This window comes from Amycolatopsis sp. WAC 01376 (assembly GCF_003947415.1).
Classification (GTDB): Bacteria; Actinomycetota; Actinomycetes; order Mycobacteriales; family Pseudonocardiaceae; genus Amycolatopsis.
This window is the reverse complement of sequence record NZ_QHKL01000004.1, coordinates 629579-686260: the sequence shown is the minus strand read 5'-3', so window position 1 is coordinate 686260 and position 56682 is coordinate 629579. Positions and strand designations below refer to the sequence as shown.

Genomic DNA, 56682 nt, shown 5'->3' with positions numbered 1-56682 from the left:
GTTCCCTGGCTCGCTGATGCGGCACGCAGCACCGGCTACCCCGTCGTCGAGATCGCGGGCTGGCGCGACCGCGGCCACGGCGGCATGCGTCGCGTCGAAGGCGTCGTGGGCCACCACACCGCTACTTCGGCGGCCGCGCCCGGCGACTACCCGAGCCTCGGCATCGTCACCAACGGCCGTTCCGACCTTGCCGGCCCGCTCGCCAACTACGGTCTCGGCCGCAGCGGCACGATCTACGTGATCGCGGCCGGATGTGCTTACCACGCCGGCGCTTCCCGCTGGGCCGGGTTCATCGACCTCAACGACGAATTCCTCGGTATCGAAGCGGAAAGCGCCGGAACGGGCGGCTGGACACCGGCGCAGCTGGACTGCTACCCGAGGCTGACCGGTGCGGTCTTGCGCTACATGTCCCGAGGCACCGACCGCTACGCCGGGCACAAGGACGTCTGCGTGCCCGTCGGCAGGAAACCCGACCCCGTCGGGATCGACAGCGCCTGGATGCGCCATCACGCGGCCAACCCTTTACCTATCCCCACGAACGGAGAGGACGAAGACATGAGCAGCGACGTCGGTGAGGCCACGGGGGACGAGTGGGGGGAACTGCACGTCCCCGTCAACGGGCACCGCTACCTGAGGATCTCCACCGCCTTCGGCCGGACTGTCACCCTCGACGGCATCAGTCTCGTCGACGACACCCCAGCCGGAGCCGGCTCCAACGGGAGAACGGTCCACGCCGGCGGAAGCGTCGTCTCGGACCGGCCAGGCCCATGGGACCTCGCGAAGACCGATCCGAACTACGTCAACTACAGCCACCTCGTCATCCGGTACCGGTCGACGGGCAAGGTCAAGGCCTGGGTCAACGACCGTCCCTGAAGGAAGTGGTCACCACGATCTGATCCGCGTACTCGGCGATGCCGTCCCCGTTCCGGGCAGGCAGGTACAGGGAACGATCCGGACATCGGGCCGTTCTCGGGGAGAACGATGAGCATGGACGAGCCCGCACGGCTGAGTGCGTCGGTGGACAAGGTCTCCATGGGGCGGGTGCATGACTACATTGCTCGGTGGGACGCACAACTATGCCGCCGACGAGGTGGCGCCCGGGTGGTCTACATCGACAACGAGCCGAGCGCTCGAGCGCCACGCGCAGATCCTGCTCGGAGGAGACCGCGGACCCGAATCGGCACGCGGCGCTGGACGCGGATTTCTTCGACCGGGCCTCGGTGTGTTGACTTCTTCGGTGGATTCATCGCGTTGTCAGGGCTTGCCGATCGATGTCAGGAACTTTTGCTGATCGTCGAGGTAGCCCGCGGTGAACAGTGAGCGCGGCGCGGCGATCGCGAGGAATGTGCTCTTGAGTTCCGAGTCCTCGATGTCCTTGGGGACGATGTTGTGGGTGGCGTCCGCGTAGCACTTGACCTTGAGCTGGCCCGGCCCGGTAACGAGTTTCCGGTACCCGGCCTCGGTGTCGTCGCTGTCGACGTGGATGTCGCGCCCGCCGAGGATCAGCAGCACCGGTACTCGGACGGCGGCCAGGTCTTCGGACGCGTCGGAGGTGTGGTTGCGGCGGTTGAAGGCCCAGCGGTCCGGGGACAGGCCGGTGACGTCGCCGCCCGCAGCCTGGTACTGCTCGAAGGTCTCGCTGTCCTGCAGGGCACGCAGGTTCGCGTCGCTCTTTGGCCACCGCGGCGGCGACCTCTTCGGCTGGTGCGTTGCGGTCTCGCATTCCGGCGAGCAGGTCGTAGCGCCCTTGCCGGAGCCAGTTGATCGCGGGACCCACGGCGATGATGAAGCGGACGTCGGGCGACTGCCGGGCGGCTTTGGGCATGACCCAGCCCGCCTGGCTGGCGCCCCACAGGCCGATCCGCTGGGGGTCGATGCCAGGCTGGGTCTTGGCCCAGGCGATCGCGGTGAGGGTCTCGTCGGCGCGGTCCTGCATGCTCTGGTTCAGCCAGTTGCCGGGCGCACTGTCGATGCCGGGCTTGTCCCACGACAGGGTCGCGTAGCCGGCCTTGGCCATCGCCTCCCAGATCGGCCGGTAGAAGGTGTCGTGGGTGGCGTTGGTCGGCCCGTCCCCGTGGACGAACACGACCAGACCGTGCGGGCCCTTTCCTTCGGTCGGTCGGGCGAGGACCCCATTCAGTGGTTGCGCTCCGCCGGTGATCGTCACCCGCTCCTCGGCGAGGTCGTAATCGTTCTGGTAGATGATCCAGCCACCGGCGCCGACCATCAGCAGCATCACCGACACCAACGACACCCAGAGCCACTTGCGCCTGCGCACCCGTTCACCAATCTATCGAAATTGAAACGACCGATGTGTATGCGATAGCTAGCGCACTGTAGCATGAAACTATCGCTACATGTACGACCGGCGGTCGAGTGATAGTTTTGCGGGTGCGGTGAGAAAGGGGCCATGGCATGGCGGCGGAGGAGACGGACACCGGCAGCGGGCCGGTGACGCTGCGGCGGAGCGTTCCCGCCGGAGCCGAGCGGCGGGCGGCCGAGCTGTGCTGGGGCGCCTTCGGCCGCAAACTCGGCCCGGCGCTGAACCCGCCGGACAAGGCGGTGCCCTTCCTCGCCGCCCGCCTTGACACCGATCGCGCGGTGTGCGCGTTCGCCGGAGGAGAGCTGGTCGCTTTCGCGGAGTATCAGCTCGGCGGCCAGGAACCCGCCAAGGGGGCGGCCATCGCCGTGCTGCGCACCTATGGGCGGATACGCGGGCTGTACCGGCTTGCGCTACTCGCCCTGTTCGAAAACCGCCCGAAACGAGGGCGGCTCGTGGTGGCCGGCATCGCCGTGGATCCAGGCTTTCGCGGCCACGGTATCGGCAGTCTGCTCGTCGAGGAATTGGCTGCCATCGCGGCCGAGCGGGGCTGCCGGGAGATCAGGCTGGACGTGATCGACACCAACTCGCGTGCCAAGGCCCTGTATGAACGGCTCGGCTTCGCGACGGTAAGAACCACCCGCACGCCCTATCTGCGTAGGCTGCTGGGATTCGGTGCGGTGACGACCATGCGCCGCAGCGTCGCGCCGAAAGGATCACCGGCACAGTGACCGATCACGTCGAGGTTCCCACTCGCATGCTCGTGCACGCGCTCGTCCGGGAGGACGGCACGGTCGACGCGGACGAGCTGTACACCGTCGCCGCGACCCTCGGTATGAGCGACCAGCAGGTACGGCTGTGCATCAAACGTCTCGTGGCCGAGGGCGCTTTCACGCACCAGGGCCGCGGCCGCAAGGCGCTGCTGCACGCCACCGCGGACACCACGGACGCGTTCGGTCCCACCGCGGAGTTTCTGCGCCACGCGTTCCGTCAGGACGCCGGGCTCGAGCCCTGGGACGGAGTCTGGCATTTGGCCGCCTTCGCGGTGCCCGAATCCGCGCGCAAGGCCCGGGACGCCCTGCGCGACACTCTTGTACACCTCGGCGGCGCTTCCCTCCAAAATGGACTGTACGTCAGCGCCAATGCCTGGGAGCCCTACGTCGAAGAGGCAGCGGGCAGGCTCGGCGTCCTGGACACGCTTTCCCTTCTGAGCACAACGGATCTGCGCAAGGGCGATACCCGAGACCCGGTCGAACTCGCCCGTCGTCTTTGGCCTCAGCGAGAAATCGCGGATCGGTATCACCGCCTCGGCCGCATAGCCGAGTCCCGCCTCGAACGACTCACCGGTCCCGTCGAGCTCTCCTCTGCCGAGCTCGTCACGACGGCCGTCGAACTGGCGGCCGAACTCACCCGCGCTATGGAACCCGACCCGCTGCTGCCACCTCAATTCCTGCCCCGGCCCTGGCCCGGGGCCCAGGCCCGCGAGCTCGTCGCCCGATGCTGGGCGGCGCTGTACGAACGGGACCACGGCGAGGCCATGCCAACCATCTTTCCCCGCTACGCCGACATCGCGCGGGAAGCGGCGGCGACACACCGCGGCGGCTGAGGCCGGCTCACCGGGTTCGCACGGACCGGACCGCTGCACATACACCACAGCATTTGCGAAGACGTCCGTCAGATCACCCGGAAGTCCGGTCAGCCGGCCCGGTTGCTCATTGCCTACGGCGTCGCGATACTGGCCGGCTCAGCCGCTGTTTGAGCACTTTGCCCATCTGGTTGCGCGGTAGTTCGTCGAGGAACACGACCTCGCGTGGCCGTTTATGCCGGGACAGGCGGTGGGCGACGTGATCGATGAGGACTTGGCCGTCACGATCGGGACTGATCACGAAGGCGATGATCTTCTGGCCGAGGTCGGGGTCCGGGACTCCGACCACCGCGACGTCGACGACCGAGGGGTGGTCCATCAGTGCTGCCTCGATCTCGCCCGCCCCGATGCGGTACCCGCCGGACTTGATCAGGTCGGTGGACTCGCGTCCGACGATCCGGTGGAAGCCACCGGGATCGCGTACGGCCAGGTCACCGGTACGGAACCAGCCGTCATCGGTCCAGGCTTCCGCGGTGGCGTCCGGTCGGCCGAGGTAGCCGCTGAACAGCATCGGGCCGCGGACCTGGAGCGCGCCGACGGTTCGGCCGTCGTCCGGGACCGGGCCCGCGTCGTCCTCCGAAGGTGACATCAAACGAGTCTCGGCACCGGGAATCGGTAGTCCGACCCAGCCGGCGCGCCGTTCGCCGGACGCCCGCGCGCTCACCGTGATCATGGTTTCGGTCATGCCGTAACGCTCGACCGGCGACTGCCCGGTCAGTTCCGCGATGGCTTCGAACAAGGGGGACGGCAAGGGCGCGCTCCCGGATACCAGCAGCCGGGCCTTGCGCAGGGCATGCGCCGACCGAGGGTCCTGCGCTATCCGGTTCCACACGGTCGGGACGCCGAAGTACATGGTGCCGTCGGTAGCCGCGTACCGATCGGGCCGCGGGGCCACCGTGTGCACGACACGGGATCCTCGCCGCAGCGAGCCGAGCACACCCAGAACGAGGCCATGGACGTGGAACAGTGGCAGACCGTGTACGACGGTGTCGTCCGGAGTCCAGTCCCATGCGGTGAACAGGCCATCCAGTCCGGCGGCGATCGCGGCGCCGGACAGCTCGACGCCCTTCGGTGCACCTGTCGTCCCGGAGGTGTAGACGAGCATCGCAGTTCGCTCCGGAGCGACGGCTCGCGGCGCGATCGGGGTTCGGCCGGGAGTGATCGTCGGCAGATCGACGCACTGCGGGAGATCGCCCGACCAGGCCGTCGCACCCGAGTCGCGGATCATGTGGGACAGCTCCGCGGGACCGGAGTCCGGGGGGACCGGCACCACCGGTACACCGGCGAGTAGGCAGCCGGTCACGGCGACGACCGTGTCCATCGTCGGCGTCGCCAGGACCGCGATCGGTCCAGTGTCGGGGATCGCGGCCGCGAACCGGCCGGCCCGATCGACCAGCTCGGACCTCGACAGTACTTCGTCCCCGACGACGACGGCGCGCTCAAGGTCCTGTCCTGAAACAAGCGAGGTGAGTAACAACGGGATCTCCGGCTTCTTTTCTTGGGGTGGTCAGAGCGCCATCGCGGGCAACACGAGCACACCGACGAGGACGACTGGCCCGACCACGACCATGGTGAGGCCGTATCTGGTCAGCAATGCGGTCATGCGGGGCCGTGCTTCGGGATCGACGGTGGTCGCGACCAGCGCCGCACCCACCGTCGAGAAGGGGGAAATGTCCACAATGGAGGAACAGAGGGCCAGCGCGCAGATCAGCGCCCAGCCCGGCAGATCCCCGTGCTGAACAAGGGGGATGGCGAGCGGGACCAGGGCCGCGAGGATGCCGGTCGTGGAGGCGAAGGCCGACACCAGGCCGCTTACCGCGCAGATCACGAGTGCGGCGAAGATCGGCGCGCTCGGACCGGAGGCGAGGTCGCCGAGGAGGTCGATGGCGCCGATCTTCTGCAGGACACCGACGTAGGTGATGATTCCGCCCACCAGCAGCACGGTCGACCAGTCGATCTCCTTGAGCGCCGTCCTGCCGCTCTCAGGGTCGATCAGCGCGAGGACCGCGCCGAACCCGAAGGCGAGCACGCCGACATCGGGCCGGCTGTCCCGCACCGCGAGCACGACGACCACGGCGAGCAGGCCCAGCACGGCGAAGGCGGTGATGACGTGGATTGTCCGCAGCGGCGCGATCCTGCCCGGGTCACCGGTCTCGGCCATGTCGATGGCCTCGTTGCCGTCCGAGGGCAGGGGGCGCCGTTTGCCTCGGACGGCGAACATCAGGTAGGCCGCCCCGAGCAGGAGCAGGTTCACGCCGATCGCGACGGCGAACAGGACCAGCGGGTCGAGTTCGATACCTGCCGAATCGGCGGTGCCCCAGGTGACGATGCCGAACAGGGAAGTCGGAGCGAACCCGCCGGCCGACAACCCCGTGCCGATCGCGAGCGCCATCAACATCGGGTCGATCCCGCGCCGGTGTGCCACCGACATGCCGATCGGGGCCATCACCAAGCCGCCGAGCGGGGAACCCATCGCCGAGATCAGCCCGGTGAGGACGAAGAAGGCCACGGGCAGCGCTCCGGTCCGGCCTCGGGCGAAGACCAGTGCCCGGTCGACGAGTTGTTCGATCGTGCCGTTGGACTTGGCGATCCCGAAGAAGAACGTCACCCCGACCAGCAGAATCAGGATGTCGATGGGATAGCCGCCGACGATGTCGTCGAGTGGCACACCTGCGAGCAGCCCCATCGCCGCGGCGGCGGCGAACATCGCGATGCCGATATGCGTGCGGCGGATCTCGGCGATCACGAACACGGCCGCGAATATCGTCAACGCCACGATCTGCACGGTCATGTGCGCACCTCCGTTGGTGTACCACCACCCGATCGGTCCACTGTGTGGCACAATGGTGCGCTATGTGGACCGCTGGCGGCTACCGTAGGACGGACACGCAAGGAGGGTCAAGCGGATGACGACGAACAGCGTTCTCTCGGCGATCAAAGTGCTGGAGGCGGTGGGCGAGTCGCAGCCCGTCGGCCTGTCCGAACTGGCTCGCACCGTCGGACTCCCGAAGAGCACGGTGCAGCGGACTCTGCGGACGCTCGAGGAGGTCGGGTGGTGCCGCACCGACGACGCCGCCCGCTGGCAGCTGACGTATCGGGCGTTCGCGGTCGGGAACCAGGCGCGTGACGCCGGGGGGCTGCGGGAACGCGCGTTGCCGATCCTGCACGAGCTTCAGCTCGGCACCGGAGAGACCATCCACCTGGCCGCTGCCGATGGCCGGGAACTGGTGCTTCTCGAGCGGCTCGACACCGCACATCCCCTGCGCGCGTTCCTGCCGCTGGGCTATCGCATCCCGCTCAACGCCTCCGCCACTGGGCAGGCGTATCTGGCGGCATGCACCGACCTCGAGGTCGACGCCTACCTCAAGGGTGGCGCCCTGGAAGAACGTACCCGGCGCACCATCGTCGATCCGGACGCGCTGCGTGTCCGGCTGGCGGAAATTCGGGCCCGTGGCTGGTCGCTCAACCAGGAAGGCCTCAGTGACGGCATCGTCGCCGTCGGCGCGGCGATCCTGGACGCGGACGGCCACCCGATCGGTGCCGTGTCCGTGTCCGGCCCGACCGTGCGGATGACCGAGGCGGTGTTCGACGAACACGGCCACGCCGTCGCGGAGGCGGCACACCGGATCACCCAGGGACTCGGCGCGGCCCTGTGATCCGCGGCGGGGGCATCAGCGACGTGCTTCGGAACGGAGGTCACCGCTTCGCCGTCTCAGAGGTCGGACAGGAGGACTTCCCGTCCGGATCACGTTGCGGCGGTTCACGGACAAGTCGCCTCAGCGTCAGGTGGCTTGGTCAGCCGCAGGCCGCCAAGGGGTCAATCGGTTTCCGGAGGCTGGTCTCCTTCGACGGCCGTCGGGCAACCGTATTTGCAGTCCGAGCGTGCCGAGGGTGTGCCCAGGAAGGGACAGGAACGTCACGCTGCCGCCGCCGAAGATGTCGTGGTCGTAGCCACGGGGGACCTCGAGCCAGTCGATCCGGCAGGTCTTGTTTCCGGAACATGGCGGCGTCGAGGTGCGTGGTGTGCGTGCGTAGCGGAGTTCGTCGGCGCCGATGAAGCCTTGCGCGCCGGGGAACAGGTCGAGGCCGCCGGTGTAGTCGAAGTGCAGGTGTGAGAAACCCGGCACACTCCAAAGATCTGGAGCGACCGGGTTGTTACTCTGCGGTGCGGGAGATTTCCCGTGCAAGTGTGTCCGAGGGGGGACGTGATCACGAATCCTTGGCAGATCTCCCAATTTCTGGGAGGTCATGCGCGGAGTTTAGCGGACCTCGACCGCGCGCGGGATCCACTGGCATCGGACAAGCTGTTTTGCCTACTGTAGCGGGCGAAACCGATTGGCTGTACTTCCAGCACTATCTTGATATGGCGCAGTAGATCGTGGCTTCCGTGTGGCCGGATGCGTGTCCGTAAGTCGGGCGGTTCCGTTCACGGGCACATTGCGAACCGCGACTGGAAGTCAGACGATTCTGACGCCTTGCTGAGGTATAGCGAAGCGATGCGCAGTCTGCTGATGTGAAGCTCAGTCTTTTGCTCCTGCCGGTACCAGCAGTCAACGATGTCGTACCGGTTGGCGGCCGTCCCGTAACACTTCGAGCCGTTCTGCGGCTTGTTGAGACGTTCGGCCGATTCGAGGGTGGTAGTGCGCGATCAAGCCTGAAATTCGGCTGGATGCGCATCGACCTTCTGTCACCCGCATGCTTCACAGGTGGTAACACCAGTCTCAGGATTTGCCCATAGACACGTCACGTGTCGTATTGAGAGGCGAATAGTGCCACCTGCCTCACTCGAGCGGCGGTCGTTTCCCGACGCGAGTGAACGCCACGATCGATGTGGGGAGGTATCCGTGGCAAAAGGTCGTCGTCGCAAGACTCCGTTCAGGGCTTGGGGAGTGGTTCTCGCGGCCCTGTCGTACTATTTCTATTCGGAACGGCTGTGGCAGCCTTTGTTTTTCGCAGTCGCGGCCTTGCTGCTTTACTTGACCGTAGTTCGCCTGACCCGTTGCAGAGTCGAGACGGTCAAGCACCGGCCGTGCCGCTGGCTTGTTCGGGGCATCGTCGGCACGTGCGACTTCCACGTCGGCTACAAGCGCGGGCTTCCTGTTCTTGTCCGGGGTAGAGGTTTTCTCGGGCTTCCGACCTTGATGTGGCCGCGTGACACCTTCGATCGTGGTGCCTTGCCAGAGCGGCAGCCAAGCTCGGCTGTCCGCGGTGCGGCCGCCATGTCTTCGAGGGCGGACAGGCCGGGTTACGACTGGGCGATGATGTCCATCGCTGGGGTGAGCATGTTCGTAGCGATCGCGGCGTTCATCAGAGACCTGATCGCCGGCTGAAGTCCTCGGCGAATCAGGATTGTCGCTGGGGCTCGTCCACGAGATGTAGTGCGTGGTGGAGCTGGATCAGGCTGCATGGACACGCCAAGTCGCCTTCAGTTAGGCGAACGCTCGACGGTTGCTTGATGAATGTCGGGCGGAGCTGTTAGTGCAGCCAGAGCGTCTCCGATGATCGGGACGGTTGATCAAGGGGGAGCACGACGTTGGGTGAGACGCAGTGCGCACATTTCTGGGCATCACCGACAACAAGAGGAACCCAGGAAGATCTGCCTGGCGTTACGTCGTGACTAGGCGAAAGGAAATGGACAAGGTCCAGTAATCACCTTCGAGGAAGCGGAGGCCGGGGCTGACCAAGAAGATGACACGGTTCGGCCTTGCGGCCTCATACTGGACCGGCATGTCCTGGGAGCAACCGTATGGCGAGCACGGTTCCGTCCGGGTGGACCGACACCGGGCCACCCCATGAGCGGTCCCAGGAATCGCTGGGCCAGGCGGAGCGGTGCTCGTAGACCTCGCGGCGGTACTGCGTCACTCGTCCGTGAGCCAGGAGATCGAATAGTGCGGCCTCTACGCCAGAGAAGGCTTCCACGCGGGTCCCGTTCAGCCGGAAGACGTGGTCGGTCCCGACGAAGCGATTGCCGAGGAGATTGTGGTTCGCGTCCTGCACGCTACCGATGGCCGCGTGCGTAAATCCGATGAAGTGCTTCCGTCCTTGGCGCTCGGTCAGGTACTGGGCGGTCGCTTCGCCGTTGCCGGCGAAGGCTGTCAGTCCGGCCGCCGCCGTTCGTGCGAGCACGTGCCCGAACCACTCGTATTGATCCGGTGTGACGTGGAAGCCGGGGATCGAAGTGCGGGCCTCGTCACCGTTGGAAGGCAGGTGGATTTGGGGGAAATGGTTGGCGTCGCTCAGCTTGGCATCCAGGCCGCTACCCTCGGCGTTGGGACTGGCCAGCCAGCCGCCGCTTCCCTTGGCGCAGAGGGCGTGCACGGTGACGTGGCCGTCCAGGGGCAGTTCAGTGCTGAAGATCAGGCAGGGAGTCTCGTTCCACGGTCCGACGTGCACCGCCTCTACATGAGCGGATGCAGACGCGAGTTGGGCGTGGGAGTGTGCGGCGTTGCTGTGGTTGCCCTTACAAGCGATCGGCAGTACTAGCGAAGGCGCTCCCGGCTTCCACAGCTCGGCGAAGAACTGCGGGCGGTACCGGTAGTTCTGTCGTAGTCCTTTGTCTCTGCTGGTCAAGGCCCAACCTGCGCGTAGCGCCGTGTCCGCGGGCACGATGGAGACGACGCGATCCGGATGTCGCTGCGCCAGGACTCGTCTGGCTAGTGCCAGGGCGAAACCGACACCGAGCTCGCTCGACTGGTTGGCCTTGTAGTAGTCCGCCGTCTCCTTGCCCTCAGCGGACAGCTTCAGGAACGAACCGGTGTCGCCGGTCAGCGCCTGGCTGTATTTCAGCGCGCCCCAGTGCTCGGCGAGTCCGCGCGCGGCGCCTCGTCTCGACAGTGCGATGGCCCGGCCGAGTACATGCAGCACGTTCCACGGCGTCAGCTGAGAGGAATTGTCTCCCCACGCGCGTATCGGATGGAGTTCGGGCTTTCGCCGCAGGATCTCGTCCTCGTCCTTAACGCTGTTCTCCTCAGCCCGCTTCTTTACGCGCCTCTCGTCGTCGTCGGCTGCCGCAGCGGCCACGGCGCCCACCAAACTGTAATCCGAATGGAGGGAGACGTTCGAGCGTTGCGCGAGATCTGTCAGCACGTGCTCCGCGGGCTTCAGCATCATTCCCCTTATGCGCCCTCTACGTCGACCTGATCGCACTACCGCGTGATCAACACCGACGCACAACAATACGTTCTCGATCACGGGCGCGGTTCCGGGGTCTGTCAAACGAACGGTGTAACTCGGGTTGAAGGAAACTACTTGCGTCCGGCGGCGAGGCGGCCGTCGAAGGCGATCTCGAAGGCGTTCAAGGCGGGTTTCCAGCGCATGGTCCAGCGTTTGCGGCCGGTGCCGGTCGGGTCCAGGCTCATGATCGCCATGTAGACGCACTTGAGCGCAGCCTGCTCGTTCGGGAAGTGGCCACGGGCTTTGACGGCACGGCGGATGCGGGCGTTGACGCTCTCGATGGCGTTGGTGGAGCAGATCACCCGGCGGATCTCCGGATCGAACGCCAGGAACGGCACGAACTCGGCCCAGGCGTTGTCCCACAACCGCACGATGGCCGGATAGCGGGCGCCCCACGCGTCGGCGAACTCGGCGAACCGTTCCCGCGCGGCGGCCTCGGTCGGCGCGGTGTAGACCGGCTTGAGGGCCTTGGCGATCGCGTCCCAGTGCTGACGGCCGGCATAGCGGAAACTGTTGCGCAGCAAGTGAACAACGCAGGTTTGGGTGATTGTCTGTGGCCAGACGGTGGTGATCGCGTCCGGCAACCCGGTCAGGCCGTCACAGACGACCATGAGCACGTCGGCCACGCCGCGGTTCTTCAGTTCGGTGAGCACATGCAGCCAGTACTTGGCGCCCTCGCCCCCATCGCCGGCCCACAAGCCAAGGATGTCCCGGCGGCCCTCGCAGGTCACCGCCAACGCGACGTAGATCGGCCGGTTGGCGACTTGCCCGTCGCGAATCTTCACGTGGATCGCGTCGATGAAGATCACCGGATAGACCGTGTCCAGGGGCCGGTTCTGCCACTCGACCATGCCCTCAATGACCTTGTCGGTGATGGTGGAAATGGTCTGCCGCGACACCTCGGCACCGTAAACCTCGGCCAGGTGCGCGGCGATCTCACCGGTCGTCAATCCCTTGGCAGCCAAGGAGATCACCATCTCGTCCACGCCACCAAGGCGCTTCTGCCGCTTCGCGACGATCTTGGGCTCGAAGCTGGCGTCCCGATCCCGCGGCACGTCGATCTCGACCGGGCCGACATCAGTCAGCACGGTCTTCGAGCGGGCGCCGTTGCGCGAGTTACCGGTCCCACGACCGGCCGGGTCGTGCTTGTCATAGCCGAGGTGATCGGTGATCTCGCCCTCGAGCGCGGACTCCAGCAGCCGCTTGGTCAGCTGCTGCAGCACCCCGCCCTCACCGGTCAGCTTCAACCCACCAGCCTTGGCACGGCTCACCAGCTGCTCAACGAGCTGGTCATCCAGACCATCCAAACCGGTCTCGGGCTTCGAGTCCTCAGCGTTCTCCACGCCGGACATCATCTCGGTCATCAGGTGCACTTCCATGATCGGGAGTTACACCGAACGTTTTACAGTCCCGTCCTAACAGAATGATCTCGAGTGTGGTTTGATGCTGTGTCTCGTTGAGCGTCTGTGAGGGGTGGGCTGGGTGGGGCAGCGGCGTCCGTGGGAGGTCGATGACGGTCTGTGGGAGCGGATTGAGCCGTTGTTGCCGCGGGTGGAGCGCAGGTTTCGGCATCCGGGGCGTAAGCGGTTGGATGATCGTAAGGCGTTGTGCGGGATCATGTTTGTGCTCTATACGGCGATTCCGTGGGAGTTTTTGCCGCAGGAGCTGGGTTATGGGTCGGGTATGACGTGCTGGCGCCGGTTGCGGGACTGGACCGAGGCCGGGGTGTGGCAGCAGTTGCACGAGCTGCTGCTGGCGGAGCTGCACGCGGCGAATCAGCTGGATTGGTCACGGGCGGCGGTCGATGGGTCGCATGTGCGGGCGTTAAAAGGGGGCCGAAAACCGGCCCCAGCCCGGTCGATCGAGCCCGCACCGGGTCGAAGCACCATGTGATCACCGACGGAACCGGGATCCCGCTGGCGGCGACCCTGACCGGCGGGAACCGGCATGATGTCACCCAGCTGATGCCGTTGATTGAGGCGGTCCCGCCGGTGCGGGGCCGTCGTGGACGGCCCCGCAGACGGCCACGACGGATCTACGCCGACCGCGCCTACGACCACGACAAATACCGTCGCCTGGTCCGCGCCGCGGGAATCACCCCGGTCATCGCCCGCCGCGGCGAGGAGCACGGCTCCGGCCTCGGCGTGCACCGGTGGGTCGTCGAAGGCGCGTTCGCCCTGCTGCACTGGTTCCGCCGCCTGCGCATCCGCTGGGAGGTCCGCGACGACCTCCACGAAGCCTTCCTCACCCTCGGCTGCGTCATCATCTGCTGGCGCCGACTCAAAGCCCACTCAATCTGTTAGGACCCCTTAGTGCGTGCCGTGGATGACGTCGAGTGCGGCGCGGAGTTCGTCGGGTAGGGGGTCGGCGGCGGTGATACTGTGGTCGCCGGCCTGGATCGTGATCGTCCGGTAGCGGCGGGCGGTGGTGACGAACCGTTTGATGCTCCAGCCGGTGGTGTTCTCGATCCAGCGGGACACGGCCAGGGCGGCGAACACGATGGTCAGGTGCGCTTCGATCGATTCGCGGGTGTGGTGGTAGATCGGCCGGGCGGCCAGGTCGGTCTTGGACATTCGGAAGGACTTCTCGACCTGTAACAGTCGGCTGTAGGCGCCGATGACCTGCTCGGGGCCGGGGTTGGGCAGGTTGGTGACGTAGCCCTTGATCCCGGCCAGGGCCCGGTTCTTGACCTCCAAGGCCCGGTTCACGCTCTTGACCGCGCCGGTCAGGCGCGCACGTACCGATTCCGCTTGACCGCTGTCCGGCCTGCGACCGCGTTTTCGGCCTTGGTGATCTGCTGGTCGATTCCGCGCAGGGTGCGGCGGGCCCGGTCAGCCCGGTACTGGAAGTAGATCGTGTGGTCGCGGCGGTTGTCGCCGGGGCCGGCCAGCGTGCTCGCGGACCCGTTGGTAGTGCAGCTCGAGTGGGCCGAGCGGGGCGGCTCGCGCTCCTACTACGAGGCCGAGCACGCCGAGTACCTCAGCGACACCGCGCGCCGGGACGCCGGCATCCCGTTCCAGCTCGACTACGCGCCCGACGAGCTCCACAAGGCGAACATCAGCGGCGACGCGCCCTACGGCATCGACCTGCCCGGCCCCGGAATCGACGGGAAGGTGGGGCCCGCGATCTGGTTCGTCGACGATCTCAACACTGCGTTCGCGGCCGGCGGCTTTCCCGGTGCGCTGTGGGACGAGGGCTACCAGGAGCCGCCCGCCGGATTGCGTGAGTCGCTCGCCGCGGGGCTGCTGCGGCTCTGAGGCCGCCAGACGGCTGGCCGGCCAGACCCAGTTGACTCATTCGGTTAGTGCGTGAAAACAGCCCCACCTGCGGGCATCACCGCAGGTGAACGCGACGCGGGCCTCACGAGCGCGGCACCGTGAGCCAACTCAGGTTCCAGCAGCTCCTGCCAGCTTGCCTCGGCCTGAACCGCCTGCCGGTTTCACGACCCTACCGGGCGAAGAGTGGAGCTTGTCGGACACAAAAGCCGCGTCATCCGTCGGAGGTCGAGGCATCGTTCGGAGGCCAGAGGCAGCGGCATTCCCTCCTATCGATCGGTGATCTCGGTACGTGCCGCCGCCCTGGCCGGACCTCGCTCTGACCCGTCCCCACCGCACGCGTTCCTCTCCAGCGAGTGACCATGGGTCTTCAACCAGCCAGGAAGGCGGGGAGCTCCGGGAGTGACCTGCCGAAGAGGTCTCGTGGGAGCCACTCGGACTCTGCGGCGTACGCCGCCGTCCACAGCTCCCGTTGGTCGGCCACATCATCGCGCAGTGCGACAACGACCGTTTCGCGAACGGTGTGTGCGCTGATCAGGCGTCGTAGGCCGCATCCGGTTGCCGAGCGAGTCGTCTGGGTCTCGGCCGTCGGATCTGTTGCGCCGAGCGCTACGGCAGGGCCAGACGAAAGGACGACACCGGCCAGGTGGCTGGCGCCGGCCAGGTCTTCTCGGAGGTTCGTCGCAACTCGGTCTACGCGCTCGGTCCAATCCAGCGTGGCGAACTCCGTGAACTGGAAGAAGCCGTCAAGCGCGTCGACGCGCAACCAGACCGGCAACGGCCCGTCACTTTGACGGGCCTTGGCTTGGAGAGCTCTGCCGAGGCGATGCCAGCCGTCTCGAGTTGCCGCGGCACCGACAAACGTGCGCTCAGGCGTCGGCGAGCCAGCTCGGCGGACTTCGGCTCGCCCCATCGGCGCCTCAACACGCTGGACTTCGTGCTCGCTGCTGACCGCCGCTGCTTCGATGGCAGCGAGCCACGTGGCGGTCTCGGTGTCGTCCCGGTGGTCGAACAGCTCCACCGCGATTCGTACGTTGTGGCGAAGTTCGAGTTGGGTCACCGCTTGCCAGACGTTGTGTTCGTACTCCTCCCATGACTGGTCGACGTCGGCGCGAGCAAGGGAGGTGGTTTCGACGAGGAAGGGCGAGCCTTCTGACGGGGCGATCATGAGGTCGGCCTTGTTACGGCTGCCACTGATTTCGGGCTCGAAGGTGATGGCCGTCCCGGAGCTTCGGAGGGCTCGGTGGACTTCGAGTTGTAGGAGGGCGTGTCGCCAGTCAGCGCTGGTCACGCCCCGCTTGAGGCCCCGCAGCACCGTCGCGAAGGTCGGCTCATTGGCTGCGGCCTCGAACTGCAGCACCAGTTCCAGGAAGCGTGGAAGAGCCGCGGCATGGAACGCGAACAGGTTGAACTCGGCAGGCCACCAGCCCTTGCGCTCGAACTGTCGGCTTGGCCACGCCTTTCCTAATATCCGTTCGGCCTGGTCAATGGCGTGACCCAGAGCTGCGATGCCCGCCGCGCTGAACCGCTCGGCGACTAGCCTCCGGCGGAGGTCATCCCAACTGGGCGCATCCCGACTCATGCTGAAAGGTTCGCATTTCCAGGTAGTTTCGTCCTCTGATTTTTAATGGCCGTCAGAGGTCGGTACCACCTTGTACCAGGCAAGTTCGTGGCCGGGCTCATCCGCAAACCAAGCCCAGGTTCCAGAGGCGATGTCTTTCAAACGCTTCTTGGCGGCAGCATGGTTGCGAGAGAGAAATGCCGTCAGAAAGGAGCAACGCTCGGCTTTGATGTTTTGTTGGGCTGCCCAGGCGAGTAGTGCCCTGCGCCGTTCCTCGGACACGGGACCATCAGACGCGACGGCTTCAATGATCCAGAAGTGAACCGGATCTGCGCCGATGTCGGCGATGACGGCGTCGGGCAGGACATTGGCGAGATCGATGTTGATGCCGAGCGCGCGCAGCGTCCGCTCATCGCCAATGTGGACCTTGTCGCCGGGCTCGGAGATCGTAAGGACGACAGGTTGCACGAGCCGAGTTGGTGCCCAGGTTTCGATGACGCCCTTGATGATCTTCGAGGAGCGACCTGGCTCTAGTGTTCGGGTTGTGTTGTTCGGCAGAGTGACTGTTACTGCGTGCGCGGCCGTCTCGGTGTCAAGCGCGTGAATCGCTCGCAGCCGCGTGCCGGGGTCCAGGTGTTTCTCGCGCCACTCATCCGCCGCTTGTTCGAAGTCTTCGTCAGTAAGACTGGGGTTGAATAAGTCAGCAAAGTCATTCAGCAGTGCCCATCGAGGCTTACTGCTGGACGTGGGAAGCCCAGGGCGCATCCGGAGTGCGCCATGTTCGCGCCACTTGCGGAACGTTTCATCGCGCAGCGTCTCGCGTGAGTTGTCCTTATATTTGGGCTGGAAGGGCACGCCCCAGTGAGTGTGGAGGTCCTCGACCTGCTTACTGCCCTTCGCAGCAGCGGTACGCCAGACGAGTCGGTCGGCGTCAGAGGTGCGCGACAGCGCTTCGCTTGACATCCACATGACCGTGGACGGCCGGGCCCACTCGACAATGTCAGGGTCGTCGCTCGAACTACAGATCGCATCTACATGGATGAAGGCGGCAACTGCCATGCCTGCGAGAGGTGAGGACAGCACAGAGTCGAAGGCGGCCCTGGGAAAGATCACCTGAAGTCGGCGCTCGGCTTCATCGGGGCTAATGGGCTCGCGCACGTCAGCTCCCCTCGGGTCGATAGGCAGCAGCGATGGCTGCTTCGAGCGCGGTACCTTCCAAGTCGTTCCACGTGCGAACTATGTTCGGGCGCGGGAGGGGGATCGATTCCAACTCATAGGCACTAAGGGCGACGGAGCCTGAGATGCTGCGCACCACCTGGTCCATTGTCTTCGTTGCTAGCACGCGGGTAAGGGCCTCAGGGGTGAGTACGGGATCGGGCACGGTAGGGCGGAGGACATTGACGTGGTTCTCAACCGTCACTCGACCGTGGCGAGCTTCCAATGCTTCTGTGCTCAGGTACGCAGCAACGAGCCTGCGTGACTGTTCGGGAGCGGTCGTGCGTTGCACTAGCACGGCTGGCTGGTCCAACACCATGACCTTCGGATCAGAGGCGGCGGTAAGAGCCAGGTAACGCATCGAATCGCGAGCCGGGTCGCGGTGCAGTTCGCCGCCGTCAAGGTCAGCTGCCCAAATAACGTGGGAGCGAGTGGCACCCCACGTCGCGTGAAGATCGTTGGTTCGGCGGTTCCACACAAGAGGGCCGGTTGAGGCTCGCCAACCTAGCGACGCGAGAGAGTCCGTCATCGCAGACGCGGCGGCAGCGATCGGGGCGTCATCCGAGCGGCGAGGCAGGACCCAAGGATCGCGGGTCTTTTGTATCTTCACCGTTGCGATGGTGGTTTCTGTGCTACCCATGCTGGTAATGCGCGTCTTTTGCCTCTTTCGCCTCTCAAAGGTGGCAAGGCACGTCTCTTGTAGTACAGAAGTGAAGACGCCGCTGCGGTCTTCGACGAAAGTCACCGCACTCATGGCGGCATTCCGTCCGAGGTGAGCCCGCAGATTGGAGAAATATCGACCGCTGGTGAAGCTGGTCGGTACCAGAGCTGCCAGCACCCCCTTGGCGTCGAGCGATTCGACTGCCGCAGCCATGAAGAGGCCATAGAGGTTAGCGTGCCCGTACAGGACATGGGCATACCGTTCGCGTTCCGTTGTTGACAGGCGAACGCGTCCATAGGGCGGATTCATCACGACTACACGAGCTTCCTGCTCAGGAACCTCGAGGCCATCGCCTACCTGGGTCAGCGCCGGCAAGAGTTTCCGACGACCCTCGGGAACTCTCGCGAGTGTTGGCAGCATCTCGGCCGCAAGCACGACGTTCGCTACCCAGATGGCGGCAGGGTCGGTGTCGACACCGCTGATCAGGCTCGGCAACCCAGCGAGAGTCAGCGCCGGGTCCACGTCGAAGGAAGCGTGTAGGTGCTCACGCAGCGGAGGGAGTAGTAGGGCACCCGCTCCGCAGGCGGGGTCGCGAACCAGACCAGGGAGAGCCTGATTGGCTGGCGGAAGGTCAAGAGACTTGCGGGCCATGTTCCATAGGTGGGACGCCAGCTCTGGTGGCGTGTAGTGACGGCCGTGACGAGCTCTGGTGGCGGAGGTTAGAGCCTCTACATACGCGGCCCCGACCTGCTCTGGAGTCAGTGACCCCCACGAATCGCCCAACGGAGGATCAAGTGGTACCTCGACCGGGGGGCTCGCATCCACGGCCTCCTCAACGTCCAGCCAGCGGCCTGTCAGTCCGGCAGCGGATGCTTGAGCCTTCCACCAGGCAGGGATGGCTGCCAGTACCGCTGTAGCCGTGGGCGTCAGTTCAGCCGGTCCGCCCTCGGCTACCTTGCCGCGGGAACCGCGTGATCCGAGCGGACGGACAGCGGAGGCGTTTTCCACGGCTTCCGACACTGCCGCTGCGACAAGCAGGTCGGGCATGAGGGCAGACTCCTTCGACGATCGGGACCCGGCGAAGCTTATCCAGTTCGGCCAGTGGAAGCTGTCATTGGGGCTACGACGCGCTGAGATCAACACCCACCAGCGCAGCGACTGCGGGTGCTCGCGCAGAGGGGCTGTCAACGGTTGCTCCATTTGGAGCATGTCCGCGCGATCATGGCAGGCGGTACGAGCTGCGCCTAGGATCTCCCTGTGACTGGCGCGTACCTCGTGGTGATCAGCGACGCTGCGGCGCTAGCGTGGGTGCTCGGCGAGCGACGCATGGCCTTTCCTGAAGCTCGTCGTCGTCAGGTGGACGCCCTCTCAGCGGGCGACGAGGTGCTCATCTATACCGCACGTGGATGTTTTAACAACCCAACCCGCGACCGAGGCAGGATCATCGGGTACGCGAAGGCCACCACCTCTGCGCTTGACCTCGACGAGCCGGTAACAATCGGTCACAGGACCTTCACACTGGGCTGCAGTTTGCGGGTAGTTGGTGTGGCTCCCCTGAGAACAGGTGTAGAACTTGCCCCGCTTGTGCATCGCCTGGATGCCTTCCCAGATCCAGCGAGTTGGAGTGCACGACTTCGTCGGCCACCCCTGAGCCTGTCCGAGGCTGACGTCGCCTCGATTCGCGAGCAACTGGATCCGCTTATCGAACCTCTCAGCAACCACCTAGCCGACTATCTGACGCAAGCCAAACTGTCGATCACTTAGCGCGTCTCGGCGAGTGCCTCCGGCTCCTTCTACGCACGTAGGGCTTCGCAAACCGATGGATCGATGGCTCTAGAAGAGCAGCAAGGTGCTATCGCGACGCTGTGCCGAGACCGCCGCCTCGGCGCCATGCCGAAGCGACTCGGATAGATCCGCTGCGCCGCCGCGGGGTATTTCGACGAGAAGCTGACCTTCAGCGCCAACCGTGCGGGTGAACATGGCCGTGACCAATGGCGTGCTCAGGTGGGGTGGCGCCCCACCAACGCCTCCCGAGCGCCTCGGTCCCGCTCTGGTTCAGATCGTCCTGCTGCTGGTCTAATCGCTGACACCAATGGACCGGGCCGACTTCGGGCAAAGCGGGCGAATCGCTACCCGTCGGCTTTCTGGAGTCGGCCAGGGTGCGCAGCGAGTCGGGCTCGTGATGACGAGCCGGGGCGGGAAACTGCAACGGTGATGGCGACGCAGGAGGCCACGCACGAATGGGGCGCGCCGGTTGATGTCGACGTACCGTCGCTGTCTCGAGTTCTTCGCTCGGGTGGCGGAGATACTGCCCGACGGCCCCGCCCAGACGCTGTACGTGGGTGACCACAGGGACAACGACGTGGTGGCTGCGAAGGCGGCAGGGTTCAAGACCGCGTTAATCAAGTGCGGCCCGTGGGGCTACCTATGGGCCGATGATCCACTGGTGCGCCGCGACGAGGACTGGGTCATCGACTCTTGGTTGGACCTGCCGGACTTGCTCCGCCCACAGCCCGACGCCGCCCGGCGCAGGTTCCCACCAGCGGGCGAAGTGTGAGTACCCGGCGAAGAACCGCGGGACGGCGCTACGTGGGAAAGGGGCCTTTGTCGCGAACGCGGGCAAGAGCCGCAATCATGCGCTCCAGACCCCATCGCGCATCAACGATCGCGGGAACGCGAAAGTACTCATCCCAAGATTCGATGGTGCGGAGCAAGTCATCGTGGTCTTCTTCGGGAGCGAATACAACGACGATGTCCTGTGGCGCGAACCCGAAGTGCCCCACGTGTCGCCATTCCCGTTCCCACCAGAACTCCTTTCGCACCCCACTGGGCGTCCCCATCTGCTCCATGAAGGGCGTCAGCCGCAAGATTGGAGATGCGAGGAGTTCGTCGGTCGCAGGCCCCGGCGCCCCAGGTGGCGTGGCGTCGGTGACAGCTTTCTGCACGAGTTCGTTGACGGGCGTGGTCAGCCAGTCGTGCCCTGGAGTAATGTCGAGATACCAGACAGGGTTCGTGCCACGCTTCCGCGTGAACGTCCTCGTGAACGCGAGGCCGTACCCGTTGAACCTGATCTGGCGATTGTCGATGTCCTGGCACATCATCCACGCGTGTTCAAGCGGGGTTTCGGTGAAACACACTGTCCGCTGCGAATCGGCGACATCAGGATTCGTCTCTGCCAGACGTTTTGCCATTCCATAGACGGTTCGGGCCTCGATGGTCTGGCTATGCAGGATCGCTTCGAGATTGTCCCGCGCGGAAGCTTCTTCGCCGTCCCTGGTGAAGTGGACGACGAACGTCGACAGGTCGGAACGGCGATGGAGCAGTTCTTCGATGGCAACCACGTCGGCCACCTTGGCATAGCGCACCGCACGGTCGGCTCTCGCCCGGCAAGCGGTCGCTGGATCGTGATGCTCTTGGCCCGGCACACAGCCAAGGAAGAGCGTGACCCCAGTGACCGACCTCCGCCGGCGCGGGCCCAGGCAGCGAGGTCGACCAGTCCGGAGCTCGGAGCGCTGTGAATGCGCAGCAATGTCGAGAGGGACTGACGGACCTGGGGATGAGCGCGGGTGTGTTCGGGCGCGCTTGGCGGGCGGCCTGCAGGTTGTGTGGGGCGCGTGGGTCGAGATCGAACGCGGCTACCGGTTGGAGGCGATCGCGATGCAGCTGTGCGCCGACATCGCCGAGGTACGCGAGGGTGGCGGACTTCCCAGTCACATCCACATCCGCATCACCATGCTGCCCCAGCACCGACTGCTGGAGATCCGGGTCGAGGGCCTGTTGATCGAGACCGACCCAGACCGCACCACCAGCTGTGAGGTGATGAACACACTCTTCGAGCTGGCCAGCGACCACAACATCATCACCCTCGACGCTGTCTTGCCGCTGTTCACCCAGCGGATCGTGCTGGTCGACCCCTACGGCCAGCCTTCGCCGCCATGGTCGGTGGGGGCATGGGCGAATCCGAACCGTTCATGCCGCTGAACGTTCGGCGCGGACATGAGCGCGACTTCTAGGTTGACGACGCTGGTTTTACGTAAATATAGCCTTGATTATGTCTTCTGGTTGAAGTTGACGACCATCCTGTGAGCGGTGAGGCTAGTCGAAGGCGTGGATGATCGCTTCGATGATCGCGCGCACGCCCGTCCAGTCCATGCCATCCGGTCCCTTCAAACGGGCATCTCGTACCTTTTCGCGAAAGGCTTCCTGGACTCGCCTTTTGTCGGGGTCTAGCAGGGAGCCCTGGTATCGGTGCACCTTCGGCTTGTAACTCGTCCATTGAACGGGTACGAGCTCTCCGGCCTTGGTGAGCACGTCGACCCCGAGGTACATCTCCAGTGAACCCGCACTGCCGTTGACGTTCGCACGCACTGTCTCGGCAGAATATGGCCCCAAGGTCGGGTAGTCCTGCAACAGTTCGAGGTCGGGGTAGTGCACGATCCTGCACGTCGCTGGCAGGTCGGGGCTTGACTTCAAGTCCGCCAGCCCCTCATGGGCCGCCGCGTCGTTGTCCGCCAAAGCGATGAACCTGTTCGCCACGCTGGCTGCGACGAACGCTTTGGCGGTGTTGCGTAGAGCGCCGACTCCGCCCTCGGGGCGGCTCCGCTCGCCGAAGTCGAGAAAGTTGACCATGCCTATGAGATGGGGATGTGTTACTTCCAAAGCCAGTGACAACAGTTCGGAGTCCGTCGTTCCCTCGGTGAGAACGATAAGCGGGGCGTCGGCTGAGAGGTTCGCCCGCTGATCAGTGCGGGCCTGTGTGGCTATACGCTCTGCGGGGCCCAGTTCGACGCAACACCCGATGAGTTGGGAGAGGTCGAGAACGACCTCGGTACTGTCCGGCGTCATGTCGAGTAGAAGTCGAAGCAGTGCCCGAATGTCTAGGTGGAAGAAGATGTCGGACGGCTCCTGGATTTCGAGGTAGGAGCCCCACGCTGGGAGGTCGAAATCGTTCTTTGGTACATCGAGAAGCTTTCGGTACGTTTCGATTAGTTCGTCCGAATTAGGCGGAACTGGATCGCCGGAGTCCACCTCCTTGCGCCACTCATCGACGGCGCTGTCAAGTTCCCTTCTTGCGTGCATTGCCGTGAAACCGTGGAGTTGCAGGCGATCACGCATCTGGGCGGCTGTGGAGCGGTAACCGTACTCTTCATCCTCATGGCGCCGGTCGGCCTCGGTGAACAGCGCGACGAGGTCAGAGTCGTACCCGTCCCTGACCCAGAACACCTGAGCCCGGCCGATGTGAAGGGTTGAGTAGTGCCCCATGCCGCCACGATCCCACACTCATGTCGTTTTCCGCGCCCCTGGGCGAAGGCTCATGCAACGCCCACGTACTCGCGGAAATACACATCTTGGTTGTCGCGTCTAGACCGCCGCGATATACTTTCCGCGTCAACTTAATCAAGTTTCACCACGTGACGTCGTGGTTTCCGTGTGACGTGGTCGCTCGACAGATGCTGGCTGTCCGCCGTACTTGATCGCTGCACCCAAGCAGGCGTGACCGCTCTGAGGCAGAGGGCGCTTCGCCCGCAGTCAGCTGACCCGGCCCGCTGCATCTGGCGGCTTGGATGCCGGGCGACACGAGCAGCCCATTGGTTTCCGACCGGCAGCTGCTGGTGGCCCAATACTCCAACAGTGTGGTGCTGGATTCGCGGGCGCCTCGTGAGTGGGATCAGGCCAGACTGGCTGCGTGGGTGATCAGCGCGGCGTGAGCAACATGATCAGCGAGTCAGAGGCCGGATCGGCAGGGCAGACGGGCAGTATTGAGCAGGCAGGTGTTTCTGCCCCTGGGCATAGAGGTGCGCCAGTGCCGCGGCAGTTGCCTGCGCTGGACGATGGTTTGTTGAACGGCGCCAGTGCCCACGGAACGGTCGCCGTCCTCGACGGTACCGGCGGAGTAGGCAAGACCAGCCTGGTCACCTATTGGGCACATCGGTCCAAGATCAGTTCCGCGATGGAACGCTGTTCGTGAACTTGCGAGGTTACGGCCCGAGCGCGCCGTTGGATCCCCCCCCCGGTCGTGCTGGCCGGCCACGGGGAATTCCCACTGGCCGCAGAACAGCCAGGCGTCCCGATGGCGGCACGGAGCATCAGCTCTCTGTGCCGCGGAGGCGGCTGGAGCAAAGGGCAGGTACCGAGCGCACCGTAAAGACCGGAACATATGCCGACATGTCGAATCACTGGGGGAATTGCCCCTGCTCGGGCCAACACTCGTTGGACGACATCGGGCTAAGTGAGGGGGTGTGGTTCGTCGGTGAGAGCTGCCAACGCTGCGGCAACTTCGTTGATGCTGGCGCGGACGTAGGTTGTGGTGGTTCCGGCATCGCTGCCGTGGTCGCTATGTCCGGCATAGGCACGGGCCACGGCATACCCGAAGTTGCGCTCGACCCAGGTCAAGGTGGTGTGGCGCAGCCAGTGCGTGGAGATTTGCTGGGTCGCCACCCAGGGGAGGTGCTTGCCCAGCCGAGTCCAGAGGTGGTCGTAGCGACGGCTGGTGATCGGTTGCCCGTTGCGATAGCGCAGCAGTTGCCCGTCGCGTGGCGCGTGCCGGTCGTGCGCGTGTTGTTGCAGGTGCGCCATCAGCGTAGGTGAGACTGGCTGCCAGCGAACCGTCTCGCCCTTTTCCCGGAGGAAGATCAAGCACTGGGCTGGATCGAGATCCTGCGGCCGCAAGGCGAGCGCACCGCCACGGCGGCACGCGGTTTCGGTATGCAGCCGCAGCAGGAGGGTGTCGAGGGCTGGGTCGTTGCCGGTGGTGGCGGCGGTGTGGTTGATCTCGGCCAGCCTGTCGCCCGCGACCGCGCGGCGCGTGGACGGCAGTCGCGGGGGTTTGGCGACTTTACGGGCCGGGTTGTTTGCGGAGTCGATGAGTTCGTCGTCTTCGGCGTGCCGGTACACGCAGCGCAGGGCGGCGATGAGGTGTTCGCCCGCGCTGCGCCCACCGCGGGCGTTGCGGCGGGCGACGACGTTGGTCTTGATGTGCTCGACGAGGTGTTTGATCTGCGACGGTGTCGGCTCGTCCAGGCGACGGTGCCCCCAGTGTTCGAGGATCCGGTTCCAGTAGGAGGTGTAGACGCGGCGGGTGCCGTCAGAGACTGCGTCGGATACGACGGGGATGTATTCGGCGAAGGTCGGCAGCAGCGGCTGGGCGACCGGCTCGCTGATGAGGTCTTCGGCGGTGATACCCATCCGGGCCAACAGCAGCCTGGCGGCGTCAAGATCGGCAGCCCGGTCCGCCGACGCGCCCTGGTGATGTTCCGCGGTCATGCGGGATCACCACCCAGCAGCGTTGCGTGGCAGTCGGCGAGCAGCAGGTCGAGCACCATCGGTGGGTGCACCAGGAGCAGCTCGCGATCGGGGTAGGCGGCGAGCAGCACGCGATCGCCAGAGCCCAGTTCGCAGCAGTGCCGTACATGTGCGGGAAGGCGTAGATGTCCCTGGCTGGTCATGCCGAAAACGCCGGAGGGGTCGGTGCCGATCACCAGCGTTCCGTGGGTGACGCTGATGGCCAGCGGTGTCCCGGCTACCCAGCCCAGCGCGGCGAACACGGTGCGGTCGGCGACCCGCCCGCGGCAGTCCACGGCCGCCATTCCGTACACCGCGGTCTCGGTGCGCGGCGTGGGGACGGTGGGTAACGGCGGCGGCCGGTTCGACGCGGCCATCGGGCCACGCCCGCCCTGGGAACGCGTAGCCGGGAAAGCGACCGGGGCAATCACAGCGCCGGTCATGCCCACCACCGCCGCCACAGGCGTCGCGTGGTCCGGCAGAATGCCGGTTCAGGGTGTTGGAGTGCGTTGAAGCACCGATACATTAGACGTAGCAGTGATGCCACGAAAGTGTGTCCGAGGGGGGACTTGAACCCCCACGTCCGTTAAGGACACTAGCACCTCAAGCTAGCGCGTCTGCCATTCCGCCACTCGGACTTGCTGATGTGAGAAGAGTATACGTCGCCTCGGAGGCCTCAATCAGGGGGGTCCGTATCGTCACGCAGACCTACATTGAGACCATGATCGGTTACCCTCCGACAGCTTTCGTGCCTCTGGAGGGGTGGAAAATGCGGGTAAGTCCCCAGGTCGGAAGCCGGAAATGCGTAGCGTGACTGCTGGTTACAGAGGGTCGTGGGCGGTGGGGAATCAAACCCGGTCACGGAGCGCTTACATGTGCTGTGAAGAAGATTGGTTTCCTCTCGTTCGGCCACTGGTCGGCGAGTGCGCACTCCGAGACCCGGTCCGCGGCGGACTTCCTACATCAGTCGATCGACTTGGCGGTCGCGGCCGAGGAGCTCGGCGTGGACGGTGCCTACTTCCGTGTGCATCACTTCGCGCGGCAGGCGGGTAGTCCGTTTCCGTTGCTGTCGGCGATCGGCGCGCGGACCTCGAGGATCGAGATCGGGACGGGCGTGATCGACATGCGCTACGAGAACCCGATGTACATGGCCGAGGAGGCGGGTGCCGCCGACCTCATCTCGAGGGGCAGGCTCCAGCTCGGGGTCAGCCGGGGATCCCCGGAGCAGGTGATCGACGGGTGGCGGTACTTCGGTTACGGGCCCGCGGAGGGGGAGACCGCCGCGGACATGGCGCGGCAGCGCATCGAGGTCTTCCTCAAGCTGCTCGACGGCGAGGGGTTCGCGCAGCCGAATCCGCGGCCGATGTTCCCCAATCCGCCGGGGTTGCTGCGGCTCGAGCCGTACTCGGAGGGGTTGCGCGAGCGGATCTGGTGGGGTTCCAGCTCGAACGCGACGGCGGTGTGGGCGGCGGAGCAGGGGATGAACCTGCAGAGTTCCACGCTCAAGGACGACGAGACGGGTGAGCCGCTGCACGTTCAGCAGCGCAAGCAGATCGAGGCCTACCGCGAAGCCTGGAAGGAGGCCGGTCACGCGTGGGAGCCGCGGGTGTCGGTCAGCCGCAGTATCTTCGCGTTGACCAACGACCTGGACCGCGCGTACTTCGGCCGCGATCGGAACTCGCGCGACCAGGTGGGCATGATCGACGAGACGACCAGGGCGATTTTCGGGCGGTCGTATGCCGCGGAGCCGGATGAGCTGGTGCGGGCGCTCAAGGAGGACGAGGCGATCGAGGCCGCGGACACCTTGTTGCTGACCATCCCGAACCAGCTCGGTGTCGAGTACAACGCGCACGTGCTGGAGAGCATTCTCACGCATGTGGCGCCGGAGCTCGGCTGGCGCTGAGAATGCGCGATTCGGCGGATGGGCCGGGGCGCCTCGCTCGTTACGATCAGGGGATCCCCGGCCATCGGAGGGTCCCATGAGACTGCCCCGATTCCACTTCCTGTTCGGCCTCGCCTTGGTCTTCTGCCTGGCCCTGCCGCCGACGGCGCAAGCGAGCGCGCCGGCCCCGCTCGGCGGCGGGAGCGTGTTGCAGACCAGCGTCTCGTCCCGGTGCACGGCGGGATTCGCCGCCGTCTCCGGCAAGACCGGCTACCTGATCGCGAGTTCCTCCTGCGGCAAACCCGGCGACACCATCCGCAGCGCGGGCAGGGTGGTCGGGGTGGTCGTGGGCGCCCAGGTCCCGCCGACCGGCGCGATCGTCATCCGCGTGACCAACACGACCGACTGGCGGCTGGTGGGATCGATCCCGCCCACCGACAGCCGGGTGACGATCACCGGTTCGGGCGAAGCGCCGGTCGGCTCGTCGGTGTGCCGGTACGGCGCGACCACCGGCTGGCACTGCGGGATCATCCAGGCGAAGAACGTGTCGATCACCTTCCCCGAAGGAACGCTGACCGGCTTGACCCGCACTTCCGTATGCGCCGAGCCGGGTGACAACGGCGGGCCGTTCGTCAGCGGGACGCAGGCACAGGGAGTACTGGTCGGCGGCAGCGGGAACTGCTCCAGCGGAGGCACCACCTACTTCTTCCCGGTCAACCGCGTCCTGTCGGCCTACGGGCTGACGATCCTCACCGGAACCTAGAACGGCAGCGCCCTCGGATACGGGGGAGGGGAGTGCCACGCGAACGCCGGCGTGGTCGTGACCCGGGCTTCTCCGACGGCGTCGAAGATCGTCTGGTGTTCCGGCGCGAGCCCGGCGGCTTCGGCGTTCAGCGCGGTAGGCCCGCTCGACGGCCAGTGTCCGCGGTCCAGCCGCCGCTCCAGCGTGCGCAGGGCGGTGATCTCCTCGGACGCGGTGAACACACAGTGTCCGGCCCGGTTCACGAACAGCTGACGGAGATCGCCGCCCGGCCCGACCCGCTCGGCGTAGGCGCGTTCGTGCGCCGCCGGCGCGATGCCGTCCGCGACGGTGTGCGTGGTCAGCACCGGGAACGGCGTGCGTCCTAGTGGCAGTCCGAAGCGCGCCAGGTATCCGGCCGCGGCCGGATCGGGTGCGACTCGCGGCGCCTTCGCCAGCTTGTCGAGGTCGGCGCCGAGATCGAGGCCCGCTTCCGCGTAGGCGCGTTCCACCAGCGGCCGCTCGCCTGCCTTCGCCAGGATCCGCCGGTAGTCGACACCCACGTTCCAGCTCGGGTTGCCGCCCGCGCGCTGTTCCAACGCGACCCTGTCGACGCCGAACGCGCCGGCGCGGTAGAAACGATCCCATACGCCCTGCCAGAAAACCTGTTCCGCGACGTCCGGCGGACGGGGGCGGGTGGCGTCGAACCAGCCGGGGATCTCGGCCAGCGCGTTCGCCAGCGCGAGGCGGGCCTGGACTTGCGGGTTCGCGGTGGCGGCCTGCACCACGTTGGTGAACCGGCTCACGTTGGCCGCGGGGTCGGTGATCCGTACTAGTTCCAGTCGCGCGTCGAGCAGTGTGTTCAGCGCGTAGCCGAGATCGAGCCCGGAGTTCCAGTGCGCGGCCCCGCCGGCGAGGTTGCCGCAGAAGGTCATCAACCCGGCGAACCGGCGCGGGTTCCGCTCGGCGAGCAGGGTCGCGGTGATCGCCCCGATCGATTCGCCCGCCGCGATGGTCCGGCGCGGCGGGCCGACGGTGCGGGCGAACCAGTCGTGCAACCGGATCTGGTCGGTCAGCGCCTCCTCGATCGACCAGCCGCGCACGGTCCGGTACTGCGACGCGGCCAGCGCGTAGCCCTGCTCCAGCAGGTAAGACTCGGTCGTGGGCTGCGAGGTCAGCGCGATCCGCTCCGGCTCCGGATACGCCAGGGAGTACATCCCGTGACTCCACAGCATGAGCGTGCCGTTCCAGTTTTCCGGCACCAGCACCAGATAACGCGCGCCTTCGAGCTCGCCCTCGTACCTGGTGACGGGGGCATCCGCTGTGGCGCGGGGAACCATCAGCCCCAGAAAGATCGTTAACAGGGCCAGGAAAACGAGACCACGTCGGGCCATGAAGACCACCCCCCGGGACTCATCTTTCGCCGCACGGGGTGAAGTGTCGAGGTCCGCTCGGCCTAACTGAAGACGACCGACCGCAGGAGAAGTCTGTCCGAACCGCGGCCACCGAAGGGGCGGAGCGAAAAGTAGGAGTCGCTCTTGCATTCGTCGTCGAGGAAGACCACCGCCGTCGAGTCGGTGTTGTTGCGCGGACGGAACGCGTCGACGTCCCAGTCGGCTATTTCGGGGATTTCGATGCATTCGCCGCTGGGCGGGTCCACCAGGGTGCCGACCTGGAGCTCTTCGTGTTCGTCGTAGTAGCGATAGGTGAATTCACCTTCAGCAGCGGAGGCCGTCGCGGGGATCGTGAAACACAGGGCGACGGCACTGGCCATGGCGAGGAAAGCAGTACGTGTACGCATAGGACGACGTTAAGTCGATGATCAAGATTTCCGGTAGGTCTCACGGCCAGGTCCACTCGGGGGAGTGGACCGTACTCCCGCCGGTGATCGATAGTGAGGGGCATGTACACCGGTAACCCCGACGTCCCCGACGACGTGTTCGCGGCCGTCCTCGGCCAGATCGACGACTTCGTCCGCACCCGCGTGATGCCCCGTGAGCTGGAGATCATGAGCACGGACGCCATCCCGGCCGATCTGCGGGCGCAGGCGGCGGCGATGGGGTTGTTCGGGTACGCGATCCCGCAGGAGTGGGGTGGGCTCGGCCTCGATCTGGTGCAGGACGTCGAGGTGGCGATGACGCTCGGTTACACCTCCTTGGCGTTGCGGTCGATGTTCGGGACGAACAACGGGATCGCCGGACAGGTGCTGGTGGGATTCGGGACGGAGGAACAGCGGGCGCGGTGGCTGCCCGGGATCGCGTCGGGTGAGGTCGTCGCGTCGTTCGCGCTGACCGAGCCGGGCGCGGGATCGAATCCGGCCGGGCTGCGGACCAGTGCGAAGCCGGAGGGTGACGGCTGGATCATCGACGGCGGCAAGCAGTTCATCACCAACGCCACCGAGGCCGGTCTTTTCGTGGTTTTCGCGCGTATGGGCACGGGCATCGCGGTGTTCCTGGTGCCCGCGGACGCGCCAGGCATCACGGTCGGCGCGAAGGACGCGAAGATGGGGCAGGAAGGCTCGCGCACCGCGGACGTCACCTTCTCGCAGGTGCGTGTCGGGCCGGAAGCACTCGTCGGCGGGGACGGGGATGTCGGGTACAAGGCGGCGATGACGTCGTTGGCCCGCGGTCGGATCCACATGGCGGGGCTGGCGGTCGGAGCGGCGCAGCGGGCGCTCGACGAGTCGGTCTCGTACGCAGCGACGGCGACTCAGGGTGGCACGCCGATCGGGGATTTCCAGCTGGTGCAGGCGATGCTCGCGGATCAGCAGACCGGTGTGCTCGCCGGCCGGGCGCTCGCTCGGGAGGCCGCCCGGTTGTATGTGACGGGGGAGGACCGGCGGATCGCGCCGTCCGCGGCGAAGCTGTTCTGCACCGAGATGGCGGGCAAGGCCGCGGACCTGGCGGTGCAGGTTCACGGCGGAAGCGGCTATATGCGCGAGGTCCCGGTCGAGCGCATCTACCGGGACGTCCGGTTGATGCGGTTGTACGAGGGGACCAGTGAGATCCAGCGGCTGATCATCGGTGGTGGGCTGGTGCGGGCCGAGAAGAAGAAAGCATGACCCGGCCGCTCGAAGGGGTCACGGTCGTCGCCATCGAACAGGCTGTCGCCGCTCCGCTGGCCACCCGCAACCTCGCCGATCTCGGCGCGCGCGTGATCAAGGTCGAGCGTGTCGACGGCGGGGATTTCGCGCGTGCCTACGACCACGCCGTGCACGGCACCGGCGCGCATTTCGTGTGGCTGAACCGAGGCAAGGAATCGCTCGCCGTCGACCTCAAGACCGCCGAAGGCCGTGACGTCGTCCGGCGGCTGGTCGCGAAGGCCGACGTGTTCGTGCAGAACCTCGCTCCCGGTGCGGCCGAGCGGCTCGGTTTCGGTGATCTGCGGGCTGACCATCCCGAGCTGGTCGTGGTGAACCTGTCCGGATTCGGGGCGGGCGGGCCGATGGAGCGGCGCAAGGCCTACGACATGCTGGTCCAGGCCGAGGCCGGGCTCATCGCGATCACCGGCACCCCGGACGCTCCGGCGAAGACCGGGATCCCGACCGCGGACATCGCTTCCGGCATGTACTGCGCGCAGGCGGTGCTGGCGGCGTTGCTGCGCCGCTGGCGTACCGGCGAGGGCGCGACGATCGAGGTCTCGATGCTGGAGGCCACCGTCGAATGGATGGGATACGCGCTCAACACCCGGATGTACGCCGGAACCGAGCCGGAGCGGATGGGCCTGAGCCACAGTTCGATCGCGCCGTACGACGCCTTTCCCACCCGCGACGGCCAGATGCTGATCGGCGTCCAGAACGACACCGGCTGGCGCACCCTCGTCACCGACGTACTCGGCGCGCCCGAACTCGCCGACGACCCGCGCTTCACCACGAACGTGCGGCGCGTGGCCCACCGCGCGGAATGCGACGCCGCCGTCGCCGCCCGGACTTCGCAGTGGTCCAACAGCGAACTCGACGATCGGCTCGCCGCGGCCGGGGTACCCGCCGCGCAGCTCAAGGACGTCGGCCAGGTCGCCGATCATCCCCAGCTGCGGGCCCGTGATCGCTGGCGCAAGGTCGGCACCGAATTCGCCCGGATCGACGCGCTGCTGCCGCCGGTGACCTTCGACGATTTCGAGGCGTGCATGGGCGACGTCCCGGCGCTGGGGGAACACACTCGGGCCTTGCTCGTCGAGTCCGGAGTGGACGCTGACGAGTACCTTCGCCGCGGTATCGCGGGCTGAATTCAAATCGGCGCGACTGGAGGAACTCCAGGTTTACGATCAAGTTCATGCGTTTCGCCATCAAGACTTCGCCGCAGGACACCGTTTGGTCCGACATGCTCGCCGTCTGGCAGGCCGCCGACGAGATCGAACTCTTCGAATCGGGCTGGACCTTCGATCACTTCTATCCCATTTTCTCGGATTCGACCGGTCCCTGCCTGGAAGGGTGGGTGACTCTCACCGCGCTCGCGCAGGCCACGAAACGGCTCCGGCTGGGCACCTTGGTCAGCGGGATCCACTACCGGCACCCCGCGCTTCTCGCGAACATGGCCGCGACACTGGACATCGTTTCCGGCGGACGGCTGGAGATCGGCGTCGGCGCGGGCTGGAACGAGGAGGAATCCGGCGCGTACGGCATGGAACTCGGCACCATCAAGGCACGCAGCGACCGGTTCGAGGAAGCCTGCGAGGTGCTCGTCGGCCTGCTGACCCAGGAGACCACCACGTTCCAGGGTGAGCACTATCAGCTGACCGACGCCCGCTGTGAACCGAAGGGTGTGCAGAAGCCGCATCCGCCGATCTGCATCGGCGGCAGCGGCGAGAAGCGGACCCTGCGCACGGCCGCGAAGTACGCCCAGCACTGGAACTTCGTCGGCGGCACGCCGGAGGAGTTCGCGCACAAGCGCGAGGTGCTGCACCGGCACTGCGCGGACATCGGCCGGGATCCGAACGAGATCACCTTGTCCTCGCACGTCCGCCTTGACGCGGACGGTGGCTACGCCAAGGTCGCCGCGGATGTGGAAGCACTCGGCGAAAAGGGCCTCGACCTGGCGATCATCTACCTGCCGCCGCCGCACACCCCCGCCGTGCTGGAGCCGCTGGCGAAGGTGCTCGAGCCGCTGCGCTGAGAGCTCGGAGACCGGCCGGGAGCGACGGCCCGTTGCGGAACCGGCCGGTCTCGCTATACGGTGACAGAACTAGAACAGGTTACAGTTCTGCACGGTGGGCTGACCGAGGAGCGGACATGGCGAACAGGGCTGCGCGCGGCGACGAGGCCGACTACGTGGTCGTCGGATCGGGCAGCTCGGGAGCTGCGATCGCGGGCAGGCTGGCGGAGTCCGGTGCCAGCGTGATCGTGCTCGAGGCGGGGAAGAGCGACGACAGGATGCTCGTCAAGAAGCCGGGGCTGGTCGGTCCCATGCACGCGGTGCCCCAGCTGAAGAAGCCGTTCGACTGGGGGTACTACTCGGTCCCGCAGAAACACGTTCTCGATCGGCGGATGCCGGTGCCGCGCGGCAAGGTGGTCGGCGGATCCAGCTCCATCAACGGCATGGTCTACGTCCGCGGCAACCGCGCCAACTTCGACTCCTGGGCCGCCGAGGGCAACAAGGGCTGGGACGCAGACAGCGTCAACGCCGCGTACAAGCGGATGGAGGACTTCGAGGACGGCGAGACCGAGTTCCGGGGCTCGGGCGGGCCGATCCGGGTCACCCGCAACAAGACCCCGCAGGAGGGCACGCTCCAGTTCCTCCAGGCGACCGCGGAGGCGATCGGCTGCGAGATCCTCGACGACTACAACGCCGAGTCCCAAGAGGGCGTCAGCCGGATGCAGCAGAACGCCGCCGACGGCCTGCGGTACAGCGCCTCGCGCGGCTACATCCACCATCTCGCACCCGCCACGCTGCAGGTCCAGTCCGGCGTGCTGGCGAAGAAGGTGCTCATCGAGAACGGCCGTGCGGTCGGCGTCGAGGTCGTCGACGCGAACGGGGGACAGCGCACGCTGCGCGCGGGCAAGGAGGTCATCCTCGCGGGTGGCTTCGTCGGATCGGCGCAGCTGCTGATGTTGTCCGGGATCGGCCATGCCGAGCACCTGAAGGAGCACGGCATCGACGTCGTCGCGGATCTGCCGGTCGGCGACAACCTGCACGACCACATGTTCCACGCGCTGACCTTCCGCGCGTCGTCGAGCAAGAACAGGGGCACGCCGCCGTACTTCGCGCGCGGCCTCGTCAGCGAACTGATGCGGCCCGGCACGACGTTCCTGGCGAACTCGGTCTTCGAGGCGGTCGCCTTCCTCAAGACCTCTCAGGCCGCCGAAGTCCCCGACCTCCAGCTGCACCTCCTGCCCTGGGCGTACGTGACGCCCAACCAGGACGCGCCGATCCGGCACGACGTCGACAAACGGCCCGCGCTCACCGTGCTGACCACGCTGATCTACCCGAAGAGCCGCGGCACCCTGCGCCTCGCTTCGGCCGATCCCTCGGCGGCACCGCTCATCGACCCCCAGTACCTGTCCGACCCGGCCGACCTCGAAGTGCTCGGCGAGGGCTCGGAGATGGTCCGCGAGATCTTCGCCTCGGGGGCGTTCAACGGCTCGATCAAGGAAGAACTCCACCCGGGCAAGGGGCTGCGGGGCCAGGAGTTGCGTGACGCGATCCTGAATCGTGCGACCTCGGTCTACCACGGCGTCGGCACCTGCCGGATGGGCGTCGACGAGCTCGCGGTCGTCGGTCCCGACCTGAAGGTCCGCGGTGTCGACGGCCTGCGGGTCTGCGACGCCTCGATCATGCCGTCGATCACCGGCGGCAACACCAACGCGCCCGCCATCATGATCGGCGAGATGGGCGCGCAGCTCGTCCTCTCAGATAACTGACGGAAAGAGGGCCATGACCGTCACACCGCTCGCGCTCACCCGTCCGGCGTCGGTGACCGACGCGTTCCTGCGACGCCTCGTCGCCCGCGTGCCGGGCTCGTCCGGCGCGACCTGGAAGCTCACCGAGGTCTACACCGGTGACGTGCTCGTCGAGCTGCCCCAGTCGACACCCGCCGACATCGAGCAGGCGTTCACCACCGCTCGCGCCGCGCAGGAGAAATGGGCCGCGACGCCGCTCAAGCAGCGGCTGGAGATATTCAAACGGGCGCACACGCTCTTCGTCGACAACGCGCCGGCCGTCACCGACCTCATCCAGGTCGAGAGCGGCAAGAACCGGCGGATGGCGATCGAGGAGACCTGCGACCCGGCGATGGTGATGAGCCATTACCTCACGCGGGCGGCCAAACTGCTGGCGCCGACCAAACGCGGCGGACCGGTCCCGTTCCTGACGACGTCGACCGAAGTCCGGCAGCCCAAAGGTGTGGTCGGGATCATCGCGCCGTGGAACTTTCCGTTCGCCACCGGCATTTCCGACGCCGTCCCGGCGTTGATGGCCGGGAACGCGGTGGTGCTGAAACCCGACAACAAGACCGCGCTCTCCCCGCTCTACGGCGTCGAGCTGCTGGAGAAGGCCGGGCTGCCGAAGGGCCTGTTCCAGGTGGTGTGCGGCGAGGGGCCCGACGTCGGCCCCACCCTCATCGACCAGGCGAACTACGTGATGTTCACCGGTTCGACGGCGACCGGCCGGGTGATCGGCGAACGGGCGGGCCGCAACCTCATCGGCTGCTGTCTCGAACTCGGCGGCAAGAACCCGATGATCGTGCTCGAAGACGCCGACCTGACCGAGACCGTGCAGGGCGCGATCTTCGGCGCTTTCGGCAACACCGGGCAGATCTGCATGCACATCGAGCGGATCTACCTGCCGGAGTCCCGGTACGACGAGTTCAAGAACGCGTACGTGGCCAAGACCAAGGCGCTCGACGTCCGCGCCGCCTACGACTTCGGGCCGGACATGGGCTCTCTCGTCTCCGTCGATCACATGAGCCGGGTCAAGTCGCATGTCGACGACGCCGTCGCGAAGGGTGCGACCGTCCTTTGTGGAGGAAAGCCGCGGCCCGATCTCGGCCCGGCGTTCTTCGAACCGACGATCCTCGAAGGTGTTACGAAGGACATGCTCTGCGGTGTCACCGAAACCTTCGGACCCGTTGTCGCGCTGCACAAGTACCGCACGGTCGACGAGGCCGTCGCGTTCGCCAACGACACCGAGTACGGCCTCAACGCCTCGATCTGGGGCGGGAATGTCGACGCCGCCCGCGCCGTGGCCGCGCGGATCGAATCCGGCAACGTCAACATCAACGACATCCTCGCCACCGCGTACGCCGCGAAGGGGACGCCGTCCGGCGGCGTCAAGAATTCGGGCGTCGGCGCCCGCCACGGGGACCAGGGCCTGCTCAAGTACACCGACGTGAAGAACGTGGCGGTGCTCAAGAAGCAGGTCATGGGTCCCCGCGGCGGCCAGACCTACGAGAAGTACGTCGAGGGGATGCTGTCCGGGCTGAAACTCATGCGGCGTCTGCGTATTCGTTAGACGTCGTCGGTGTGCTGCGGTGCGGCCAGCACACAGGCGATGCTGAGCACGCACATGCCGATCAGCAGGCCGATCGCCGGCCAGACACTGCCCGTCGCCTGGAACAAGAGGGTCGACACCAACGGCGAGAGGCCGCCGAAGAGCGCGCCCGCCAGCTGGTAGGACAGCGAGATGCTGGTGTACCGCGCCCGCGGGCGGAACATCTGCGACAGGATGGCAGCGATCGGACTGTAGGTCGCCGTCATCGCGAGGCGCATCGCCACGAACGCCGCGATGATCAGCGCCGCGTTCTTGGTCGAGAGCACCAGGAACTGCGGAGCCGCGAGCACGGCGACGCCGACCAAGCCGATCACGACCACCCGCACCCGGCCGAAGCGATCACCGAGCCAGGCCGCGCCGAAGCTGACGACCAGTTCGACGAACGCGGCGATGGTGAGCGCGTTGAGCACCAGCGATTCGGAGACGCCGACGGCCGGATCGGTCGCGTACGCCGTCGCGAAAGTGGTGACGAGGTAGTAGCCGCCGACCGCGACGGGCAGCACGCAGATGCCCAGCAGGATCGGCTTCCAGTTCGTCCGGACGGCGTACAGGATCGGCGCGCCGGTTTCCTCGGCGGCTTCTTCGAAGACCGGTGACTCCTCGACCTTCAGGCGCACGATGAGGCCGACGCCGATGAGCAGCACGGACGCGAAGAAGGGGATCCGCCAGCCCCACGTGGTGAGCCATTCGGTGCCGCCGATGCTCAGGAGACTGAACAGACCGGTGGCCAGCAGCGCGCCCGCCGGATTCCCCGCCTGCGCGAAGGCGCCGTAGAAGGTCTTCTTGTCCGGCGGCGCGTGTTCGACGGCCATGAGCACGGCACCGCCCCACTCGCCGCCGACGGCGAGCCCCTGCACGAACCTGAGCACCACGAGCAGGATCGGCGCCCACGTGCCGATCTGGGCGTATCCGGGCAGGCAGCCGACGAGGAAGGTCGCCGCGCCCATCATGGTCAGGGTCACCACGAGCGCGGTCTTGCGGCCGACCCGGTCACCGACGTGCCCGAACACGATGCCGCCGAGCGGCCGGGCGAAGAACCCGACCGCGTAGGTCGCGAAGGCCGCCGCGACCCCGGTCAGCCGGTCGCCGGTCGCGGGAAAGAACACGGTGCCGAAGACCAGGCTCGCCGCCGTGGCGTAGATGTAAAAGTCGTACCACTCGATGGTGGTGCCGACGAAGGCCGCGAGCCCGGCCCGGCGGGCTCGACGGAGCGACTGGGTGTCGGTTTGGACGGTCATCGGGCCACCTCGCCGTCGATCCAGGTTTCGAGCACGCGGATACCGGCGATCCGGTCCGGCTCGCAGGTGAGGGGATTCTCGCCGAGCAGCACGAAATCGGCGCGTTTACCGGGGGTGATCGAGCCGAGGTCGCGCTCACGGCCGAGCACCCTGGCCCCGGCGATCGTGTGGGCGGCGACGGCCGACCGGACGTCGATCAGCAGCTCGTCGCCGCCGAGCCGGTGACCGCGGCGGGTCGTCCTGGTCACCGCGGTCTGGATGGCTTCGAGCGGGTTCGGCTCCGCGACCGGGGCGTCCGAGCTCAGCGTGACCGGCACGCCTGCCGCCTGGAACTCGCCGAGCGGGTTGAAGCGCTCGCCGGGGGTGCCGACCGCGTCGGTGACGCCTTCGCCCCAGTTGTAGTAGTGCTGCGGCTGGTTGACCGGGTGGACGCCGAGCGCGGCCATCCGCTTGATCTGCTCCGGGGACGGCAGCCCGCAATGCTCGATGCGGTGACGGGCGTCGGGCCGGGGATTTCGCCGCTGCGCGTCCTCGATGGCGTCGAGCACCATCGCGATCGCGTCGGGGGACTGGGCGTGGGTCGCGGTCTGGAGCCCGGCCTCGTGCGCCTTGCCGATGAGCGCGGAGTAGTCCTTCGGGTCGTGGTAAAGCTGCCCAGTGCGGCAGGGATCGCCGACGTAGCCGTCCGGGAAGTACGCGGTCCAGCCGCCGAGCGTGCCGTCGGCGTAGAACTTGATCCCCGCGAAAGCGAGGCGAGCGGTGCCGAAAGCACCGTGCAGCCCCATTTCCAGAGCCTGGTCGAGCAGATGCGACAGCAGGTACATGTGGACACGCGTCTTGAGCTCGCCGGCTTCGTCCAGCCGCAGGTACATGTCGAACTCGCGGCGCGTGACCTGGGCGTCGCCGATGGCGGTCACGCCCGCGGCGAGGAACTTCTCCTGCGCGGCGGCCAGCTGCCGCGCGTGCTCCTCCGGCTCGTCCTCGAGGTGGAAGTTCGGCCCGTGCCGCCCGACCTTCACCCCGGTGACGCCGGTGAGGATGTTGCACGCCGCGTCCGACAGCTCCCCGGTGAGTTCGCCGTGCTCGTCACGGAAGAACACCCCGCCGTCGGGATCCGGGGTGTCACGCGTGACGCCGTTGCGCCGCAACGTGAAGCTGTTGACCACGCCGCCGTGCCCGCTGGCGTTCATGAGGTAGACCTCGCGGTCTTCGGCGACCGCGTCGAGCTCCTCCTTGCGGGGATGCCGTTTCTCGGCGAGGTTGCGGTGCTCGTAGCCGTAACCTCGGACGGGCCTGCCCGCCGGGGTGTTCTCGGCTGCTTCGCGCAGCAGCGCGACGATCTCGGGAATGGTCGACGCTCGTTCGGGGCCGCAGTCCACCCAGGTCATCATCTGCCCGTACATCAAGGGATGGGCGTGCGGATCGATGAAGCCCGGGAGCAGCGTGCCCGGCAGACGTCGCACCTCCGGCTCCGGACGGCCGAGGCTTGCCGCGCGGGCGCGGCACTCGTCCACGGAACCGACCGCGGCGATCTCCTCGCCGAACACGAGCACCGATTCGGCGCCTTGGGTGGCGTCATCGACGGTCACCAGCTCGTCGGGAAGCAGGATCGTCGCTCTCGCGTCGAGGACTGAACGATCGAGGGGCAACAGACGCATCGCGCGGACTCCAGGGATTCGACGGTGAAGTGGGGCGAAGGTAAGCGACGAAAACCGCGAGCGCAATCAGATCGGTCGTATACGGACGGTGTTCACGATCGATATGTCGGCGATCATGGACAGAACGCGCAATCTCGGCTGTCGTTCGGGCTGGAAGGCCGGTGATATGGTGCCGCCTGCCGTCGGAAATTCAGCAGAGGGGAAACCGCCGTGGACGACGCGTTGGTCGCGGCTTTGCGCGCGGACGGCCGGATGAGCGTGGCCGATCTGGCCCATCGCGTCGGGGTGTCACGGTCGGCCGTGTCGGCGCGGCTGGAGCAGCTGAAGGCCGACGGTTCGCTCAACGTGGTCGCGGCGGTCCATCCCGAGTTCCTCGGCCTGACCGCGTACGCGCATCTCGCGATCCGCACGTCGGGCCGTTCGCAGGCGACGACGGACGCCATCGCGGCGCTGCCCGCCGCGGCGTTCGTTTCCGCGGTGAGCGGGGAGTACCAGACCGTCGCCGAGTTGCGGCTGCCCGATTCCCCGGAGCTTTACCGCACGGTGGCGGACATCCGCGGCCTGCCGGAGGTGGAACAGGTCAACACCCTCGTCTACGTGGACGTGGTCAAGGGCCTGTTCATGCCTGGCCGTCCGCTGCCGCCCTGGCTGCGGCTCGACGATCGCGACCTCGCGATCATGCTGCGGTTGCAGGCCGACGGGCGCGAAAGCTACGCGCGTATCGCCGAACACGTCGGGCTGTCGCCGTCGGCCACCCGCACCCGCGTGCGCTTCCTCGTGGAGCACGACGTCATCCGGATCGCGCCGGTACTCAGCCGGGCCCGCCCGGACGCCGGCCTGGTCTGCGGGATCGGCCTGAACGTGCGGGGCGCGGGCGACTCCGTGACGGCGGCGCTCGCCGCGCGCGACGACACCGAGTTCCTCGCCAGGACCATCGGCCGGTTCGACGTCGTCGCCACCATCGCGGCGCAGTCCGCCCGCGACCTCGACCGGGCGCTCGAAGAGATCAGCGGCAGGCCCGACGTCGTGACCGCGGAAACGTGGGTCCACCTCCGCATCGCCAAGGAACGCTACGAGTGGCCGTTGCCGACCGCGGAAGAACTCGCGCGCCGCTAGTCGTTGTCCAGCAAGGATTTCCGGATCTCGGTCTTGAGCACCTTGCCGATCTTGGACCGGGGGAGATCCGGCCAGATCAGGATCTCCTTGGGGGTCTTGACGCTGCCCAGCCGCTCCTTGACCACGGCACGGAGTTCTTGCGCCGCCGCCGTCCTCCCGGTGTGGAGCTGGACCACGGCGGTGATCTGCTCACCCCATTTCTCGTGCGGAAGCCCGATCACGGCACAGTCCTGCACCGCATCGTGAGCCATGAGCGCCTGCTCGACCTCGGCCGAATAGACGTTGAAGCCGCCGGTGATGATCATGTCCTTGGCGCGGTCGACGATGTAGAGGTAGTGATCGTCGTCGAGGTACCCGATGTCGCCCGTGTGATGCCAGCCGTGCGCGCTCGCTTCCGCCGTCGCGGCCGGATTCTTGTAGTAGCCGAGCATCACCAGCGAACCGCGGACGACGATCTCGCCGCGTTCGCCGGGCGGCAGCAGCGCGCCCGTCTCGGACATGATCGCGACCTGGGTGAGCGGGGTCGGCCTGCCCGCGGAGGTGAACCGTTCGAGGGCGAGCGAGCCGTCGGGATGGACGTGGTCGGCGGGGGAGAGGGTGGAGATCATCATGGGCGCTTCGCTTTGGCCGAACAGCTGCCCGAAGACCGGGCCGATCCGGGTGATCGCTTCGGCGAGTTTCGTGGCCGACATCGGCGCGGCGCCGTACCAAAGGCATTGCAGCGACGAAAGATCAGCCCTGTCCAGCGCCGGATTGTCGAGCAGGAGGTAGATCAGGGTCGGCGGCAGGAAGGTGTGCGTGATCCGGCGGCTTTCGATCAGTGCGAGGAATTCGCCGAGGTCCGGCGACGGCATCACGACGATCTCGCCGCCGAGCGTCAGGACCGGGAAGCAGAGCACGCCCGCCGCGTGCGTCAGCGGGGCGAGCGCCAGATAGCGCGGCCGCCCGGTGAACGGATAGCTCATCAGCGTGAGCGCCGACATCGTCTCGACGTTGGTACCGCTGAGCATCACCGCCTTCGGATGGCCGGTGGTACCGCCGGTGCCGACGAGCAGGACCATGTCGTCGGGCGGGGTCTCCTCCCAGGGTTCGGCCTCATCGAGCCAGTCGGAAAACGGGACGGCGCCGGGCATCGAGCCGTCAAGACAGACCACAGTGAACAGTTTCGGCAGGTACGGAAGCATTCGGGAGACGAGCGGTGCGAAGGACTCCTGCACCAGAAGGCAGGTGCAGTCGAACAGGTCGAGCAGTTCCCTGTTCTCGGCGGCCTCGTTGCGCGGGTTGACCGGGCACCACACGGCGCCGGCCCGGCTGATGCCGAACACGCAGCCGAACGACAGCGGGTCGTTCCCGGACAGGATCGCCACCTTGTCGCCGGGCTTGACGCCCGACCGGGCCAGCGCCCGCCCCACCCGCCACGACAGTTCCCGCACTTCGCCGTAGCTGAGGGACGTGTCGCCCATGGTGAGGCAAGGGGCCGCCGGATCGAGTGAAGCGCCCTTGTCGAGATAGTCGGTCAGTCGCACGCGCTCGTCCTCCCGGTCAGTCGTGGACGGTCAAGACCGGCTTCGAAACCAGCCCGAAGCTTCGTAGCACGCCGAGCAGTTCGCGGTGGCCGAAAGCCTGGCACCCGGACGCGAAACCGACCCGTTTCGGCGGCTGTCGCAGCAGCGAGTAGGCGCCGTAAGCCTGCATCAGCCCGGTCTGCTTGTAGTTGCAGGTGCCGTGGATGACGCAGTGCGCGCGGCCCAGCGGGCCCGAGGCGTGCACCGAATCGAGCGACGTGTTGAGCCGCTGGTTCTCCCGCGGCGGCATCTCGTCGCGCACCGCCGCGGCCTGCTCCGCCAGTACACGCAACTTTTCGTCCAGCGGCAGGTCTTTCACCTGTTGGAGAACGGCCGCGACGATCTGCGGTACCCCCTGCATGAGCGCGCGGTCGAAAACGCCACCGACGGCCTTGACGTTCGCCACGCGGGCGTCGTTCTTGAACCAGACCGGATGAGAGGTGCCGCCCCAGGGCAGGGCCAAGCCGGTCTCGTGATGGCCGGGCACGGTGACGTCCTGCAGGCCGCCGTCCGCGGGCCAGGGCAGGTACTCATTCTGCTCGAGGTAGTACGCGGCGGACAGCGCGGCGTTGACGAGGATGGTCTTCGTCGAAGCGACTGTGGGATAGCCCTTCCAGAAGACCAGGATGTCCAAAGTGTCCAGTCCGGGGGTCTCCAGGCACAGGTTCGCCGCGATCTCGCCGGTGGTGTACATCTGCGCGATGCCGGGAGAGAGCAGAAGGCCCTTCTCCGCCATCTGCTCGCCAAAGCGGTCTTCGGCGGAGATCAGCCAGTCCTGTTCGCCGGTGGTGTCGAGATAATGCGTTCCGGTGCGCAGGCAGGCTTCGACGACCTCGTGGCCGTACTCGCTGAACGGGCCGACGGTGTTGCAGACGACCTTGGCGTCGCGGAACAGTTCGGTGAGCGCTTCGACGTCGTGCGAGACCTCGACGACCTCGTGGTCGATGGTGTCGAGACCGGGGACGTGGTCGAGCGCTTCCTGGATGCGGGCCTTGTCCCGGCCGGCGGCGATGAACGGGACGTTGTACTCGCGCAGGTACTCGCAGATCAGCCGTCCGGTGTAGCCGGATGCGCCGTAGACCACGACGGGTTTGGGGCTGCTCATGGTGATTCCTTTCGGTAAGTGCTGGTCACATGCCCATGCCGCCGTCGACCGGAAGTCCGGCCCCGGTGATGAAACGTGCCGCGTCGGAAGCGAGGAACACGACGGCGTCGGCCATGTCGGCGACCTCGCCGAGCCGTCCGGCCGGGGTCTGCGCGATGACGGCACCGATGGCCTCTTCGACGCTGGGGAACAGGCCGACCTCGACGACGTCCTGCGCGAGCTGATTACCCATCTGGGTGGGTACGAGGCCGGGGTAGACGCAGTTGACGCGGACGCCATAGCCGAGTTTCCCGGCCTCCATCGCGGCGACCCTGGTCAGCCGGTCGACCGCCGATTTCGTCGCCGAATAGCCCGCGATCCCAGGGAAGGCGATGGTCGCGGCGACCGAAGAGATGTTCACGACGGCGCCGCCGGTGCCCGCGGGTCCGCCGGGCCGCATCGCGCGGAAGGCGTGCTTCACGCCGAGCGCGGTGCCCAGCACGTTGACGTCGAGCATCTTGCGCACGTCGGCCGGGTCCAGATCGGCGACGAGCCCGGTGATCTCGACGCCGGCGTTGTTCACCACGATGTCCAGCCCGCCGAGTTCGCCGATGACCGCGGCGACCGCCTGCTCCCAGCTCTGTTCGTCGGTGACGTCCAGCCGGACGAAGCCCGCGTTGGCGCCTTTCTGCTTGATCTGGTCGGCGGTGGCGCGCCCGAGATCCTCCTGGAGGTCGCCGATGACCACCGAGGCGCCCGCCAGGGCGAGCGCTTCGGCCATCCCGGCTCCCAGGCCCTGCGCTCCACCCGTGACCAGGGCTTTCCGGCCCGAAAGGTCGTACGAACCCATGGACTTCTCCTCCTTGAGACGGTCCGCGGTTGCGGTGTGGGTCACATCCTGAGCCTGTTTTGGACAGTCGTCAAGATTTTCTTGGACAGTCGTCAAGAATTCCGCGACGCTAGACTGAGGGACCCGCGGCAGGCGCGGGCTCCCGGACCGGACAGGAACTCGTGGTGACCGAGACGAGCGAGCGGATCGCACGCCGGAGCGTGGACAAGTTCGCCCAGCGCCGGGCGGAACTGGCGGACTCGACGCTGCAAGCGCTGTCCGAACTGGGGTACGCCAGGACGAGCCTGCGGGAGATCGCCCAGAAATCGAACTTCTCGCATGGGGTGCTGCACTACTACTTCACCGACAAGGTGGAACTGCTGACCTACGCGGTCCGCAAGTTCGAAGAAGTGTGCGTCACCCGCTACGACGAGGCCGTGGCCGCGGCTCGGTCGGCCGAAGAACTCAAGCAGGGCTTCGGCGCCGCGATGGCGGGCACGCTGCGGGCCGACGCCGCGATGCACCGGCTCTGGTACGACCTGCGGAACCAGAGCCTGTTCGAGGCCGCGTTCCGCACCGACGTGCTCGAGATCGACACGCAGCGGCAAGCGATGATCTGGCGCGTCGTGGAACGCTATGCCGAACTCGCCGACGCGTCGCCGGTCGTGACGCGGTCGGTCGCGTATGCGGCTTTCGACGGCTTGTTCCAGCAGGCGCTGCTGCATCATCTCGCCGGTGAAGAGACCAGTCTGGCTGAGGATGCCGGGTCGTTGATGGGGCAGCTGGTTTCGTAGGTCTGGCTTTGGGGTCGCCTCGGGGGTGGGTCCATTGGAGAGGTTTCCGCGGCGAAAGTTTATTCTTTGGCGGGCTTGAGGGTGTGCTGCGAAGTTCGACGTGCCGGGACTCATGTCATGCGGGTGCTCGGAGGATCATGAGCTCAGCCTTGTCGTGGCCTGCTTGAATCACCCTTCAGTGTTGTTTGTTCGATTTGATTGTTGCTTAAAATTACGAACGCTTGTTCGATTGTTTTGCGGTATTCTTGAGGGGTGTCCGAGACCTTTCTTCCCGAGTTGCCGCAGGAACTGTGGCGCGCTGGCAAGCTGGAGCTTGCTCATGGCGTGCAGCAGTCTTTGCAGGTGATCAGGATGGCCACCGCCGGATTAGGTCAGTTCTTGGCGGAGATCGAGTCTCGTGGTGTCAAAGACTTGTACGGCTATGGTCGTACGGCGAACTGGTTCGCCGATATAGCGGGGTTGTCGGTTAGTGAGGCGGGTGCGGTGGTGAACCGGGCCATCGCCCTGAACCCCACCCGCGGGTTGGACGGCACGGAGGTTCCGCCTGTCGCACCGGCTACGGCTGCTGTCGCTGCGGAGGGGTTGGTCGGGGATGAGCGGATCGACCAGATCTTGGAGATCTTGAAGAAGCTCCCCGCCGATACCTCTGTTGAGGATCGGGCGAGTGCGGAGAAGATTCTCGCCGACCTCGCCCGCGACGCCGGTCCCCGACAGTTGGTGGATGCCGAGGCGAACCTCCTGGCGTGGCTGGATCCGGACGGGAACGAACCGAAAGATCCCGAACCCGCCCAGCCGCGCCGGGAAATCACGCTGGAGCGCCGCAAAGACGGCTTCTGGAAACTCACCGGGCTCCTCGACGACGAGACCGGTGCCCGCACCGCCGCCGCGCTCGAGGCTTATGCGCAGCCACGCCCGGTGGACGAGTTCGGCCAGGCCGATCTCCGGTTGAAATGCGAACGCATGGGTGATGCCTGGGTCGACATCCTGGACTTGGCGATCGCGTGCCCGGACCAGCCGGGTACCAGTGGCTATCGCACTCTGCTGCATGTCACGATCGGCCTCGACGAGTTGAAGTCCGGTCTCGGGACCGCGTGCTTGGACTTTGTCGGGACGATGACTGCCCGCGAGGCCCGGCTGGCGGCCTGCGACTGCCTGATGCTGCCGGTCGTGATGAGCGCCGCCGGAGAACCCCTCGACGTGGGACGGCTGCGACGGTTCGTCACCCCAGGCCAGCGACGCGCGTTGAACATCCGTGATGGCGGCTGCGCGTTCCCCGGATGCCATCGGCGGCCCAAGAATTGTCACGCTCACCATATTCACCACTGGGCAGACGGAGGCCCTACGGATCTCCGGAATCTGGTGCTGCTCTGCGGATTCCACCACCGGCTGATCCACCACGGCGATTGGCAGGTTCGGATGGCGGGCGATGGGTTACCGGAGTTCATCCCACCCCCATACCGAGATCCACTCCGAAAACCCCGACGCAACACCCTCCACCACGTCTGACCCGGAGGAGCCCGCCAGCCACAGGCGACGGGCCCTTCGGCATGCCTACAGGCTGGCAGCACTGGTTCAGATGGGTAGTGCAGGGTAGGTCGCGTTAGTGCCGACGAGTGCCTAGGGTCTGCCCGATGTTCCCAATGTCGCATCGGAGACACTGAGCGTCTCCAATGCGACATTGGGAACCAGGAACTCATCCCCGGTCGTGCGGCGACCCACCGGACATCGGGCTGGAGGCGTGCCGGATCGTCAACGTCAAACCCGGCCGCCGGTGTCCCGGTGTGGTGCGGCGGAATGCTCGAAACCGGGGGCACGACGTCGACGCGGGAACTGTGCATCCCAGACCGCCGGACCCCAATTCCGAGCATGGGAAACCGCGTGACCCGCCCGTAGGTTCGGCACTGTGCTTGACATCGAACCCTTCACCATCCAGGTTCCCGGTCCCGAGCTAGCCGATCTCCACGCTCGACTGGCCCGGCTCGATCCTCGAGTCAGAACTTCGGAACGACCTCCGCGATCCTCGGCGCCGCGCCTCCCGGGGCCCAGAGGAGCCGGACTTGGCCGGTCACGACGCCCTCGGCGGGCAGTTCCGTGTAGCCGCCCGACATCCTGCCGATCGTGCGCCAGTCTCCGGCCGGGCCCGCGATCTGGACGTCGGCGCCCGCGCCGGCTTCCGCCGCCAGGACGACGACCTTGTCCAACGGTTTCGGTGTGACGGAGGTGACCACGAGTGCGTCGCCGGGCATCGGCGCCGACGCCGCCGTGTACAGCGAATCGGCGTTGTTGTCCGCGGCGGCGGCCAGATTCGATCCCGCCGGGGTGCCGGTGACCGTGTACTTCGGGCTGTCCGGTGTGGACACGGTGAATTCCCGGACCACGACCCAGAAGGACTGCGGGGCGGTCGTGCGCAGGCGGACGAACCTGGCTTCGGCGCCGTCCGGGAGGTCAGCCGAGATCACCGGTTCGGTGACCGTCTTCACGGTCGTCCATCGCGTGCCGTCGGCGGAGTATTCGAGGACGCCGTTGCGGACGAAGTCGTCCGGGCTGGTCGGTTTGCCCATCAGGATGTCCACATGGGACACCCGTTGCGATGAGCCGAGGTCGACGCCGATGGTGGCGCCGACGCGGGGCGCCCAGTCGCTCCAGTAGTAGGTTTCGGGGTCACCGTCGACCATCCGGGCGGGCACGTTGTCGGTGTAGGTCCCCAGCGAGGTCGTCGGCTGCGGCCGGACCCCCGGCAGGCCGAACCAGCGGTCCGCCGTGGCCAGCGCGCTGTTGAGGAACGGAACGCAGACCGCCGTGCAAGTGCTCGGGTTACGCGGCCCGCGCGAGGTCGGGACGCGGATCGCCTGCGCCTGCTGGAGCGCGGCGACGAGTTTCCCGCGCTCCGCCCACGCCTTCGAGCCATCGCCGTCGAACTGTGCCAGCAGCATCTTCACCGCGTGACCGCCCGCCTGGCCGTAGAGGCCGACCTGGTCGAGCCACGGTCCGACCTCGGCGAGGAACTTCGGGTTCGACGCCATCCCGCGTCGCAGCTCGTCGGGATCCGACGCCATCGCGGTGAGATAGCGATCCAGTTTCGCCGCCGCGTCCCACGGGTCCTTCTTCTCCAGTGCGGACCAGAAAGCGGCGAGCAGGGGGCGCAACACCGGGGAATCCAGATCCGGCTTCCCGGTTTCGAGGCGGACGAGCAGACTCGAATAGTTGTTCTCCGCGAACACCTTCAGCGCCGGCGCGGCGGGGCCGCCGAGGTCGGCGATGGCGGCGAGCCACGATTCGTCCGGGTCGTAGCGATCCGGGTTCCACAGGAAGTCACCCGAGGTGAATTCGGCGATCTTGGACGCCTCCGCCTGCACCATCGGGTTCGCGGTGATGCCGGACAGGTACTTCGCGACCCCGGGCTCGCGGCCGATGTACGGGCCGAGCAGCAGCCGTTCGGTGATGTAGTCGTTGACCGGGTAGTTGTCCCAGATCAGGATGTCGTGCCCGAAGACCTCTTTCGCCTGCCGGGCCTGCTTCTCGGTGATCTGCCCGGCGATCACGCCGACACCGGTCCACTCGACGATCACCGCCTTGTCTAGTTGAGTGCGCAGCGCGGTCTTGTACGGGGAGTCGGCGAGGTCGTAGTACTCGGTCGGGACGGTCTGGAGCCGCTCGACCCCGGGATGCGTGGCGATGAAGTCCTGCTGAACCCGGTTGAGCAGGAACGACTGCGCCGTGCCCGCGGCCGCGCCGCCGGTGCCGAACTTCGCGGCGTCGGCGTCGCAGTTCCAGCGGGTGTAGGAGATGTCGTCGAGCGGGATCGCGAACGACCGGACTCCGATGTCCCACAGGGATTGGAACTTCGTGACCAGCGCGGTCTTGTCGGCGTCCGAGGAGTAGCACACGGAAAGGCCGGGGGAGAGGGCGTAGGTGAACTCGACGTGGTTCGCGGCGGAGCGGGCCACCAGTTGCGAGAGCAGCGCGAGCTGTTCCGGCGGGTACTGGTCGCGCCAGCGGGCACGCAGGAACGGGTCGTCCTTGGGGGAGTAGACGTACATGTTCTGCTTGGTGCGGCCGTAGAAGTCCAGCTGCGCCAGCCGATCGGCGTGCGACCACGGCGCGCCGTAGAACCCTTCGATCACGCCGCGCAGCGGGGCCGCCGGCCAGTCGCGCATGCCGAACGCGCGGCTCTTGCCGGACGCGAAGAGCTGCCGGAACGACTGCGCGGCGTAGAACGTCCCCGACGTGTCCACACCGGACAGCGCGATCACGCCGCGGTCGGCGGCGAGGACGTATCCGCCGGGGGACAGGCCTTCGGGGCCGTCGACGCGGAGCGCCGCGAGCGCGAGGGCCGTCGCCCTGCTTTCGGTGGGACCGCCGACGAAGACGACGAGCCCGCCGTTGCCGCGTTCCCGCTCGACGGCCGCCCGGTCGTTGTCGGTGATCTTGACGATCGTGCTCGCGCCCGCCGAGCGGAGCACCTGGTCCACGACGGCGAGCGCGGACGGATCGGTGCCCGCTCCGACCACTTCGACGACGGTGCGCGGGATGGTCACCTGACCCGGTCGCGGCGTCAGCTGCTGGGGTGTCGGCCATACCCGTGCCAGTGGTGGTTCGGCGGCGGGAGCCGCGCTCGCCGGTGCGGGGACCGCCACCGCCACCGTGGTCACGAGAAGCATGACCGGAAAGAGTCGAAGTACCCACCCGAAGGACATCGGCCGCCCCCAAATCGTCGATCAACGACGTTGTGCGAGCAAGCAAACACCCAATGTGATGACGAAGGCTAGGTCGGTCTGGGTGATTTTCCGACAGTGCCGGGCCATGCCGGGTGAGCGTCGGCGTCGAGGCGAAACCCTCCCGCGCGGACGCTGAACCCGCCAGAATGACCCAGTGCGAATACTTCGCGTCGTAGTGGCGCTTGTCCTGTTCGGTCTCGCCGGTTGTCAAGGCGGGGTCTCCGGCCAAGCCGAGCCCGAGGGCGACAGCTTCACGATCAAGGACGGGTCGCGGCTGCGGTTCCGGCCGGTGCTGGCCGAGCTCCCGCCGGGGCCGCCGACAGGTTCGGCGACCGACCGGCAGAGCACCGATCCCGCCGGGCAACAGGCCGCTGCCGCGGCGCTGGACTGCTCGGCGGGGCCGGATCCGCTGGACGGCCGGGACGATCCGGCGCTCCCGCTGGTCAGCTGCGACCGCGTGGAGGGCACCAAATACCTGCTCGGCCCGGCGTTCCTCACCGGAGCCGACCTCAGCCGGGCGAACGCCAGGCTCGCTACGGAGTCGGGAGGCCCGCTCGTCGGGCTCAGCTTCACCGACGCGGGTGCGCGGACGTGGGCCGACTGGACCGCGGGGAACGTCGGCAAGCAGGTCGCGATGGTGCTGAAGAGCCGCGTACTGACCGCGCCGATGATCCAGTCCGCCATCGTCGGCGGCGAAACCCAGATCAACGGCAAGTTCACCATGACCGAAGCCCGTCAGCTGGCACGCGACATCGCCGGCGCCTGAGCCTGGAGGCGCGGTGGGTCGTGAGTGGCGATTCGGGTTAGAGGCAAGGGTGGCTCCGGTACCTACTGGATTCCGGCTCGGCTGATCGCGGGATCGCGGACGACTCGCGTGTCCGGAGGGACGACATGCGCGCACCGGCGACTCACGAGACTGTGGCAGTCCTCGAACCGGCGCGGAATACGATCACCCGACCCGACGTTTGAGCGTTCAACTACTTGAGGAGTTGGACATGGGTTACGAGATCCTGGGCACCCGGCAAGAGCCGTCCTTCGGCCTGGACACGTTCGGCGACGTCGAGAACGGCGCGGACGGCCAGCCGGTGAGCCAGGCCGAAGCCATCCGTCAGGTCGTGGCCGAAGGCGTCCTCGCCGACCAGGTGGGCGTGGACTACTTCGGCGTCGGCGAACATCACCGCGCGGAGATGGCGGTGTCCTCGCCGGACGTCGTGCTGGCCGCGATCGCGGGGCAGACCGAACGGCTCCGGCTGGGCACGGCCGTCACGGTGCTCAGCTCGGACGACCCGGTGCGCGTGTACGAGCGGTTCGCCACGCTGGACGCCGTTTCCCGTGGCCGCGCCGAAGTCACGCTCGGCCGGGGTTCGTTCACCGAGTCGTTCCCGCTGTTCGGGTATTCGCTGGACGACTACGAGGTGCTCTTCGCCGAGAAACTCGACCTGTTCACCCAGTTGCAGGGGGAGAAGCCGGTCGACTGGTCCGGGACCGTCCGCCCCGCGCTGGAAGGCGCGCAGGCGTTCCCGGTCACCGAATCGGGCAGTCTGCCCGCCTGGGTCGGCGTCGGCGGCACCCCGCAGTCGGTGGTCCGCGCGGCCGCGTACGGCCTGCCGCTGGTGATGGCCGTGATCGGCGGGTCGCCGGAGCGGTTCACCCCGCTCGCGGACCTGTACCGGCGTGCGGTGAAGGAGGCGGGTCACCAGGAGCTGCCGATCTCGATGCACAGCCCTGGTCACATCGCCGAGACCGACGAATTGGCCGTTGCCCAGCACTTCGCGCATCACCAGGCCGCTTTCGCCAAGATCGGCGCGGAACGGGGCTGGGGCCCGATGTCCCGTGCCGACTACGACGCGATGGCCGGGGCGCGCGGTGCACTCTTCGTCGGCTCTCCGGAAACCGTCGCGCAGAAGATCGCCTGGGCGGTGCGGACCCTCGGCCTGTCGCGCTTCCAGCTCAAGTACAGCGTCGGAGCGCTTCCGCACGAGCAGCGCCTGAACTCGATCCGGCTGTACGGCGAGCAGGTCATCCCGCGAGTGAAGGAGCTGCTCGGCTAGCCTCGAAACCGTGGTGTTCGATTCCGAGCGATTCGACCTTCAGCCGTACACCGGTTTCGACATGTCCCGTGGAATCGGTCGCCGCGCGGCTGGGCGGCCGCGCGGTGGACCACGAGGCGATGGCGGCGTCCGTGGCCGGCGGAGATCCGTTGCTCGACGAGCGGGTTCGCGCCGCCGTCGCGTTGATGTGTGACCGGCTGGGCGACCCGCTCAGCGTCGCCGAAATCGCCGGGGACGTACATCTCAGCGTCTATCACTTCATCCGGGTCTTCAAAGAGAAGACCGGCGAGACACTGCATCGTTTCCTTGGCGGGCTCCGCATCGAGGAGGCGCGAAGACTGCTGCGCGGCACCGATCTCCCGATCGCGCGGATCGCGGAAAGATGCGGATTCGCCACACCCGGCGCCTTGTCGGCCGCTTTCCTGCGGCACACCGGATCGCGGCCCTCGGAATACCGCAATTCCTGATCACGGCCCCGCAATTCCGCGCATGGTGACCCGGCCGCCCAAGAGGGGGTGGACGTCCCGGTGATGGTCGATTACCAGGCCTCGGTCGAGTTGCGCGGAATACCCGGCGGGGGAACGCGGATCCGTTGGCACGGAACGTAAGGGGAGCGCGTGGATCTTCCGGTGGTATCTCCGCCGCTTCATGCGGGGCATGGCGACCGGGCTCGCCGACCACGCCGGCGGCCCGGCCAAGAGGCCATGACGAGGGATCAGTGCCGATGAGCGGTTTCGCGGTGGAAGCCCGCGATCATCGCTTCGGTGCTCGGCGGGTTGAAGGGCTGCCCGAGCGTGCGCATCAGCGAGTTCACGCTGGGGCGGTACATCCCGGTCTTGCAGTAACGGGATCCTTCGAAGGCGCCGACCGTGCCGCCGTCGGGGGAAGGCTTGCCGAGCCAGGTGTACCACTTGGCTTTGCGGTCCCGCATCTGCGCGGCCGTGAGCGCGGAAGCGTTGGGCTCCCGGGGTTCGCGGGTATCGCAGGTGCCGTAGTCGTACTCGTCGGCGAGCCCGCCGATGGAGTGCCCGAGTTCGTGGGCGACGATCTGACTGGCCTGGATGTTGCCGCCCGAGGAGGTCGCGACCCCGCCGCCGGCGCCGCCGTACTTCGTGGTGTTCGCCAGCATGATGACCTGATCGACGTCCGGCGCGGCCGCGGCGTACTGGTTCGCCTTGGTTTCGTTGACGCACAACAACCGTTCGATGCCGCCGCACCAGAAGTACGAGCCCAGCGCGGTGTTGCGCCGGATCCCCTGGGTCGGGTCGTTGGTGATGCCGGACTGGGGTGACACCACGTCGACCTGCCAGAGGTTGAACTGTTTGCGGTAGCTCTTGTACGGCTCGATGGCGAACAGCGCCGCGATGCTGGAGCGGACGTGCTGCGAGTACGTGCCCAGCTGGGTCGAGGTGTAGCCGTCACCGACGAAGACCAGGTCGAAGGTGGTCTCGCTCGGGCCGTTGGTTTCGATCGGGGTCACCGCGGCGGCGCTCGCGATCTGCTGCGGCGCGGCGGTTCTGTCCGAAGCGGGCCGGGTGACGTCCACCCGGGTGATGGTTCCTCCTGGTTCGAAGGCCTCCATCGACGTCGTGAACCGGGGAGCCGCCGACGCCGTCGCGGGAACGAGTGCGGCGGCGAGGGTGGCGGTCAGCGCGAACACGAGACAGGCGCGTCGCATGCGTACTCCTTGCGGGGAGGGTGGGGGAGTACGAAAAACGATCCCGACTTTCGACGGCTTCCGGCACATCCCAAGTGGCCATAAGGTCCGCGTGATGGACGTCGAGTTACGTCACCTGCGCGTGGTGTGCGCCGTCGCCGACGCGGGCAGCATCACGCGCGCGGCGATCGAGATCGGGAGCACCCAGCCCGCGCTGACCGCCGCCGTGCAACGGATCGAGCGCGCGTTCGGCGGAACCCTGTTCGTCCGCGGGCGGGGCGGCGTCTTCCCGACGGCGTTCGGCGAATGCGTGCTCGGCCGCGCGCGGGCCGTCCTCGCCGCGGCGGACACGATGCACCGTGACGCGGCACGCTGGCTGGCGGAAGGCGAAGAACGCCCTGTCGCGCTGGGTGGGATCGGCGGTTCGATGGTCGTCGAACTGGCGGACCGGCTCGGCGATTCCGGCCGGGGGCAAGCGGTTTCGGTGACCACCGAATTCTCGCCGTCGCGGCTGCTGGATCTCGTGGCCTGCGGACAGCTCGACGCCGCCGTCGTCGCCGACTATCCCGGGCACGTCCTGCCGTCCGCGCCGGGTGTGGTTTCGCGGCCGCTGGCCACGCAACCGGTGTTCGTGGCGATCGCCGCGGACCATCCGGCCGCCGGGCACCGCGAGATCGACCTCGCCGATCTGGCCGGGGAACGGTGGGTGCTCGGACCGTCCGACGGGGCAGGCTGGCCGGAATGCTTCGAGGAAGCCTGTGCGCGGGCCGGATTCCGGCCGAAGGTCGCGCACCGGAGCACGGAACTGCGGCCACTGCAACGCCTGATCGCGGCGGGCCGGGCGATTTCCCCTTGTCAGGTCACCTTTCCCGCCTCGCCGGGAATCGCGATCCGCGCGCTGGCGGGAGATCCGCTGTGGATGCGATATCTGATCGCCTGGAGCGTCGAAGGTGCTTTCGGTGGGAACAGCGATGCCTTGATCGCCGCGGCCGAGTCGGCTTACCGGTCCGACACCGAAGGCAGCCTCACCTATCGCCACTGGCTCGCCCGCCGCGGTGAACCGATCGCACGGCGTGCCATCGGGTGACACCTGGTCGGGGAATTCCCCTTGTCGGGCAGTGGGTCCTAGCCTCGGATCACCTCATCGACGAAGGGTAAGAAATTGCGTCTGCGCGCCCTGCTGGCCGCTGCTGTCCTGACCATCACCACCGCTCCGGCCGCGCTCGCCGCGCCGGACGTCGCCCACGGCACCGATGTCCCACTCGGGCAGTTCGGGTTCGTCGCGAAGATCGCGATGACGAAGATCCCGCGCCCGGACGGCTCGACCTACAACAGTTACTGCACGGGTGCGCTGATCGCACCAGGCTGGGTCGTCACCACCGGGCACTGCTTCCACGACGCGCACCGCAAGCGGGTCGCGGGCAAGGTGCCGTATCCGACGATGGTGACGTTGGGGCTTGTCGACGAAGCGACCGAATCAGGCGTGGCCCGCAAGGCGACCGAAGTGTTGCAGGCGAAGGAAAACGACGTCGCCCTCATCAAACTGGACACTCCGGTGACCACCGTGGCCCCGCTGACGGTGAACCGGGTGCTGCCGAAGGTCGGCCAGCAGCTGACGTTGGCGGGCTGGGGCAGTTTGACCGCCACGAATCCCGCTCCCGCGACCCGGATGCAGCAAGGCACCGTCCAGGTGGCGACGGTGGCCCCGGCGACGATCGGTGTCCGCGGTGCCGCGCCGTCGATCACGACCAGCGCCTGCACTTACGACTCGGGCGCGCCGTACTTCGTCCCGGGAGGCAAGAGCGGCGTCTTGGTCTCGCTGGAGGCCACCGGGCCGAATTGCCCGCACGCCGGGATCGAGACGACCTCGCGTGCGGACGTCATCGCGGACTGGATCGTCACTCACACGGGCTAGCGGGCCGTTTTGGCCGGGGGCGGATCGGGTAGTGGCGTGAGCAGGAGGTAGTGCGATGACGACTGCTCGAATGACCGCGCCTCCGGCGCCGCCGGACCCCATGCCGCCGGATCCCGAGCTTCCCGATCCCGGGATCCCCGAACCGGTGCCGGACCCAGGCAGGCCAGAGCCGGTCCCGGACCCCGGGGTGCCCGAACGGCTCCCCGAACCGGGACCGGACCGTCCGTTGACGGAGCCAGGGAGCCCGCCGGAAACCGAGCCGGGACCGGCCGGGCTCAGAGGGTGAACGCGAGCCAGAGCGCGAGCCAGGCGCAGGCCGCGACCGCGACGACGACCGCGAACACCCGCAGACCGGCGGTGGCGATCCGGAGCGACGCGGTACCGTCGTGCTGACGGTGATGCTGTCGGTGATTGCCCATGGTGCCGCCCTCCTTTCAAGATCACCTTCCGCCGTCCGCGCGTTCTTCGCAGCGGGGATGGGCTAGCCGGGTGACCCCATCCGGGTGAGGACTGCTCGCACGGCTCGTCAGAGCCAGCCGTTGTGGGCGGCGAACACCCCCAGCTGAAACCTGCTGGAGACGCCCGCGCGGTCCATCAGGGTTTCGAGATAGCGGAACAGGGTGCGCCTGCTGACGCCGAGCGAGGCGGCGATCTCGTCGTCCTTGAGGCCGGCGGCGAGCAGGATCAGCAGCTGCCGCTCGATCGGCCGGATCGGCTGCTCGGCCGTCCGTCCTTGCCGGTCGAGCGGGAGCGCCGCGGCCCAGGACGTTTCGAACAGTCCCTCCAGCGCGGAGAAGAGGCTGCACGGGCGCACGACGACGATGGACTGGTTGCGATCGGCCTCGCGGATGGTCAGGGCGATGGTGGCCGCACGGTCGTCGAAGAGCGTCAGTTTCACCGGGAGCTCGGGCAGGAGGCGCGCCTGTTCGCCCGCCCGCAGGCACGGCAGGATGTTGTCGGCGAGATAGCCGGGATCGCCGAACGACGCTCCACTGTAGACACAGCGGTAGGTGATCCCGCGCCGCAGTTGTTCCTCCTCCAGCAGATTCCGGCGGCCGCCGGTGAAGTAGGGCGGGGAATCGAGACGGCGCACCTGATGCCGCACCGTGGTCGCGAGCTGTCGCAGCCGGGGGATGATGGCGTTGCCGGTGACCACTTCGAGCAGGTCCTGCGCGTTCGGCATCCCCGAATGCGCCCGGCGGAACGCGCGATACGCGGTCTGGACCGCGAGCCGCGCGTCGTGCAGCTCGGCCTGCCGCCGCGTGGTCAGCGCCGTCAGGGCTTCGCTGGGGTTCGCGGGGAGGAACTCGGTCCCGTCCACTCCGGACGGCACCGCGAGTCCGGCGTCGGCCAGCTCTTTCAGTGCCGGCCGGACCGTCTCCGCGTCGTCCAGGCCCTCGGCGGTGACGGGCGCGGACTCGAGCATCCGGAGGTAGATCCGGGCGGCGGTCTCGCCGACGCCGAGTCTGATCAGCTGCGCGGCGAGGCCGTCCGAGGACACGCTTAGATGCCCGAAGTGTTGCGGATCCAGGTGCGGTTCGCCGAGATCGCGGTGTGCGTCGAGCTGTCCACCTTGTTGCCGGCGATGTGCACGCCGACCTGCTTGCCGCCGACGAAAACCGGTCCGCCCGAGTCACCGCCGTTGGTCAGTCCGTTGCCCCGGCGTGCCTTGATCAGTCCATTCCCGACACTGGTGACCGTCATCCGGGCGACCTTGAGGTAGCGCTGCAGGTCACCGTCTTCGTTGTAACCCCAGCCATAAACGTATTCGGTGTCGCCGACGGCGACGGAGGTACCAAGGGACGCATAGGTCGTGCTCACC

At 66.9% G+C, this 56682-nt stretch carries 53 protein-coding genes, 1 tRNA gene and 1 pseudogene (2 of these 55 only partly in view); 28 read left to right on the top strand and 27 right to left on the bottom strand.

Annotation, left to right across the window (positions count from 1 at the left end; all coding sequences use genetic code 11):
* Positions 1-873, top strand: partial view of an N-acetylmuramoyl-L-alanine amidase gene (locus DMH03_RS25745; protein WP_125794540.1) — the 3' portion only. It extends 6 nt beyond the left edge of the window; 873 of the gene's 879 nt are visible here — the last part of the coding sequence; its start codon lies beyond the left edge, outside the window; its stop codon occupies positions 871-873.
* Between the two features lie 381 nt (positions 874-1254).
* Here DMH03_RS25745 and DMH03_RS42390 read toward each other — a convergent pair whose 3' ends face one another.
* On the bottom strand, positions 1255-1512 hold the full coding sequence (locus tag DMH03_RS42390; protein WP_199749015.1) for a hypothetical protein: 258 nt from the start codon (positions 1510-1512) through the stop codon (positions 1255-1257).
* A 248-nt stretch (positions 1513-1760) separates the two neighbouring features.
* Between DMH03_RS42390 and DMH03_RS42385 the strand changes: the two genes are divergently transcribed.
* From DMH03_RS42385 to DMH03_RS25725, 3 genes are all read left to right on the top strand, one after another.
* Positions 1761-2003 carry a hypothetical protein gene (locus DMH03_RS42385; protein ID WP_199749014.1) on the top strand — a complete coding sequence of 81 codons (243 nt, stop codon included), beginning with the start codon at positions 1761-1763 and terminating at the stop codon, positions 2001-2003.
* 412 nt (positions 2004-2415) lie between these two features.
* Positions 2416-3051 carry an N-acetyltransferase gene (locus DMH03_RS25730; RefSeq protein WP_125794539.1) on the top strand — a complete coding sequence of 212 codons (636 nt, stop codon included), beginning with the start codon at positions 2416-2418 and terminating at the stop codon, positions 3049-3051.
* Positions 3048-3926 (top strand): PaaX family transcriptional regulator C-terminal domain-containing protein, encoded by an 879-nt coding sequence (locus DMH03_RS25725; RefSeq protein ID WP_233611639.1) that lies wholly within the window; start codon positions 3048-3050, stop codon positions 3924-3926. Before DMH03_RS25730 ends, DMH03_RS25725 begins: the two co-directional genes overlap by 4 nt.
* A gap of 106 nt (positions 3927-4032) precedes the next feature.
* Here DMH03_RS25725 and DMH03_RS25720 read toward each other — a convergent pair whose 3' ends face one another.
* Positions 4033-5442 carry an acyl-CoA synthetase gene (locus tag DMH03_RS25720; RefSeq protein ID WP_199749013.1) on the bottom strand — a complete coding sequence of 470 codons (1410 nt, stop codon included), beginning with the start codon at positions 5440-5442 and terminating at the stop codon, positions 4033-4035.
* 30 nt (positions 5443-5472) lie between these two features.
* Positions 5473-6756 carry an SLC13 family permease gene (locus DMH03_RS25715; protein ID WP_125794537.1) on the bottom strand — a complete coding sequence of 428 codons (1284 nt, stop codon included), beginning with the start codon at positions 6754-6756 and terminating at the stop codon, positions 5473-5475.
* Between the two features lie 115 nt (positions 6757-6871).
* On the opposite strand from DMH03_RS25715, the gene DMH03_RS25710 reads away from it, so the two are divergent.
* Positions 6872-7621 carry an IclR family transcriptional regulator gene (locus DMH03_RS25710; RefSeq protein ID WP_125794536.1) on the top strand — a complete coding sequence of 250 codons (750 nt, stop codon included), beginning with the start codon at positions 6872-6874 and terminating at the stop codon, positions 7619-7621.
* A 126-nt stretch (positions 7622-7747) separates the two neighbouring features.
* On the opposite strand, the gene DMH03_RS25705 is transcribed toward DMH03_RS25710, so the two are convergent.
* A complete protein-coding gene (locus DMH03_RS25705; protein WP_125794535.1) occupies positions 7748-8092 on the bottom strand; it encodes a hypothetical protein in 345 nt (114 codons plus the stop codon).
* Positions 8093-8809: 717 nt separating this feature from the next.
* On the opposite strand from DMH03_RS25705, the gene DMH03_RS25700 reads away from it, so the two are divergent.
* Positions 8810-9295 carry a hypothetical protein gene (locus DMH03_RS25700; protein ID WP_125794534.1) on the top strand — a complete coding sequence of 162 codons (486 nt, stop codon included), beginning with the start codon at positions 8810-8812 and terminating at the stop codon, positions 9293-9295.
* A gap of 382 nt (positions 9296-9677) precedes the next feature.
* Here the strand turns inward: DMH03_RS25700 and DMH03_RS25695 are convergent, their stop codons facing one another.
* Positions 9678-11075 carry a hypothetical protein gene (locus DMH03_RS25695; RefSeq protein WP_125794533.1) on the bottom strand — a complete coding sequence of 466 codons (1398 nt, stop codon included), beginning with the start codon at positions 11073-11075 and terminating at the stop codon, positions 9678-9680.
* Positions 11076-11209: 134 nt separating this feature from the next.
* Complete coding sequence (locus tag DMH03_RS25690; protein WP_370310855.1) at positions 11210-12490, bottom strand: IS256 family transposase; 1281 nt, start codon at positions 12488-12490, stop codon at positions 11210-11212.
* A gap of 130 nt (positions 12491-12620) precedes the next feature.
* Here DMH03_RS25690 and DMH03_RS25685 point away from each other — a divergent pair.
* A protein-coding gene (locus DMH03_RS25685; RefSeq protein ID WP_370310852.1) for an IS5 family transposase occupies positions 12621-13441 on the top strand; the annotation gives its coding sequence in 2 pieces (ribosomal slippage) (positions 12621-12975 and positions 12975-13441; 822 coding nt in all).
* A 6-nt stretch (positions 13442-13447) separates the two neighbouring features.
* Here the strand turns inward: DMH03_RS25685 and DMH03_RS25680 are convergent.
* Positions 13448-14001 (bottom strand): annotated as a pseudogene (locus tag DMH03_RS25680) (IS1634 family transposase); the annotation flags it as partial.
* Between the two features lie 49 nt (positions 14002-14050).
* Here DMH03_RS25680 and DMH03_RS25675 point away from each other — a divergent pair.
* Positions 14051-14395 carry a hypothetical protein gene (locus tag DMH03_RS25675; RefSeq protein WP_125794532.1) on the top strand — a complete coding sequence of 115 codons (345 nt, stop codon included), beginning with the start codon at positions 14051-14053 and terminating at the stop codon, positions 14393-14395.
* A 388-nt stretch (positions 14396-14783) separates the two neighbouring features.
* On the opposite strand, the gene DMH03_RS25670 is transcribed toward DMH03_RS25675, so the two are convergent.
* From DMH03_RS25670 to DMH03_RS25660, 3 genes are read right to left on the bottom strand one after another with little or no spacing between them, the layout of a single operon-like run.
* The gene (locus DMH03_RS25670; RefSeq protein WP_125794531.1) at positions 14784-15995 is read right to left on the bottom strand and encodes a hypothetical protein; all 1212 of its coding nucleotides are present in this window, start codon (positions 15993-15995) and stop codon (positions 14784-14786) included.
* 42 nt (positions 15996-16037) lie between these two features.
* Positions 16038-17132 carry a BsuBI/PstI family type II restriction endonuclease gene (locus tag DMH03_RS25665; RefSeq protein WP_125794530.1) on the bottom strand — a complete coding sequence of 365 codons (1095 nt, stop codon included), beginning with the start codon at positions 17130-17132 and terminating at the stop codon, positions 16038-16040.
* Position 17133: 1 nt separating this feature from the next.
* Entirely contained in the window at positions 17134-18897 is a 1764-nt protein-coding gene (locus tag DMH03_RS25660) for an Eco57I restriction-modification methylase domain-containing protein (RefSeq protein WP_158633120.1), read from the bottom strand.
* A 210-nt stretch (positions 18898-19107) separates the two neighbouring features.
* On the opposite strand from DMH03_RS25660, the gene DMH03_RS25655 reads away from it, so the two are divergent.
* Together DMH03_RS25655 and DMH03_RS25650 are read left to right on the top strand one after the other, a co-directional pair.
* Positions 19108-19614, top strand: a complete 507-nt coding sequence (locus DMH03_RS25655) for a hypothetical protein (protein ID WP_125794528.1) — start codon at positions 19108-19110, stop codon at positions 19612-19614.
* A 493-nt stretch (positions 19615-20107) separates the two neighbouring features.
* Entirely contained in the window at positions 20108-20407 is a 300-nt protein-coding gene (locus DMH03_RS25650; RefSeq protein ID WP_233611636.1) for an HAD family hydrolase, read from the top strand.
* 28 nt (positions 20408-20435) lie between these two features.
* Here DMH03_RS25650 and DMH03_RS25645 read toward each other — a convergent pair whose 3' ends face one another.
* Positions 20436-21191 (bottom strand): abortive infection system antitoxin AbiGi family protein, encoded by a 756-nt coding sequence (locus DMH03_RS25645; protein ID WP_125794527.1) that lies wholly within the window; start codon positions 21189-21191, stop codon positions 20436-20438.
* A gap of 241 nt (positions 21192-21432) precedes the next feature.
* On the opposite strand from DMH03_RS25645, the gene DMH03_RS25640 reads away from it, so the two are divergent.
* Entirely contained in the window at positions 21433-21831 is a 399-nt protein-coding gene (locus tag DMH03_RS25640) for a hypothetical protein (RefSeq protein WP_233611635.1), read from the top strand.
* Positions 21832-21945: 114 nt separating this feature from the next.
* Here DMH03_RS25640 and DMH03_RS25635 read toward each other — a convergent pair whose 3' ends face one another.
* A complete protein-coding gene (locus DMH03_RS25635) occupies positions 21946-23112 on the bottom strand; it encodes a HEPN/Toprim-associated domain-containing protein (protein ID WP_125794526.1) in 1167 nt (388 codons plus the stop codon).
* Positions 23113-23689: 577 nt separating this feature from the next.
* Between DMH03_RS25635 and DMH03_RS42890 the strand changes: the two genes are divergently transcribed.
* Complete coding sequence (locus tag DMH03_RS42890) at positions 23690-23818, top strand: hypothetical protein (protein WP_255431253.1); 129 nt, start codon at positions 23690-23692, stop codon at positions 23816-23818.
* A gap of 257 nt (positions 23819-24075) precedes the next feature.
* Here DMH03_RS42890 and DMH03_RS25630 read toward each other — a convergent pair whose 3' ends face one another.
* The 3 genes from DMH03_RS25630 to DMH03_RS25620 form a co-directional block, all read right to left on the bottom strand.
* On the bottom strand, positions 24076-25113 hold the full coding sequence (locus DMH03_RS25630; RefSeq protein ID WP_125794525.1) for a site-specific integrase: 1038 nt from the start codon (positions 25111-25113) through the stop codon (positions 24076-24078).
* On the bottom strand, positions 25110-25574 hold the full coding sequence (locus DMH03_RS25625) for an AbrB/MazE/SpoVT family DNA-binding domain-containing protein (protein ID WP_233611634.1): 465 nt from the start codon (positions 25572-25574) through the stop codon (positions 25110-25112). Before DMH03_RS25625 ends, DMH03_RS25630 begins: the two co-directional genes overlap by 4 nt.
* A 111-nt stretch (positions 25575-25685) precedes the next feature.
* Positions 25686-25769: transfer RNA gene (locus DMH03_RS25620), tRNA-Leu, on the bottom strand.
* Positions 25770-26011: 242 nt separating this feature from the next.
* Here DMH03_RS25620 and DMH03_RS25615 point away from each other — a divergent pair.
* Together DMH03_RS25615 and DMH03_RS25610 are read left to right on the top strand one after the other, a co-directional pair.
* Positions 26012-27034: an LLM class flavin-dependent oxidoreductase gene (locus DMH03_RS25615; RefSeq protein WP_125794524.1), complete on the top strand. Its 1023-nt coding sequence runs from the start codon at positions 26012-26014 to the stop codon at positions 27032-27034.
* A gap of 76 nt (positions 27035-27110) precedes the next feature.
* Complete coding sequence (locus DMH03_RS25610; protein ID WP_125794523.1) at positions 27111-27776, top strand: S1 family peptidase; 666 nt, start codon at positions 27111-27113, stop codon at positions 27774-27776.
* Here DMH03_RS25610 and DMH03_RS25605 read toward each other — a convergent pair.
* Positions 27773-29092 (bottom strand): S9 family peptidase, encoded by a 1320-nt coding sequence (locus tag DMH03_RS25605; protein WP_125794522.1) that lies wholly within the window; start codon positions 29090-29092, stop codon positions 27773-27775. The genes DMH03_RS25610 and DMH03_RS25605 overlap by 4 nt on opposite strands.
* Before the next feature lie 116 nt (positions 29093-29208).
* Positions 29209-29553, bottom strand: coding sequence for a hypothetical protein (locus DMH03_RS25600; RefSeq protein ID WP_125794521.1), 345 nt, complete (start codon positions 29551-29553; stop codon positions 29209-29211).
* A gap of 102 nt (positions 29554-29655) precedes the next feature.
* Between DMH03_RS25600 and DMH03_RS25595 the strand changes: the two genes are divergently transcribed.
* The 5 genes from DMH03_RS25595 (at position 29656) to DMH03_RS25575 (ending at position 36196) form a co-directional block, all read left to right on the top strand.
* On the top strand, positions 29656-30813 hold the full coding sequence (locus DMH03_RS25595; protein ID WP_125794520.1) for an acyl-CoA dehydrogenase family protein: 1158 nt from the start codon (positions 29656-29658) through the stop codon (positions 30811-30813).
* Positions 30810-31976, top strand: a complete 1167-nt coding sequence (locus DMH03_RS25590) for a CaiB/BaiF CoA-transferase family protein (RefSeq protein ID WP_125794519.1) — start codon at positions 30810-30812, stop codon at positions 31974-31976. The genes DMH03_RS25595 and DMH03_RS25590 overlap by 4 nt, the downstream gene beginning before the upstream one ends.
* Positions 31977-32023: 47 nt before the next feature.
* Complete coding sequence (locus DMH03_RS25585) at positions 32024-32863, top strand: LLM class F420-dependent oxidoreductase (protein WP_199749011.1); 840 nt, start codon at positions 32024-32026, stop codon at positions 32861-32863.
* Positions 32864-32979: 116 nt separating this feature from the next.
* The gene (locus DMH03_RS25580) at positions 32980-34608 is read left to right on the top strand and encodes a GMC family oxidoreductase (RefSeq protein ID WP_125794517.1); all 1629 of its coding nucleotides are present in this window, start codon (positions 32980-32982) and stop codon (positions 34606-34608) included.
* 13 nt (positions 34609-34621) lie between these two features.
* Complete coding sequence (locus tag DMH03_RS25575) at positions 34622-36196, top strand: succinic semialdehyde dehydrogenase (protein ID WP_125794516.1); 1575 nt, start codon at positions 34622-34624, stop codon at positions 36194-36196.
* Here DMH03_RS25575 and DMH03_RS25570 read toward each other — a convergent pair.
* Together DMH03_RS25570 and DMH03_RS25565 are read right to left on the bottom strand one after the other, a co-directional pair.
* Positions 36193-37473, bottom strand: coding sequence for an MFS transporter (locus DMH03_RS25570; protein WP_125794515.1), 1281 nt, complete (start codon positions 37471-37473; stop codon positions 36193-36195). The two genes, DMH03_RS25575 and DMH03_RS25570, sit on opposite strands and share 4 nt — an antisense overlap.
* Positions 37470-39131, bottom strand: a complete 1662-nt coding sequence (locus DMH03_RS25565; RefSeq protein WP_125794514.1) for an amidohydrolase — start codon at positions 39129-39131, stop codon at positions 37470-37472. The genes DMH03_RS25570 and DMH03_RS25565 overlap by 4 nt, the downstream gene beginning before the upstream one ends.
* 210 nt (positions 39132-39341) lie before the next feature.
* Here DMH03_RS25565 and DMH03_RS25560 point away from each other — a divergent pair, with 210 nt between their 5' ends.
* Positions 39342-40247, top strand: coding sequence for an Lrp/AsnC family transcriptional regulator (locus tag DMH03_RS25560; protein WP_125794513.1), 906 nt, complete (start codon positions 39342-39344; stop codon positions 40245-40247).
* Here DMH03_RS25560 and DMH03_RS25555 read toward each other — a convergent pair.
* Genes DMH03_RS25555 through DMH03_RS25545 form a run of 3 tightly spaced genes read right to left on the bottom strand, consistent with a single transcriptional unit; the run spans position 40244 to position 43791 of the window.
* Positions 40244-41773 (bottom strand): long-chain fatty acid--CoA ligase, encoded by a 1530-nt coding sequence (locus DMH03_RS25555; RefSeq protein ID WP_125794512.1) that lies wholly within the window; start codon positions 41771-41773, stop codon positions 40244-40246. The two genes, DMH03_RS25560 and DMH03_RS25555, sit on opposite strands and share 4 nt — an antisense overlap.
* Positions 41774-41789: 16 nt before the next feature.
* Positions 41790-42917: a DUF5938 domain-containing protein gene (locus DMH03_RS25550; protein ID WP_125794511.1), complete on the bottom strand. Its 1128-nt coding sequence runs from the start codon at positions 42915-42917 to the stop codon at positions 41790-41792.
* A 25-nt stretch (positions 42918-42942) separates the two neighbouring features.
* Complete coding sequence (locus tag DMH03_RS25545; protein WP_233611633.1) at positions 42943-43791, bottom strand: SDR family NAD(P)-dependent oxidoreductase; 849 nt, start codon at positions 43789-43791, stop codon at positions 42943-42945.
* 119 nt (positions 43792-43910) lie between these two features.
* Here DMH03_RS25545 and DMH03_RS25540 point away from each other — a divergent pair, with 119 nt between their 5' ends.
* Positions 43911-44519 carry a TetR/AcrR family transcriptional regulator gene (locus DMH03_RS25540; RefSeq protein ID WP_125794510.1) on the top strand — a complete coding sequence of 203 codons (609 nt, stop codon included), beginning with the start codon at positions 43911-43913 and terminating at the stop codon, positions 44517-44519.
* A 252-nt stretch (positions 44520-44771) separates the two neighbouring features.
* Complete coding sequence (locus DMH03_RS25535) at positions 44772-46025, top strand: HNH endonuclease signature motif containing protein (protein WP_125794509.1); 1254 nt, start codon at positions 44772-44774, stop codon at positions 46023-46025.
* A 485-nt stretch (positions 46026-46510) separates the two neighbouring features.
* On the opposite strand, the gene DMH03_RS25530 is transcribed toward DMH03_RS25535, so the two are convergent.
* On the bottom strand, positions 46511-49180 hold the full coding sequence (locus DMH03_RS25530; protein WP_233611632.1) for a beta-N-acetylglucosaminidase domain-containing protein: 2670 nt from the start codon (positions 49178-49180) through the stop codon (positions 46511-46513).
* 211 nt (positions 49181-49391) lie between these two features.
* Here DMH03_RS25530 and DMH03_RS25525 point away from each other — a divergent pair, with 211 nt between their 5' ends.
* From DMH03_RS25525 to DMH03_RS25515, 3 genes are all read left to right on the top strand, one after another.
* Positions 49392-50003 (top strand): precorrin-3B C(17)-methyltransferase, encoded by a 612-nt coding sequence (locus DMH03_RS25525; protein WP_125794508.1) that lies wholly within the window; start codon positions 49392-49394, stop codon positions 50001-50003.
* 229 nt (positions 50004-50232) lie between these two features.
* On the top strand, positions 50233-51288 hold the full coding sequence (locus tag DMH03_RS25520; RefSeq protein WP_125794507.1) for an LLM class flavin-dependent oxidoreductase: 1056 nt from the start codon (positions 50233-50235) through the stop codon (positions 51286-51288).
* 68 nt (positions 51289-51356) lie between these two features.
* Positions 51357-51755, top strand: coding sequence for a helix-turn-helix domain-containing protein (locus tag DMH03_RS25515; protein WP_233611631.1), 399 nt, complete (start codon positions 51357-51359; stop codon positions 51753-51755).
* 248 nt (positions 51756-52003) lie between these two features.
* Here DMH03_RS25515 and DMH03_RS25505 read toward each other — a convergent pair whose 3' ends face one another.
* Positions 52004-52966 carry a M64 family metallopeptidase gene (locus tag DMH03_RS25505; RefSeq protein ID WP_125794506.1) on the bottom strand — a complete coding sequence of 321 codons (963 nt, stop codon included), beginning with the start codon at positions 52964-52966 and terminating at the stop codon, positions 52004-52006.
* Positions 52967-53060: 94 nt separating this feature from the next.
* Here DMH03_RS25505 and DMH03_RS25500 point away from each other — a divergent pair, with 94 nt between their 5' ends.
* The 3 genes from DMH03_RS25500 to DMH03_RS42125 all read left to right on the top strand — a co-directional run bounded on the left by DMH03_RS25500 (position 53061) and on the right by DMH03_RS42125 (position 55146).
* The gene (locus tag DMH03_RS25500; protein WP_125794505.1) at positions 53061-54032 is read left to right on the top strand and encodes a LysR family transcriptional regulator; all 972 of its coding nucleotides are present in this window, start codon (positions 53061-53063) and stop codon (positions 54030-54032) included.
* Positions 54033-54107: 75 nt separating this feature from the next.
* The gene (locus DMH03_RS25495) at positions 54108-54860 is read left to right on the top strand and encodes a trypsin-like serine protease (RefSeq protein ID WP_125794504.1); all 753 of its coding nucleotides are present in this window, start codon (positions 54108-54110) and stop codon (positions 54858-54860) included.
* A gap of 55 nt (positions 54861-54915) precedes the next feature.
* Positions 54916-55146, top strand: a complete 231-nt coding sequence (locus tag DMH03_RS42125) for a hypothetical protein (RefSeq protein ID WP_158633119.1) — start codon at positions 54916-54918, stop codon at positions 55144-55146.
* On the opposite strand, the gene DMH03_RS42380 is transcribed toward DMH03_RS42125, so the two are convergent.
* The 3 genes from DMH03_RS42380 to DMH03_RS25480 form a co-directional block, all read right to left on the bottom strand.
* The gene (locus DMH03_RS42380; protein WP_199749009.1) at positions 55136-55279 is read right to left on the bottom strand and encodes a hypothetical protein; all 144 of its coding nucleotides are present in this window, start codon (positions 55277-55279) and stop codon (positions 55136-55138) included. The genes DMH03_RS42125 and DMH03_RS42380 overlap by 11 nt on opposite strands.
* A 107-nt stretch (positions 55280-55386) precedes the next feature.
* Positions 55387-56361, bottom strand: coding sequence for a helix-turn-helix domain-containing protein (locus tag DMH03_RS25485; RefSeq protein WP_125794503.1), 975 nt, complete (start codon positions 56359-56361; stop codon positions 55387-55389).
* 2 nt (positions 56362-56363) lie between these two features.
* Positions 56364-56682, bottom strand: the 3' end of a protein-coding gene (locus tag DMH03_RS25480; RefSeq protein ID WP_125794502.1) for a trypsin-like serine protease. It continues 335 nt past the right edge of the window; the window shows 319 of its 654 coding nt (coding positions 336-654); the start codon falls outside the window, past its right edge — the gene reads right to left on this strand; its stop codon occupies positions 56364-56366.

Coding starts and splice junctions, on each gene's coding strand:
- DMH03_RS25730 (WP_125794539.1), top strand. CDS start 2,416: ATGGCGGCGGAGGAGACGGACACCGGCAGCGGGCCGGTGACGCTGCGG.
- DMH03_RS25715 (WP_125794537.1), bottom strand. CDS start 6,756: ATGACCGTGCAGATCGTGGCGTTGACGATATTCGCGGCCGTGTTCGTG.
- DMH03_RS25710 (WP_125794536.1), top strand. CDS start 6,872: ATGACGACGAACAGCGTTCTCTCGGCGATCAAAGTGCTGGAGGCGGTG.
- DMH03_RS25695 (WP_125794533.1), bottom strand. CDS start 11,075: ATGATGCTGAAGCCCGCGGAGCACGTGCTGACAGATCTCGCGCAACGC.
- DMH03_RS25690 (WP_370310855.1), bottom strand. CDS start 12,490: ATGTCCGGCGTGGAGAACGCTGAGGACTCGAAGCCCGAGACCGGTTTG.
- DMH03_RS25670 (WP_125794531.1), bottom strand. CDS start 15,995: ATGAGTCGGGATGCGCCCAGTTGGGATGACCTCCGCCGGAGGCTAGTC.
- DMH03_RS25660 (WP_158633120.1), bottom strand. CDS start 18,897: ATGCCCGACCTGCTTGTCGCAGCGGCAGTGTCGGAAGCCGTGGAAAAC.
- DMH03_RS25650 (WP_233611636.1), top strand. CDS start 20,108: ATGTCGACGTACCGTCGCTGTCTCGAGTTCTTCGCTCGGGTGGCGGAG.
- DMH03_RS25635 (WP_125794526.1), bottom strand. CDS start 23,112: ATGGGGCACTACTCAACCCTTCACATCGGCCGGGCTCAGGTGTTCTGG.
- DMH03_RS25630 (WP_125794525.1), bottom strand. CDS start 25,113: ATGACCGCGGAACATCACCAGGGCGCGTCGGCGGACCGGGCTGCCGAT.
- DMH03_RS25625 (WP_233611634.1), bottom strand. CDS start 25,574: ATGACCGGCGCTGTGATTGCCCCGGTCGCTTTCCCGGCTACGCGTTCC.
- DMH03_RS25610 (WP_125794523.1), top strand. CDS start 27,111: ATGAGACTGCCCCGATTCCACTTCCTGTTCGGCCTCGCCTTGGTCTTC.
- DMH03_RS25605 (WP_125794522.1), bottom strand. CDS start 29,092: ATGGTTCCCCGCGCCACAGCGGATGCCCCCGTCACCAGGTACGAGGGC.
- DMH03_RS25600 (WP_125794521.1), bottom strand. CDS start 29,553: ATGCGTACACGTACTGCTTTCCTCGCCATGGCCAGTGCCGTCGCCCTG.
- DMH03_RS25595 (WP_125794520.1), top strand. CDS start 29,656: ATGTACACCGGTAACCCCGACGTCCCCGACGACGTGTTCGCGGCCGTC.
- DMH03_RS25590 (WP_125794519.1), top strand. CDS start 30,810: ATGACCCGGCCGCTCGAAGGGGTCACGGTCGTCGCCATCGAACAGGCT.
- DMH03_RS25585 (WP_199749011.1), top strand. CDS start 32,024: ATGCGTTTCGCCATCAAGACTTCGCCGCAGGACACCGTTTGGTCCGAC.
- DMH03_RS25580 (WP_125794517.1), top strand. CDS start 32,980: ATGGCGAACAGGGCTGCGCGCGGCGACGAGGCCGACTACGTGGTCGTC.
- DMH03_RS25575 (WP_125794516.1), top strand. CDS start 34,622: ATGACCGTCACACCGCTCGCGCTCACCCGTCCGGCGTCGGTGACCGAC.
- DMH03_RS25570 (WP_125794515.1), bottom strand. CDS start 37,473: ATGACCGTCCAAACCGACACCCAGTCGCTCCGTCGAGCCCGCCGGGCC.
- DMH03_RS25565 (WP_125794514.1), bottom strand. CDS start 39,131: ATGCGTCTGTTGCCCCTCGATCGTTCAGTCCTCGACGCGAGAGCGACG.
- DMH03_RS25550 (WP_125794511.1), bottom strand. CDS start 42,917: ATGAGCAGCCCCAAACCCGTCGTGGTCTACGGCGCATCCGGCTACACC.
- DMH03_RS25530 (WP_233611632.1), bottom strand. CDS start 49,180: ATGCTTCTCGTGACCACGGTGGCGGTGGCGGTCCCCGCACCGGCGAGC.
- DMH03_RS25520 (WP_125794507.1), top strand. CDS start 50,233: ATGGGTTACGAGATCCTGGGCACCCGGCAAGAGCCGTCCTTCGGCCTG.
- DMH03_RS25505 (WP_125794506.1), bottom strand. CDS start 52,966: ATGCGACGCGCCTGTCTCGTGTTCGCGCTGACCGCCACCCTCGCCGCC.
- DMH03_RS25500 (WP_125794505.1), top strand. CDS start 53,061: ATGGACGTCGAGTTACGTCACCTGCGCGTGGTGTGCGCCGTCGCCGAC.
- DMH03_RS42125 (WP_158633119.1), top strand. CDS start 54,916: ATGACGACTGCTCGAATGACCGCGCCTCCGGCGCCGCCGGACCCCATG.
- DMH03_RS42380 (WP_199749009.1), bottom strand. CDS start 55,279: ATGGGCAATCACCGACAGCATCACCGTCAGCACGACGGTACCGCGTCG.